Below are 56,111 nucleotides of genomic sequence, written 5' to 3' on the forward strand. Positions count from 1 at the left end.
TTCTCGTTTCGTTGCCCCTCCGGGGCGTTGCCGGAACGTCGGACCCATCGTCCGCACCGGCATCTGCCGCTTGCCTCACGCGGCCCATTCTTCATGAGCGCACTGTCGCGACGGCCCATCGGGCCCGCGTCGAAGCAGCCCCTCGGCCCTTTGCTGCCCGTTGCGCAGTAAGTGCTTAATGGTCTGCCCCGACGCGCAGCACACGACGCCGCGCTCGCCGGCAAACCGTGTCGGACGGCCCTGCCCGTTCCGGCGCTGTCAAAGGAGTGCATGACCTTGACCGCAACACACGTCAGCCCGACCGCTGTCTCTTCCCCCGCTTCGCCGTCCGGCGAGGCCCCGCTCGCCGCGGACGACATCACCGTCGTCGACCAGAGCCTGCTCAAGCGCGCCGTCAGCGCGATGGCCATCGGCAATGCGATGGAATGGTTCGACTTCGGCGTCTACAGCTATATCGCCGTCACGCTCGGCAAGGTGTTCTTCCCGTCCAGCAGCCCGTCCGCGCAGCTGCTCGCGACCTTCGGCACGTTCGCGGCCGCGTTCCTCGTGCGCCCGCTCGGCGGCATGGTGTTCGGCCCGCTCGGCGACCGCATCGGCCGCCAGCGCGTGCTCGCCGCGACGATGATCATGATGGCCGTCGGCACCTTCGCGATCGGCCTGATCCCGAGCTATGCGTCGATCGGCATCATGGCCCCGATCCTGCTGCTCGTCGCCCGCCTCGTGCAGGGCTTCTCGACCGGCGGCGAATACGGCGGCGCGGCCACCTTCATCGCCGAGTTCTCGACCGACAAGCGCCGCGGCTTCATGGGCAGCTTCCTCGAGTTCGGCACGCTGATCGGCTATGTGCTGGGCGCGGGCGTCGTCGCGCTGCTCACCGCGTCGCTGTCGCAGGAAGCGCTGCTGTCGTGGGGCTGGCGCGTGCCGTTCCTGATCGCCGGCCCGCTCGGCCTGATCGGGCTGTACATCCGGATGAAGCTCGAGGAAACGCCCGCGTTCAAGCGTCAGGCCGAAGAACGCGAAGCGCAGGACAAGGCCGTGCCGAAGGCGCGCTTTCGCGAGACGCTGCTGCGTAACTGGCGTGCGCTGCTGCTGTGCGTCGGCCTCGTGCTGATCTTCAACGTGACCGACTACATGGTGCTGTCGTACCTGCCGAGCTTCATGTCGTCGACGCTGCACTTCGACGAATCGCACAGCCTCGTGCTGGTGCTGATCGTGATGGTGCTGATGATGCCGATGACGCTGTACGCCGGCCGCCTGTCGGACAAGATCGGCCGCAAGCCGGTGATGCTCGCCGGCTGCGTGGGCCTGCTGGTGCTGTCGATCCCGTCGATGATGCTGATCCACTCGGGCACGACGGCGTCGGTGTTCGGCGGCCTGCTGATCCTCGGCGTGCTGCTGTCGTGCTTCACCGGCGTGATGCCGTCGGCGCTGCCCGCGCTGTTCCCGACCGAGATCCGCTACGGCGCGCTCGCGATCGGCTTCAACGTGTCGGTGTCGCTGTTCGGCGGCACGACGCCGCTGGTGACCGCGTGGCTCGTCGACGTGACGCACAACCTGATGATGCCCGCGTACTACATGATGGGCGCCGCGTTGATCGGCATCGTGTCGGTCGTCGCGCTCGCCGAAACCGCGCGCCAGCCGCTGAAGGGCTCGCCGCCGGCCGTCGCGACGCGCCGCGAAGCGCATCAGCTCGCGCGTCAGCTGCGCGAGGACGACGACGAATCCGAAATCTACGGCGTCGCGACTCCCGCCCGCGCGTAAGCGTCGCCCAATGAAAAAGCCCCGGCCGAAGCCGGGGCCCGATCGAACCCGATCCGCCCGACCGGCTTGCGCCGGCCGGGCTTTTTTCATTCCATCGGCGCGAACGCCTTCATGCGTGCGCTTCGCAGTGACGGCAGAAGATCAGCGCGCGCGATCGCGACACGGCCGCCTGCGCACCGCGCGCCGCGACGATCATCCCGACCTGGCCGAGATTGAAATCGCGCTCGACCATCAGCTGCGTGAGCCCGGCAAGCGCCAACACGACGGACGGGTGGTACAGGCTCGATTCGATCAGCGCTTTCATCATCGGCTCCATCTGGCAATGCGTGATTTGATGGAGTGAATTCTAGGGATCGGTCGCCGCCGGATAAACAGTGCGAATGCGAAGTCACTTGTCAGCCGCCGAGAACAATCGGCAGCGGCTTGCCGGACAAGGGCGAGCGGCGCCCGACATCGGTATACGAGCGCCCGGCGGGTCGCTTCGAAGCCGGGGGCCGGTTCACGCCAATGACGGGCTTGCGCCGGCCCTAGGCGAGCGGCGTGTCGACGAAGGCCGGCAGCGCTTCCGCCCGCGCCGAATGCGCGGCGAGCGCCGGATAACGGGCCGGATCGATCCGCGCCAGCACCGGGTAGTCGGCCGCCATGAACTGCGTGAAGCGCCACGCCACCGCGACCGTCACGTCCGACTGCAGCAGCCGCGCGCCGCCGAACCAGCCGTGGGTGGCCGCGACCAGCGGCTCCAGTGCGCCGTATGCGCCTTCGAGCTGGCTCAGCACGCGTTCGAGCCACGGTTCGTGCTGCTTGTCCGACGGCCGCAGCGCCTGCTCGTAGACGAACTGCACGGTTTTCTCGGCGGCGGCCAGCGCGAACCCGATCGGCACCAGCGCGCGCAGCCGCGCATCGACGGCGTCGGGCAGCAGGCGCCGCGCCGGCGCGGCCAGGTGGTCGAGATAGTCGACGATCAGCGACGAATCGATCAGCGTCGCGCCGCCGTCGGTCACGAGCGTCGGCGCCTTGACGGCCGGGTTGACCGTCCTGAACTGGTCGATATGACGAAACACCGAGATCGACTCGTGTTCGAACGGCAGGTCGAGCAGCTTCGCCGAAATGGCGACGCGGCGCACGAACGGGGAATCCAGCATACCGATCAGCTTCATCGCGAACGCTCCGCTTCGAGGGAATGGGATCGACGACTGTAGCAGCGGTGCGCGGCAGCGCCTAGTGTGCCCGTATGCTCGACACGCATCCGCCGGCCGCTGATCGGGCTCGCACTACCCGTCCCCTGTGACCATAATGCAAGTTCACGCTCCTTCCGCCCCAGGGTCCGCCATGTGGTATGCCGTCGTCGAGCAGCAGCGGGAATGGATGCGCGCATGGCGCGCGGCGACGCGATACGCGTTCGACGCATGGCCCGCGGCGTCGCTGCCGCATGCCGCGTCGTCGTGCTACGACGACCTGTTCGAACCGCTGCTCGGCCCGCAAGCCGCGCCGCCCGGCTTCGACGTCGCGTGGCCCGACGTCGGCGAGCAGGTCGTCGCGCACACGCCGTTTTGCGACTTGCGGCGCTTCGCGCACGCCGACGCGCGCCGCACGGTGCTGCTGTGCGCGCCGCTCGTCGGGCACGCGGCCGTGATGATGCGGGAAACCGCCGAAACCCTGCTCGCCGACGGCGACGTCTGCGTGACCGACTGGCGCAATGCGCGCGACGTGCCGCTCGCGGCAGGCCGTTTCGGGCTCGACGAGTACGTCGCGATGCTCGACGGCTTCGTCGACGCCCTCCAGCACGACGGGCGGCCGCTGCACGTCGTCACCGTGTGCCAGGCGACCGTGCCGGCGCTCGGCGCTCTCGCGCTGCGGGCCGCGCGCGGCCTCGCGCCGCCCGCGAGCATCACGCTGATCGGCGGCCCGCTCGACGCGCGGCTGAACCCGAGCGCGCTCGGCGCCGCGGCCGCCGCCCATTCGCTCGACTGGTGCCGGCGCCACCTGATCGACATCGTGCCGCCCGGTTTCGCGGGCCATGGCCGCCACGTGTTTCCGACCTATCTGCAACAGGGCGAGATCGCGCTCCTGTATCCGCAACGCTTCCTGACGCTGATCGAGACCTACGCGCTGGCCGCTTCCCGCTTCGACATGGCCGGGCTCGCCGACGCTCGGCGGGCGCTGCGCGAATACACGGCGCTGCTCGACATGCCGGCCGACTATTTTCTCGACACGGTCGACGTCGTGTTCCAGCGCATGCTGCTCGCCACCGGCGCGTGGCGCGTGCGCGGCCGGCGCGTCGAACCGGCCGCGCTGCGCGACGTCGTGCTGCTGACCGTCGAAGGCGCCCGCGACACGGTCACCGGCGCCGGCCAGACGCATGCGGCGCTCGACCTGTGCAGCAGCCTCTCGGCCGGCGAGCGCCATCGCGTCGACGTCGACGATTGCGATCACTACGGGCTGTTTACGGGGCCACGCTGGCACGGCAACGTCCATCCGGCGATGCAGCGCGTGTTCGCGCTGGCGGAAGCCGGCCGACCGCGCCCGCGCCGGAACCGTCGGACGTGACGACGCGTCAGGGCCGCGCCGCGTCGAGCAACGCGCGCACTTCGTCGTCGCTCGTCTGCTCGAAGTGCGCGTAGAACTGGCTGATCCCGAAGAAGCGCGCCGGCTGCGACACCGTGACGAATGCGTCGGCCAGGCCGTCGAACGCATGCGCGGTGGCCGTCGGCGCGACCGGCACCGCCGCGACGATGCGCGCCGGGTGGCGCTCGCGCAGCGCCTGCAGCGCGACGCGCATCGATGCGCCGGTCGCGACACCGTCGTCGACGACGATCGCGATGCGTCCGTCCACCGCCAGCGGCGGCGCTGCGCCGCGGTACAGCGCCTCGCGACGATGCAATTCGGCCGTCTCGCGCGCGATCACGTCGGCGAGTTGTGCATCGGATACGTCCATCGCGCGGATCACCGAGCGTTGCAGATGGGTCGCGCCGCCCGTCGCGATCGCGCCCATCGCGAGCTCCGGGTCGAACGGCACGCCGAGCTTGCGCACGACCAGCACGTCGAGCGGCGCGCGCAGCGCTCGCGCGACCGGATACGCGACAGGCACGCCGCCGCGCGGCAGCGCGAGCACGACGACATCGGTTCGCCCCGCGTATTCGCGCAACGCGTCGGCCAGTTGGCGACCGGCATCGGCACGATCGGCAAAACTGCTTTCGATCACGATCGACTCCCTGCCGTTGCGCCGATGCGCGAAAGCCGCGCCGGCGCCTTTCAACGAGGATGGTTCATCGGTCGCGCCGATGCAAGCAGGGTCACACCGGCGCGCGACGCGCCGCGGGAAAGGGTCAGAGGCCGCTCGCCTGCCGGTACAGCCGCCAGAACGACTGCGCGTAGGATTGCGCGAGTTCGGGCGCGCGCCGGAACACGTTCACCGTGTCGGCGTGCTCGGCCGCGCCGTCGGACAGCGTCGTCAGCGCGACGCTGTCGTCGACGATCACGAAGCGCGACGCGGGGCCGCCGTGCCGCGAATCGATCGCGACGTCGACACCGGCGGATTTCAGATAGCCGGCGCCACTGTACCGTCCCGCGCGCGGCGAGCGCACCAGCACGACGCGCACCTCGATCCCGCGCGAGCGCGCCGCCCGCAGCGCGCTCGCGACCGCCGGCGGCACCTGCGTATAGCCGGCCAGCAGCACGCGGCGCTGCGCCTGTTCGATCAGATCGACGGTCGCGTCGGCCGCCGCGTTGTCATACGAAAAATACGTGCCGACCGATGCGGCGTCGGACGGAATCTGGCTGGCGTGGACGCTCGTCGCGCAGCAGAACGCGGCGAGGAGGAAGGCGGCTGGTCTCATGGCGGGCGCCATTGTAGCGACGCCATTTCGCGTGACAAGAGGCGGCTGCGACGCTGCTGCGCCGGCGCAACACACAGTGGGAAACAGGTGCCCGGCCGCTGTGTTTCAAGCCGGGTTTCAACCCGTCGATCAGCCGGCCGCGACGCGTGCGAGCCAGCTCGTCACCCCATCGACGGAACGGAAATCCGCGAGGCTGCGCGCCGGCAACGCGGGATACGCGCCGCCGGCCATCTCGGCCAGCGCGCGCCCCGGACCGAGTTCGAGAAACGCGGTCGCGCCCGCCTCCACGCATGCGGCAAGACAACTCGCCCACTCGACCGGCTCCGCGATCTGCCGCGCGAGCTTGTCGAGGCCCGCGTCGACATCGAGCACCGACGCGCCGTCGATCCCCGAAAACAGCCGTGTGCCGGGCAATGGCCGGCGCACGCGCGTCGCGGCCAGCGTCGTGCGGAAGGCCGGCACGGCCGCCGCGAGCCGGCGCGTGTGCGACGCGATCCGCACGCAGACGGGCGCGACGCGCAACGCGCCGGCGCGCGCCGCGTCGTCGGCCACGGCATCGACATCGGCGTGCCGCCCCGCGACCACGAACGCATCGCCGGGGTTCGCGATCGCGATGGCCGCATCGCGACCGTCGCAGAGCTGCGCCAGTTGCGCGCGCGTCAGGCCGCGCACGAACACCATCCGCTCGTCGCCGCCGCTCGCGGCATCCATCGCGCATGCACGCGCATCGGCCAGGTCGAGCGCGTCTTGCGGCTCGATCATCCCCGCGACGCTCCACGCGCCGACTTCGCCGACGCTGTAGCCGGCGACGCAGCGCCGGCGCGGCCACACCGCGTCGAGCAGCGCGGCCGCCGCGAGCGCCTGGACCGTGCAGAGAATCTGCGCGGCGCGGTTTTCACGCAGCGCGTCGGGGCCGGCCTGCCTGACCCACGTGCGCGGATCGTCGCCGAGCAGCCGGCCCGCATGCGCGAACAGTGCGTCGGCCTGCGGCGCCGATCCGGTCAGGTCGAACATGTCCGCGCGCTGCGCGCCTTGCCCCGAGCACAGGATCGCCAGCGTCATCGCGCGCGTCCTTCGGCTTCGAGCGCATCGACGAACACGCTCATCGCGAGCAGGTCGGCCGCGCCGCCCGGGCTCAGCCGGCGCGCGACGAACGCACGATGCGCGGCCGCCGCGCGCAGCCGCCAGTCGGGCGCACGCACGCCGCCGCGCGCGACGAATGCACGGGCGGTCGCGCGGGCGAAATCGAGGCCGTCCTGGCCGCCGCGGTGCAGCAGATTCGTGTCGTCGAGCACGGCGATCAGCGCGAAGCACGCGGCGACGCGCGCGGCTTCCGGGTCGCCCGGCAGGTCGCGCTGCGCGCGGCGCAACGCGGGCAATCCGATCGCGTACACGGTCGGGAAACCGTCGGCCGCCTCGCGACGCGCGCCGCCGACACCGTAACGGCGGCTCGCGCGCTCGCCGTGGCTGTCCGGCAAACGCGGACCGCCAAGGATATCGGTGCCCCAGCGGCGCGATACGAACGCACCGAGCGTCGTCCCGGCCGGCACGGCGCCCGGTATCGCGCGCCGGCCGGCGGCCGCGCACAGCAGCCCGAGCCCGAAGATCGCGCCGCGATGCGTATTGACGCCGCCGGTCGCGGCGAGCATCGCGTGCTCGGCACGCAGGCCGATCTTGCGCAGCACGGCCATGTCGGCGTCGCGCGCGCCCGCGTCGGCGAGTTCCGCGAAGTACGGCCGCAGCACGGCGGCGCTGCGCGCGAACGTCGTCGCATCCATGTCCGCGTGACTGCCGGTGTCGACGTGACTGACGAGGCCCGGCTTCGGATAAGTGTCGATCTCGAGCACGAGGCTGCGCTCGGCCAGCCCGGCGATGCGCTCGGCCTCGGACGGCGCCGCGACGCGGCAGGCAGCCCCACCGTTCATCGCGTGCCTCCGGTGAATGCGTCGGCGCGCATCAATTCGACGGCCATCGCGGTCTTCACCGCGACTTCGGGCAACCGCGCGTGCAGTTCGCGCCAGTTGACGCCCGCGCCGTCATCGCGCAGCAGTTCGCCGTCGATACGCATCGGCGCGCGCGCGTCGATCGCCGCGAGACCGTCGAGCAGCGGCGCGAGCGACGCGGCGTCCGGCAGCGGAAACACGATGTCGAGATCGGACGATGCGCTCAGGTAAGGCTCGCCCGTCAGCGCCTGCCAGGCGAGGCTGCCGAACACGCCGCCCTGCACGCCGCAGCGCGCGCCGAGCGCATCGAGCTCGCGCAACGACGCATGCCATGCCGCAGGCGCGGCGGCGAGTACGTCCGCCAATGCCGGCAGCGGGCCGACCGTCGCGAGCGCGTCGGCGGCCACGTTCAGCGCGATGCGCCGCTTGCCCGCCGACGGCGGCAGCGGCAGGCCGAGCGGCACGCGGCCGGCATCGGCTTCATCCGGTGACGCGCGACGCACGATCAGCGGCCGGCCGCGTTCGGGCCAAGCGCGCACGAGCGGATCGCCCGCGAGCGCGGGGTCGCGCGCGAAGGCCGCGCCCCACCCGGCCGCCGTCAGCGTGACGAGCGTGTGGCGGCGCAGCGGCAGCTCAGCGTGCGGCACGCGCGAGTGCCTCGACGCGGGCGGCGACGTCGGTCGCGACCGGCCGGCCGCGCGCCGCGCGCCGGTCGACGCGCTCGGCCGTCTTGCCGAGCCATTCGCCGACCTGCGCGTCGAGCGCGCGCGACGGATCGAGCACGGCGTCGACGGCGCCCATCTTCACGAGGTTGTCGAGCCCCGGCGCGAACACCGGTGTCGAACGCGCCATCTCCTTCAGCACGTCGATCGGCAGCTTGGTCACGCGCGACATCGACGGCAGGTCCATCACCTCGGGGTCCGCACCCGGCACCGCAAGCAGCGTGCGCGTCGCGAGCGCGGTCGCGATGAACGCGCCGGCGGCCGTGTGGCCGTACAGCACGCCGATCGTCCGGTGTCCGGCGAGATCCGCATGCATCAGGCACTTCGCGAGATGCGACAGCCCTTCGTTCAGGCCGAGCAATTCGTCGCGCTTGCTCATCCGCTGGCTGTCGCTGTCGACCAGCGCGACGATCGGCGTGTCGCCGCCGCGCGCGATCGTGTCGAGCACGTGCGCTGCGAGCGTCAGCGCCTCGTCGATGCCGAACGGCAAGCGCTCGGTCACGCCGATCACGTCGACGCGCGTGCGGGCCAGTTCCGCGTGGCCCGTCAGCAGGCCGCCATTGCGCGCAATCGAATGGCCTTTGGGGAACAGCGAGGTCAGTACTTCATCGAGCGTCATGCTGCGGCTCCTGTAACTGGTCGGCGAGCTTGGCGAATTCATCGTCGGGCATACCGGGAATCGCTTCCGGCTTGTCCGCGCCGAGCGCACGCCACACGTCGAGCGCATCCTTGCAGCCGCCGAACCGTTCGACCCGCGCTTCGAGACGCGCCTGTTCCTCGCGCAGCATCGCCGCATCGAACGTCGGCGCGCGGCCGATCAGGTCGAGGGCCGCCGCGCGGAACGCGGCCGGCGTATCGGCCACGTAACGATCGGCGCCGCCGATCAACCGCCGGTGCTTGCCGCCCATCGTGCGCCAGATCAGCGCGCGATCCTTCGAGTCGAATTCCTCGACGCCGCGATTGGTCTCGATCACTTCGGGGCCCGACACGCTGATGCGCCCCTGCTCCGACACCGCGAGCGCCGAACAGCACGCGGCCAGCAACCCGCCGCCGCCGTAGCAGCCCGCGCGCCCGCCGATCAGCCCGATCACCGGCACGCCGGCCGCACGCGCTTCGACCAGCGCGCGCATGATCTCCGCGATCGCGAGCTCGCCCGCGTTCGCTTCCTGCAGCCGCACGCCGCCCGTATCGAACAGGATCAGCACCGGCTTGCCGACGTCGCGCGCGGCGCGCAGCAGCCCCGTGAGCTTCGCGCCGTGCACCTCGCCGAACGCACCGCCCATGAAGCGGCCCTCCTGTGCGGCGACGAACACCGGCTGGCCGTCGAGCCGGCCGTGGCCGACCACCATCCCGTCGTCGAACTGCTGCGGCAGCGCGAACAGCGGCAGGTGCGGGCTCGTCACGCGTTCGGCCGGCCCGAGGAATTCCGTGAAGCTGCCCGCGTCGAGCAGCCCGTCGATGCGCTGCCGCGCCGATGCTTCGTACCAGCTCGCCGCGTTCGCGACGAACGCGGGGGCGTCATGGATGTGACGAATATCGCTCATCATGCGTCCCCCTCGATCGCGCGCACGGCTTGCGCGAGCCGCAGCGACACCATGTCGGGCCGCGCGCCGCCGTCGTTGATCGACAGCTTCAGGCCGCCCGGCGTGCGCCGTTCGACGAAATCCGACACGACCGCCTGCCACACCGCGCCGAAACCGACGGCCGCGGTGCGGATGTCGATCTCGCATTCGTTGCCCGGCAGCACGCGCTCGACGAGCACCTCGAGATTGCCGGACGCGACCACGCCGACGAGCGCCGCGGCCTGCTCGCCCTTCGCGCGTTCGCGCGCGGTGAAGCGATAGTTCAACTGTTCCATGCCCTCTTCCTCACCAGTTGCGGAACCGGGCCGGCGGCGCATAGAGCCCGCCCGACCAGTGCACGAGATCCTTGATCGAACGCGCGGCGAGCCAGCGGCGATCGGCGTCGAGCGGATCGATGCCGAGATCCTCCGGGCGGCGGATCACGCCGCGCTCGCGCAGCCGCTCGACCATCCTCTTGTCGCGGCCGCGGCCGACGTCCGTATAGCCGGCGACGCCGCGGATCGCGTGCTCGCGTTCGTCCTTGTCGCGGCACATCAGCAGGTTCGCGATCCCCTCCTCGGTGACGATGTGCGTGACGTCGTCGCCGTAGACCATGATCGGCGCGAGGTCGAGCTGCAGCTTGTCGGCGAGCTTCAGCGCGTCGAGCTTCTCGACGAACATCGGCACGTTCTTGTCGCCGAACGTCTCGCCGATCTGCACGACCAGCTTGCGGCCGCGCCGCAGCGCCGCCGGCGTGTCGGGGTCGGCTTCCGCGCCGGCCTTCAGCCACGGCTCGCTCGGATGGCGCCGCCCGCGCGCGTCGCTGCCCATGTTCGGCGCGCCGCCGAAGCCGGCGATGCGCTCGGCGGTGACCGTCGACGAATGGCCGGACAGGTCGATCTGCAGCGTCGAGCCGATGAACATGTCGCACGCATAGAGGCCGGCCGTCTGGCAGAACGCGCGGTTCGAACGCAGCGACCCGTCGGGGCCCGTGAACCACACGTCGGAGCGCGCGCGGATGTAGTCGTCCATCCCGACTTCCGAGCCGAAGCAATGGACCTGCTCGACCCAGCCCGATTCGATCGCGGGAATCAGCGTCGGGTGCGGATTGAGCGCCCAGTGCGTGCAGACCTTGCCCTTCAGCCCGAGCTTCGCGCCGTAGGTCGGCAGCAGCAGTTCGATCGCGGCCGTGTTGAAGCCGATCCCGTGGTTCAGGCGCTTGATCCCGTACGGCTCGTAGATGCCCTTGATCGCGAGCATCGCGGTGAGAATCTGCGTTTCGGTGATCGCGGCCGGATCGCGCGTGAACAGCGGCTCGACGTAGAACGGCCGGCCGGCCTCGACGACGAAATGCACGCGGTCGCCGGGGATGTCGACGCGCGGCACCTTGTCGACGATGCGGTCGACCTGCGCGATCACGATGCCGTCCTTGAACGCGGTGGCTTCGACGACGGTCGGCGTGTCCTCCGTGTTCGGGCCGGTGTACAGATTGCCGTCGCGATCGGCGCTCACGGCCGCGATCAGCGCGACCTGCGGCGTGAGGTCGATGAAGTAACGGGCGAACAGTTCGAGATAGGTATGCACCGCGCCAAGCGCGATCTTGCCGCCGAACAGCAGCTTCGCGATGCGCTGCGACTGCGGGCCCGAATACGCGAAGTCGAGGCGCTTCGCGATGCCGCGCTCGAACACGTCGAGATGCTCGGGCAGCACGACGCCCGACTGCACCATGTGCAGGTCGTGGATCTTCGCGCTGTCGACGTCGGCGAGTGCGGTGGCGAGCAGATCGGCCTGCTTCTGGTTGTCGCCTTCGAGGCACACGCGATCGCCGGGCCGCAGCACCGCTTCGAGCAACGCGACGGTGTCGCGCGCGTCGACCCGCTTGCCCTGCGCGTAAGCCGCGCCGGCCGCGAGGCGTGCATCGCGCGCCTGCCGCGCGTGATTCCATCCGGTCATGAACAGTTCTCCGCTTCGAGGGTTCAGCGGCATTCTAAGCCTGGCGCCGCCGCCGATTGATGATGTTGCAGAATGCGACTCAGAGGACGCCGCGATGGATGCGGCCCGCCTGCGGGCCGCGTCGCATGGCCCTACGCGCCGACCAGCGCGCGCGTCGTGAAGAACAGCAGCGACGGCCCGAGCAGACAGCCGACGCCGGTATGGAACGTCGCGACCAGCGCGCCGTACGGCACGAGCCGGCGGTCGGTCGCGGCGAGCCCCGCACTCACGCCGCTGACGGTGCCGGCCAGCCCGCCGAAGATCATCGCGGAGCGCGGCGTTTTCAGGCCCATGAAGTTGGCCGCGACCGGCGTGCCGACCATCACGATGATCGCCTTCACGAGCCCCGTCGCGATGCTGAGCGCGATCACGTCGGAGCTCGCGCCGATCGCCGCGCCCGTGACGGGCCCGACGATATAGGTGACGGCGCCCGCGCCGATCGTCGTCATGCTGACCGCGTCGGTATAGCCGAACGCGCGCGCGACGCACGCGCCGACGATGAACGGCAGCACGGTGCCGAGCAGCAGCGACACGACGCCGACGAGCCCGGCCTTGCGCGCCTCGGTCGGCTGCACTTCGAACGCGGTCGCGACGATCGCGAAATCGCGCAGCATCGCGCCGCCCATCAGGCCGATGCCGGCGAACAGCTTGACGTCGGCGAGCCCCTTCTCGCCGCCGGTGAACGCGCCGCCGACGTAGGCGAGCACGAGGCCGATGACGATCGCGATCGCCGAGCCGTGCACGCGGCCGAAGGTGAGCTTGCGCGACGCGATCGACGACAGCCACATGATCAGGCCGACCAGCGCGAACGACGCGACGAGCCCGTTGTGGGCGACGGTTTTTTCGAGCATCTGCAGCATGGCGGCCTCCGTTATTGTTCTTCGAATTGCGGCACGCCCGCGAAGGCCGTGTCGTCGCGCCCCGTGCGCGCGAGTACCGCGATGCAGCATGCGCAGATCGCGACCGCGCCGACGGCGGCCAGCAGCGCGACCGGCCCGCCCTTGAGCGCGGCGACGACGTTCTGGTTCGCGGCCATCGCGACGACGACCGGGATATACATCGCGCCCCAGAAACCGACGCCCGCCTCGGTCTCCTTCGGCAGCCAGCCGCGCCGGTGCAGCCACAGGCGCAGGCAGATCAGCAGCAGCATCGCGATGCCGACGCCGCCGACGTTGGTCTTCACGCCGATCGCACTGCCGAGCAGGTCGCCGAGAAACAGTCCGGCCAGGTGGCAGAACGCCAGCAGCGCGGTTCCGTAGATGATCATGAGTCGTCTCCAGTCTCTTCGTGACGGGCGCCTGACGCGCGCGGGAGTCAGGCCCGCACGCCGATCCCGGGCGGACTGTCTGTCTCCTGCGGCGGGGCGCCGCGGCCCGGCGGCTCGTCGTGCGAGCGCGTTCTCGGGGTCGATGGGATGACGCGGGTTCGGGCCGGACGCCGGATGGCTTAGACTGACCGATGCAGCCGGCGGCGCGACACGGGCTACGCGTCCGGTGCCCCCCGTTGGCGGAGGCCGCACTGGCGCGTGATCCGATACTAGCGCCGCAAAATCCGGCCATTTATGAAGTTGTCGAAACCGATTCAGTGGATTTAGCAATGCGTCCGTTACCGCCCGAGTTGCTGCGCAGCTTCGTCGCCGTCGCCCAGTCCGGCAGCTTCACCGCCGCGTCCGAGCGCGTGAACCTGTCGCAGTCGACCGTCAGCCAGCATATCCGCCGCCTCGAGGAGCTGCTCGACCGGCCGCTGTTCGAGCGCGACACGCGCAACGTGCACCTGTCGCAGCACGGCGACGCGCTGTTCCGCTACGCGGTGCGCATCCTCGAACTGATGGACGAGGCCGTCACGTCGGTCTGCGGGCCGCCGCTGTCGGGCAAGGTGCGGCTCGCGATGTCGGAGGATTTCGCGTCGGCGCACCTGACGGCCGCGCTCGCGAGCTTCGTGCAGCGCAACCCGGACGTCGAGCTCGCGATCTCGACCGGGCTGTCGGGCGACCTGTTCGACGCGCTCGACGAGGGCCGGCACGATCTCGTGTTCGCGAAGCGCATCGCCGGCAGCCGGCGCGGCCGCGTGATCCGCAGCGAACCGCTGTACTGGTGCACCGGCCCCGATTCGCGGATCACCGGCCACGAAGCCGTGCTGCCGCTCGCGATGCATCCGGAGCCGAGCGTGTCGCGCCGCCGCGTGCTCGAATCGCTCGAAGCCGTCGGGCGGCCGTACCGGATCGCCGTCGTGAGCAGCAGCATCGCGGTGCTGCGGGCGGCCGCGAGCGCGGGGCTCGGCGTCAGCGCGTTCGCCGGCTACGTGATCCCGGCCGGGCTCGCGCGGCTCGACGCGGGGCTGCCGGAACTCGGCGAACTCGAATACGTGATCGACCGCCCGGCGGCCGCGTCGCGCTCGACGCTCGCGCTCGAAGCCACGCTGATCACGGCGGCGGCCCAGTTGTAACGGCACGGCGCGCACCGCACGCGGGCGCGGTGGTACCCGCACCCGCACCTGACAGCTTTGCCCGGAACGCGTCATCGTCCGCGCAGCACCCGCTCGCGACAATGGGGCCCATCCGAACGCACCGCGCATCGCCGCGCGCGTCCGGTACCCGTCCCCTTGATCGGAGCCCGCCATGAAGAACGTCCTGCGATTCGCCGTCGCGACCGCTGCAGCCGCGCTACTGTCCCCCGCCTTTGCCCAGACCGACGATGCGTCGGCTCCCGCACAGGGCCTGACACGCGCGGAAGTCATCGACCAGCTCAAGCAAGCCTATCTCGACGGCCAACTGCCGACCAACGACGGCAACTACCCGCCGGACGCCGCGACGCGTGCCCGCAACCGCGAACTCGTGCAGGCCGCGAGCCCGGCGTGGCTGGCCCACGTGCCGCCGGCCAGCCAGGCGACGTCGCAGCAATGACCGGCGCCGCCGCGCCGGCACGACCGGATCAGGATCAGGGCAGGAAGCTGCGGCGCCGCGCGTCGATCAATTCGACGAGCAGCCGATCGCGCTCGGCCGCCAGTTCCTGCATCGAGCGCTCGCCCTGGATCGCGCGCAACTCGTCGGTCAGCTTGCGATCGACTTCCGGATCGAACGACGGCGTGCCGAGGTCGTCCCACCAGCTCGTGATCGGCCCCGACAGGTGTTCGAGGAAATGCGCGATCCCGCCCGCGCCGCCGCCGAGGTGATAGGTCAGGCACTGCCCCATCAGCCCCCAGCGCAGGCCGGGCCCCCACGCGACCGCCTTGTCCGCATCGGCGACGCTCACGACGCCTTCGCCGACGAGGTGATACACCTCGCGGAACAACGCGGCCGCGAGCCGGTTCGCGACGTGGCCGGTCATCTCCTTGTTCAGCACGATCGTCTGCTTGCCGAGCGCATCGTAGAACTGCTTCACGCGTGCGATCACGTCCTGGCCGGTCGCATCGCCGCCGACCAGCTCGACGAGCGGGATCAGGTGCGGCGGATTGAACGGATGCGCGATCAGGCAGCGTTCCGGATGCTTCGCGCATGCGGTCTGGATCTCGGACATCTTCAGGCCCGACGAGCTCGACGCGATCGGCACGTGCGCGGGCAGCACGTCGTCCATCTGGCGATAGAGCGCGCGCTTCAGGTCGAGTCGCTCCGGGCCGTTCTCCTGCACGAAGTCGACGCCGTCCAGCGCGCGCACGAGATCGGCGTCGAACGACAGTCGCGCGGCAAGCTCGGCAGCCCGCTCGCCGAGAAACGCGGCCAGCGCGTCACGCAGCCGCGCGTCGGCTTGCGGCGCCGGGTCGGTCGCGACGACGTCGAAGCCCTGCATCAGGTAGAAAGCGGCCCAGCTCGCGCCGATCACGCCGGCGCCGACGATCGCGATACGTCGAATGTCCATGGTTGTCCCGTGTGGTTGGTCTGCGGATATGCCGCGGCGATTGTCGCATCGAATCCCGCACGCGGGCGTCGACGCGGATTGCAAATTCCCTCTTGAAATGCGTGATGGCGGCCACTAATTAAGCGTCGTCGGGCAGTGCCGCATGCAACGCACCGCCCCCGTTATCGACCCCGTGGAGCCACCCGTCGCGCCCGCCGCAGGCGTCGCGCCGTCACGTCTCCCGCGTTCCCTGTTCAGGAGGACCAACATGAGCGGTATCCATCACGGCTACGACTTGTTCGACGAATTCGCCCGCGTGCAGCGGCAGATGGCGAGCCTGCTCGGCGAGCGCCCGTCCGGCATCCGTGCGGGGCGCGCCGGCGCGTTTCCCGCACTCAACGTCGGCGCCACCGACGATGCGATCGAGATCGTCGCGTTCGCGCCCGGCATGGCCGCGGCCGACTTCGACGTGTCGATCGACAAGGATCTGCTGACGATCAGCGGCGAGCGCAAACCGACGCCGCGCACCGACGGCGACGACGTGCGCGCGTATGCGCAGGAGCGCTTTCACGGCGCGTTCCGCCGCGTGGTCGAACTGCCGCGCGACGCGGACCCCGACCAGGTCAGCGCCCGCTACGAAAACGGCTGCCTGCTGATTCGCGTCGGCCGGCGCGAGGCCTCGAAGCCGCGTGCGATCACCATTCAGTAACCTTCAGGATACCGACATGAACACGAATCCGACCCTGGCCGAACGCCACCCGAGCACCGTTCACGCTGCCGCCGCCGAAGCCGCGCGCCGGCCCGCGATCACCCCGTCCGTCGACATCGTCGAGGACGCGCGCGGCGTCACGCTGCGGGCCGACCTGCCCGGCGTGCCGCGCGACAATCTCGATGTGAAGGTGCACGACAACACGCTGACGATCGAAGCCTCGACGCACATCGACACGCCGGCCGACCTGCGCGTGCGGCACGCGGAAATCCGTTCGACGCGCTATGCACGGTCGTTCGTGCTGAGCGCCGATCTCGATACGTCGCGGATCGATGCGAACCTGCGCGACGGCGTGCTGACGCTGACGATTCCGCGCCGCGAGGAAACGCGCCCGCGCCGCATCGACGTGACGGCCGGCAATGCGTAACGGTCGACGCGTGTCCTGACGCGACGCGCATGAAAAAGCCCCGTCCCGGCGCGATGCCGGGCGGGGCTTTTTTGCATCGAACCGCGCGCGCTCAGGCACGCGGACGGCCGCTTCAATCGAAATCGAACAGGTCGAACACCGACTTCTTGCGACGCCGGCCGTCGTGCCGGTCACGCGCGTCGTGTGAGCGGCCGTCGCGACCCCAGCCGTCGTCGCGGCCGCGCGGCGCGTGCGGATCGTGCGGCGCCGGCGCGGCGTCGCGGCGCGCCGGCGCGTCACCGGTTTCGCGGGCGATCAGCTTGTCGAGTTCGCCGCGATCGAGCCACACGCCGCGACAGGTCGGACAGTAGTCGATCTCGATCGACTGGCGCTCGGCCATCAGCAGGTCGGGCGTCTTGCAGACAGGACATTTCATCGCGCTTCTCCTTTCCGTGCGAATTTCATCCGGATTCCGTATGAGGTGCGCGAGCCGGCCGCCGCGGCGGCCGGCATCACGCGTGCCGCGTCAGTCGCGCGCGCCGTGCGCCGCCCGCTTCGCCTTCGCGCGCCGCGCCAGCATGTTCATGCCCTCGACGAACGCCGAGAACGCCATCGCCGCGTAGATATAGCCCTTCGGCACGTGCGAACCGAACCCTTCGGCGATCAGCGTCATGCCGATCACGACCAGGAACGACAGCGCGAGCATCACGATCGTCGGGTTGCGGTCGATGAAGCGCGCGAGCGGCTGCGCGGCGAACAGCATCACGGACACGGCGACGATCACGGCGACGAACATGATCGGGACGTGCTCGGTCATGCCGATCGCGGTCACGATGCTGTCGATCGAGAACACGATGTCGAGCATCACGATCTGGCCGATCGCGGCCCACATCGTCAGGCCGGCCGCGCCGGCGGCCCCGCCCGCGCCGTCGCCGTCGTGCGACACGTGGTGATGGATCTCGGTGGTCGCCTTCCACACGAGGAACAGGCCGCCCGACAGCAGGATCATGTCGCGCCACGAGAACGCATGGTCGAACAGCGTGAACACGGGTTCGGTCAGGCTCGCGATCCACGCGACGCTGCCGAGCAGCGCGAGGCGCATCACCAGCGCGAGCGCGATGCCGAGGCGCTGCGTGCGGGCGCGCTGCGCTTCGGGCAGCTTGTTGCTGAGGATCGAGATGAAGATCAGGTTGTCGATGCCGAGCACGACTTCCATCACGACGAGCGTCAGGAGCGCGGCCCACACGGCGGGGTCGGCGGCAAGCGTCAGCAGGTAGTCCATGGGATGGGCCGATACGAAAGTGGAAAGCCCGATGATAGGCGGTTCCGCACTTCGAAAAAATCAGCGAGAATCTGACTTTAGGTTCGGTTTTTCCGATATATCGCACTCCGATGCTGAATTTTCGCCATCTGTACTATTTCTGGGTCGTCGTGAAGGAAGGCGGCTTCGCGCGGGCGGCCGAGCGGCTCGACATGGCCGTGCAGACGATCAGCGCGCAGGTGCGCGAGCTGGAGAAATCGCTCGGGCACCAGTTGCTGCGCCCGGCCGGGCGCGGCGTCGCGATGACCGACGCCGGGCAGGCCGCCTTTGCACGCGCGGAAATCATCTTCGAGATGGGGCGACAGATCCCCGACGACGTGCGCGCGGCGGCCAGCCAGCCGACCGTGCGGCTCGCGGTCGGCCTCGCGGACGGCATCTCCAAGCTCGCCGCGCACGCGATCCTGGCCCCGGTGCTCGACACGCCCACGCTGCGGCTGCTGTGCCACGAGGGCGAGCACGACGCGCTGCTCGCGGAACTCGCGCTGCATCACCTGGATCTCGTGCTGGCCGGCCAGGGCGCGCCGTCCGGGTCGAACCTGCGCGTGACGAGCGAGCGGCTCGTCGCGTCGCCGGTCGACTGGTACGGGCCCGCGGCGCTCGTCACGCCGGCCGCGCGGCAGCGCTTTCCGCAGTGCCTGGCCGACCTGCCGGTGCTGCTGCCGACCGCGCATTCGGCGCTGCGCGCGCGTCTCGACCGCTGGCTGGAAAGCGAGCGGATCGTGCCGCGCGTGGCCGGCGAGTTCGAGGACAGCGCGCTGATGGCCGTGTTCGCGGCGCGCGGCCTCGGCGTATTTCCGCTGAGCGAACTCGGCGCGAACGATGCGTCGCTGTTGCGCGGGCTCAGGCGGCTCGGGCGGGCGGGCGACGTGACCGAGGAGATCCACGCGATCCGCTCGCGGCGCGGCGAACATCATCCGCTGACGTCGCAATTGCTGGCCGCGGCGCGCGGCGCGCCGGCCGACTGAAGCGAGCGCGACATCAAACGAAACTATAATGTCGCCCCGGCCATACGAGATGTGCGCGCGCGCCCATCCGGGCACCTCCCTTGCGCCGCCGCTCGCCGAGCCTTCTGAAAGACGCCATGCACAACCGATTTCGCCTGTTTTCCGTTTCGTGCGCGCTCGCGGTCGCGACCGTGCTGGCGGCATGCTCGTCGCCGCCCAAGCCGATCTACCAGCAGGAACAGTTCGACGCGACCAGCAGCCCGTATGCGCATACGTTCCACTCGAAATCCGACGCGGCCTGCGAGGCCGCGCGGCGCGCGCTGCTGAGCCAGGGCTACGTGGTGTCGTCGTCGCGCAACGACGCGGTCGACGGCAGCAAGAATTTCCAGCCGAGCAACGACATGCACGTCGTGATCGAGTTTCACGTCGTGTGCGCGGACGCGACGGCGGACGGCGCGTCGAGCATCGCGTACGTGAACGCCGTGCAGGACCGCTATACGCTGAAGAAATCGAATACGTCCGCCAGCGTGGGCTTGAGCGTGTTCGGCTCGCTGTCGCTGCCGATCGGGTCGAGCGACGACGCGCTCGTCAAGACCGCGAGCGAGACGATTCCCGCCGGCGTGTTCTATGAGCGCTTCTTCACGCTCGTCGACCATTTCCTGAAGATCGACCCGGCGCGCCGCGACCGCGCAACCGTGAAGGCCGCCGAGAAGGAGCCCGTCGCTCCGCTGCCCGAACCCGCGCCGACGCCGCAGGGCGAACCGCTGAAGATGACGACGCCGATCGTGCCGACGCCGCCGGCCGCGCCGGTGCCGCTTTCGGCGCCGGGTGTCGCGCCCGGGTCGGGCGCGAATGCCGTGCCGGCCGCGGCCTCGGCCGTCGCCGCGCCGGCCGCGATGCGCGCTGCCGCGCCGACGGCGGCGTCCGGGTCGGGGGCGGTTTCGGGCGCGGCACCTGGGGCGGCGTCTGCACCTGCACCGGCTTCGGCGGGCAGCCCGGCGCCTGCGTCGGCGCCTGCTCCCGCTTCGGCGCCTAAGCCGGTTTCCGGTCCGGCAACCGCGCCGGCGCCTTCGTCGACCTCCGGTTCGACGGCCGCACCGGTTTCCGCGCCCGCGCCCACGTCTGCTTCGGCTCCGGCAGCAGCGCCGGCCACCGCCACGCCGTCATCCGCCGCGCCCTCGTCAGCAGCATCGACGCCCGCATCGGCATCGGCGCCGTCGAGCGCATCGCCTGCGCCGGCTACAGCCAACCCGGTCGCATCCTCCACGCCGTCCGGCGCGAGCGCACCCACCGCCGCGAACTGATCGCGCTCCCGTATCGTCGCGCCCGGCCGCATGCCGCGCAGCGCGACGGTACGCAGCCCTTCCGCATCATTCCCTGAAGTCGTCCCGCCCATCCGGCTGTGCGCCGACCGTGTAGGACCGCGCGGGATTGACGGCAACACAACGTCGACGCGTCACGGTCAGCCTTGCGCGCCCCGTCCCCCGCCGTCACCGCACGCGGAAATCGCAGGCGGCCCAGCGTCTCGCAACTGCGCCGCGCGCCTGCGCCCCCACCTACCGCAACGTCGCGCGCAGCGTCTGCAGATGCTCGACGGTCGTGGTCACGCCGCCGCAAACGATCACCGCGATGTCCGCTGCCGACGCGAGCACCGGCACCGGCCGCTCCAGCGCGGCCAGCGCCGCGCCGCACGCCGGTTCGACGACGATCCTGTGTTCGTCGAGAAACCGCAGCGACGCAGCCACCGCGTCGGCATCGGACACGACCACCGGATGGATCGCGTGGCGCATCGCCCACTCGATCGCCGCGTCGCATGGCCGCTTCGCGCCGAGCGTCGTCGCGATGCTCGCGATGGCCGCCAGTTCGACCGGACGCCCCTGCGCGATCGAGCGCGCATAGCAGTCGGCGCCTTCCGTCTCGGCCGCGACGACCGGCACGTCGTGCCAGCCGTTGCGCGCCAGCCCTTCGAGCACGCCGCACAGCAGACCGCCGCCGCCGACCGCGAGCACGACCGCGTCGGGCTTCGGGCCGGCCGCCGCCATCTCGTCGATCATCGTCGCGTGGCCCTGCCACAGCACACGGTCGTCGAACGGATGCACGAACGCGTCGTGCTCGCCGAGCGCCGACTGCGCGAACGCATTCGCCTCGGCCCAGCTCGCGCCGTGCACGACCAGTTCCGCGCCTTCGACGCGGATCAGCTCGCGCGCCCGGGCCGAGGTGCTTTCCGGCACGACGACGCGCACCGGCACGCCCAGCTCGCGGCCGCAGTACGCGACCGCGATGCCCGCGTTGCCGCCCGACGACGACACGAACCGCCGCGCACCGGCCGCATGGCGCGCCTCGCAGACCGCGCCGATGCCGCGCAGCTTGAACGAGCCCGACGGCTGCAGCGCATCGAGCTTCAGCCGGATGGTCCTGCCGAGCCGGCGGGACGCGATCGGCGAGCGGATATAAGGGGTCGGGATATGGAGCGGCATGGGAGGAACGCGATGAGGACGAAGGAAACGCACGCGACTCGCGACGGAGCGAATGCGGCAATGACGGTCATCGTACGGCAGGCCCGCCATGCTTTCCAATACCATCGGATGGCGTTTGCTATGCTTTGCAGGCATATCCACTCATCCGACCGGACACTGCATGCGCCAGATCGAACTGCGTCACCTGCGTTACTTCGTCGCCGTCGCGGAGGCCGGCAGCGTGATGGCCGGCGCCCGCGCGGCCGGCATCGTGCAGCCCGCGCTGTCGCGGCAGATCCGCGAGCTCGAGGACGCGATCGGCACGCCGCTGCTGATCCGTCGCGCGACGGGCGTCACGCTCACGGCGGCCGGCACGAGCTTTCTGCACGATGCGACCGGCCTGCTCGCGATGCTGCAGGACAGCCGGGAGCGCGCGTTGCGCAGCGCGGCCGGCCAACTCGGCGAACTGCGGCTCGGCGCGCTGCCGAACTGCCTGCCGTTGCCGGTCGTCGCGAACGTCCTCAAGGCGTTTCGCGATGCGTGCCCGGACGTGAAACTGTCGATCGCGCCGATGCTGTCGGCCGAACAGGCGAGCGCGCTGATGCGCGGCCAGCTCGACGCCGGGATCATGGCGTGGCGTCGCGAGGAAGCGCCGCACCTGACGGGCGTGCGGCTGCTGAGCGACCGCTTCGTGCTCGCGATGCCCGCGCCGCCGGGCGGCCGCTTCGTCGCGCCGCGCACGCTGGCCGACGTCGCGAACGAGCCGTTCGTCTGGTTCGATGCGCAGCGCTCCGCCGCGCACCACCGGTTCCTGATGACGCAGTGCCAGCAGGCCGGTTTCACGCCGCGCATCGCGCAGGTCGGCAGCGACATCCCGACGCTGATCGGCCTCGTCGCGGCCGGCATGGGCTGCGCGTTCGTGCCGGAAAGCGCGTCGCCGACCTGCCCGCGCACGGTCCGGCTCGTCGCGCTCGACGAACTCGCGAGCCGCTTCGACATCGAGTTCGTGTTCGACGGCGCGGCGGCGGCCCCGTCGCCCGTCGTCGCGCGGTTTCTCGCGGCGGTCCGCGACGCGGCCGGCGAACGGGGCTGAACGTACGACGCCGGACGCATCGGCGTGCGGTCAGGCGATGCGACTTGCAGCGCCGGCCGACGGACTGAACCGCCTTTCCGCGATCTCGCCGTTTTCGCTGCTTTTACACACGAAACGACACCACCGCGTCACCGAAAAATCTTTCAGAACGCCGACGGCCGACGCCACGACACCGCTATTTTCAAATTGACACCAAAAACGGCCGTTTAACGCCGATTCGAATCGTCCTGGCCCGAAATATACTGCGCGCGCATCCACCCCTCGTGCCAAAGAGAGGATGCGTTTTCGCCCCGGCCACGGACCCCCTGTGGCCGGGGCTTTTTTCCTGTTGCGCGTGCAGTGAAAGGCTTTCCAGCCATCGCGCGACGCCGGCCACGGGCGATCGCCTGTCGCCGGTCAATGCGTCCGGACAAGGCCAGCCACGTGCCGTCTCACGGTCGCCGGACGACTTTCCGAGCGTCGCGCAGGACAACCGCGCATCGGCCGCGAAGCGCCACCGAGCCGCAGCGATCTGTCCGGAAACCGCGGTTTCACTCGTTACGGAAGGCTTTCGAAAAATCCCCGCCATTCGCCTGTCCCGCCGAAACGCGGCGCATGGGCCACGCCACACACGTCGCCCATGCGCTGGATTGTTGACATGAAATCAAGATAATTTCGTCCGGATGCGGCTTTTTCCGCAAAAGTAATGCAGGCACACTTCACGCTGTCCTCAACGGCTTCGTGCCGTCGTCCCCCGATTACAGGAGCCCATCGCGTGAACCCCACGACTTCCTCTCCGTCCCGCCCCGGCGGCAGCGCCGCGCTGCCGCTGCTGGCGCTCGCCGCCGGCGCGTTCGGCATCGGCACGACCGAGTTCTCGCCGATGGGCCTGCTGCCCGTGATCGCCGAAGGCGTGCACGTGTCGATTCCGCAAGCCGGGATGCTGATCAGCGCGTATGCGATCGGCGTGATGGTCGGCGCGCCGCTGATGACGCTGCTGCTCGCGCGCTGGTCGCGCCGTTCCGCGCTGATCGCGCTGATGTCGATCTTCACGATCGGCAACCTGCTGTCGGCCGTCGCACCGGACTACACGACACTGCTGCTCGCGCGTCTCGTGACGAGCCTCAACCACGGCGCGTTCTTCGGGCTCGGCTCGGTGGTCGCGGCCAGCCTCGTGCCGCGCGACAAGCAGGCCAGCGCGGTCGCGACGATGTTCATGGGCCTGACGATCGCGAACGTCGGCGGCGTGCCGGCCGCGACCTGGCTCGGCCAGATCATCGGCTGGCGCATGTCGTTCGCGGCGACCGCCGGCCTCGGCCTGATCGCGATCGCCGGCCTGTTCGCCGCGCTGCCGAAGGGCGAAGCCGGCAAGATGCCCGACCTGCGCGCCGAACTCTCCGTGCTGACGCGCCCGGTCGTGCTCGGCGCGCTCGGCACGACGGTGCTCGGCGCCGGCGCGATGTTCACGCTCTATACCTACGTCGCACCGACGCTCGAACACCTGACGGGCGCCACGCCCGGCTTCGTGACCGCGATGCTCGTGCTGATCGGCGTCGGCTTCTCGATCGGCAACATCGCGGGCGGGCGCCTCGCCGACCGCTCGCTCGACGGCACGCTGATCGGTTTCCTGTTGCTGCTGATCGCGACGATGGCCGCGTTCCCGCTGCTCGCGGCGACCCATGCGGGCGCCGCCGTCACGCTGCTGGTCTGGGGGACCGCGACGTTCGCGGTCGTGCCGCCGCTGCAGATGCGCGTGATGCGCGCGGCCCATGAAGCGCCGGGCCTCGCGTCGGCCGTCAACATCGGCGCGTTCAACCTCGGCAACGCGGTGGGCGCCGCCGCCGGCGGCGCGGCGATCTCGGCCGGGTTCGGCTACGCGGCGGTGCCGCTCGTCGGCGCGCTGATCGCCGCCGCCGGCCTCGCACTCGTCACGCTGCAGCTCGCGCAGCGCCGCCGCTCGCCGGCCGCCGCGAATTCGTAAGCACGGGCAACGCCCGGATTGCCCGGGCGACGTTCCGCACGCATTTTTACGGCCGCGCGATGCGGCCGTCTTCATTTTCGGCGTGCGGTCGGTTCCGACGGCTCAGGTCAGCGCCCCGCGGCGAACCCGCCGAAGAACGCGCGCGCATTCGCGTCGAGGCTCTCGAGGTGATAGCCGCCCTCCTGCACGATCACCGTCGGCAACCCGAGCGCGCCGATCGCGCCGCCGAGCCGCCCGAACCCGTCGGTCGTGACCGCGACCCGCGATTGCGGATCGTCCTTGTAGATGTCGAAGCCGAGCGCGAGCACGAGCGCGTCGGGCTGGAAGCGCGCGAGCGCGCGCAGTGCGTCGTCGAGCCGCTCGAAGAACGTCGACTCCGGTGCGCCGTGCGGCATCGGCAGGTTGAGGTTGAAGCCGTCGCCGGCGCCCGCCCCCGTCTCTTCCTCGTAGCCCGCGACGACCGGGTAGAAGTTGGTCGGGTCGCCGTGAATCGATACGTACAGCACGTCGTCGCGGCCGTAGAAAATCTCCTGCACGCCCTGCCCGTGATGCATGTCGGTATCGAGAATCGCGACGCGGCGATGGCGACCCAGCAGCGCCTGCGCGGCGATCGCCGCATTGTTCAGGTAGCAGAAGCCGCCGGCCGCGTCGCGGCGCGCATGATGGCCGGGCGGCCGGCACAGTGCGTACGCTTCGCGTGCGCCGTCGTTGACGTCGGCAGCCGCGGCCAGCGCACCCTGCGCGGACCAGTATGCCGCGCGCCACGTGTTCGCGCCGACCGGGCAACTGCCGTCGGCGAGATAGCGCGCGGCTTTCGCGAGCACGCCGCGCAGCGGATTCGGATCGCGCACGAACACGTTCGACATCACTTCGTCGCCCCAGTCGTCGGGCATCTGCTTCCAGTCGCGGTGCGCGTCCTCGAGAAAACGCAGGTAGTTCATGTCGTGCACGGCCGCGATCGGCGCGGTGCCGCGGTCGGCCGGCTCGCGCACGTCGAAGTCGAGCGACCGGACGGCCGCGACGAGCCGCGCCGCACGCTCGGGCACTTCCTGCGGCGCGCGCATCTGGCCACGCGACAGGTAGCTGCGCGGATGGTGCAGCAGTTGTTCGGGATGGAAATAGGTTTTCATCGTAGTCCTCGTCGATTCGCCGGATCAGGCACCGTGCATGGCAGCCGCCGTGTCGACACGCGCCGCGATGCCCGTGCGCGCCAGCACCGCGTGGAGCAGCACGTTCGCGCCGCGCGTCACGTCGTCGGGCAACGCATCTTCGGCTTCGTTGTGCGACAGGCCGTCGACGCATGGAATAAACACCATCGCGGTCGGGAAGCGGCGCGCGAGCAGGATCGCGTCGTGGCCGGCGCCGCTCACGATCCGCTCGTGCGTATAGCCGAATGCGGCGGCCGCCTGCTCGACCAGCCCGACACAGTCGCGGTCGAACGGCGTCGCCGGGCTGCGCCAGCAGGTGTCGATCGCCACCTGCACGCCGCGCGCGGCGGCGATGCGGACGCATGCATCGCGCAGGTCGCGCTCCATCGCATCGACTTCGGCATCGTCGTGATGACGCAGGTCGACCGTAAACGTCAGGTCGCCGGCAATCGTGTTGCGCGATGCGTTGCGGATGCCGACCTGCCCGATCGTCGCGAGCCCGCGCGGCGCATAGCCGGCGACGATCCGTTCGAGTTCGAGCGCGATCTGCGCGCTCGCGAAATACGCGTCCTTGCGATACGGCATCGGCGTGGTGCCCGCATGCGCGGCCACGCCCGTCACCGTCACGTCGAGCCAGCGGATCGCCTGCCCGCCCGTGACGATGCCGATCGTCGTACCGTTCGCCTCGAGCACGGGCCCCTGTTCGATATGCGCCTCGAAATACGCGTCGACCGCGCCGCCCGTTGCGCGCGTGCCGCGATAGCCGCATGCGTCGAGCGCCGCGCCGAGCGCGACGCCGTCGGCGTCCTGCTTCGCGAGTGCGTCGTCGAGCGGCAACGCACCCGTAAACACCGCCGAGCCGAGCATCGCCGGCGCGAAGCGCGCGCCTTCCTCGTTCGTCCACGACACGATCTCGATCGGCTTGTCGGTCGTGACGCCCGCGTCGTTCAGCGTGCGCACGAGTTCGAGCGCGGCGAGCACGCCGTAGACGCCGTCGAAGCGGCCGCCTTCGGGTTGCGTGTCGAGATGGCTGCCGATCAGCACCGGCGCGGCGTTCGCATCGGCGCCGTCGCGCCGCGCGAACAGGTTGCCGACCGCATCGACGCTCACCGTCAACCCCGCGTCGCGGCACCATTGCGCGAACAGGTCGCGCCCGCGCCGGTCGTCATCGGTCAGCGCGAGGCGCCGCACGCCGCCGCGCGGCGTCGCGCCGACGCGCGCCATGTCGGACAGGCTCTGCCACAGGCGGGCGCCGTCGATTTCCAGCAGGTCTTTCATATGCATTCCGGATCGATTCGTTCGTTGAAGGTCAGTGCGAGCCGAGCGCTTCGGCGGCGGCCGGCTGCGCCGCGCGGCGCGCATCGAGCGCGACGATGCAGAGCAGCGAAATGCCGGCGAGACACGTGTAGAACACCGCGAGCGGCCACCACTGGCCCGTGAAGCGATGCGCGAGCCACGTGCCGACGAGCGGCGTCAGGCCGCCGGCGATCGCGCCGCAAATCTGGTAAGCGAGCGAGATCGCCGAATAGCGCACGTGGGCGGGAAACACGTCGCTGACGAAGCCCGCGATCACCGAATAGAAGCCGGCCATGCACACCACGGCGAGTGCGATGCCCGCGATCAGCGACGCGGACGTGCCGCCCTGCACGAGCATGAACATCGGATACGGCGACAGCATCGCGAGCAGCGCCGCGAGTTTCAGGAAGCGCGCGCCGCCGATGCGCTCGGCGATCCATGCGGCGAGCGGCTGCGCGAAGAACTGGATGATCGCGACCGCGAACAGGCTGTCGAGGATCAGCGAGCGCGACACGCCGACGTACTGCGTCGTGTACGCGATCATGAACGTGTTCGTGAAATAGACGCCCGCGATGCCGATCGTGTTCGCGCCGATGCAGAGCAGCACGAGCCCCGACGCCGAACGGAACACTTCCGCGACCGGCAGCTTCACCGTGCGATTGGTTTCCTTGACCCGCGCGAATTCCGGCGACTCGTTCACGCCGAGCCGGATCAGGATGCCGACCACGAGCAGCACCGCGCTCGCGAGAAACGGCAGGCGCCAGCCCCACGCGAGGAAGTCGGCCTTGTCCATCGACGTGACCGCGCGGAACGCGATCAGCGACAGGATCAGCCCGGCCGGGCTGCCGAGCTGCGCGAACGACGCGAAAAACGTGCGGCGCCCCTGCGGCGCATGCTCGCCCGCCATCAGCACCGCGCCGCCCCATTCGCCGCCGACCGCGATCCCCTGCACGACGCGCAGCGCAACGAGCAGCACCGGCGCCAAGATGCCGACCTTCGAATAAGCGGGCAGCAGCCCGACGCACACGGTCGCGACGCCCATCATCATCAGCGTCGTCATCAGCGCCTTCTTGCGGCCGATGCGGTCGCCGAGATGGCCGAAGATCACGCCGCCGAGCGGGCGCGCGAAAAAGCCGACCGCGAACGTCGCGAACGACGCCATCGTGCTGACGAACGGGTCGTGCGACGGGAAATAGAGTTCGCCGAACACGAGCGCGGCGGCGGTCGCGTAGATGTAGAAGTCGTACCACTCGATCATCGTGCCGATGAACGCGGCCGTCGCGGCGCGTGCCGGCTGGCGGGCGGAAGGAAGGGACTGAGTCATGCGGGCTCCTGACGCGCGCCGCGGCGAGCGACGCGCAATATCGGGTGACGGCCGTCTGTCGCGGCCTCGCGCCGCACGCTGCGGCGCCCCTCCTTTATCGGTGGCCGCAAATCATTAGTCAAATTTCAAGTTATTATTCGCCGTATAAATTCCGCTAATAACTGCTCGCCGCCCGCCCGGAGACCCGATGCGCCCCGACCTCGCCCCGTTCCTGAACGACCGCCTCGACTGGAACCTGCTGCGCACCTATCTGGTGATCATGCAGGAGCGCAGCGTGAGCCGCGCGGCCGCCCGCCTGCACGTCACGCAGCCGGCCGTGAGCCAGGCGCTGCGGCGGCTCGAGGAGACGCTCGAGCGCCGGCTGATCGAGCGGCGCGGCGCGCACTTCGCGCCGACGCCGGCCGGCGAAGCCGTGTACCGGATCGCGAGCGACATCTACGGCGGCATCTCGCGCCTCGAAACCGAAATCGACGACAGCACGGCCGACCTGACCGGCTCGATCCGGCTGCTGACGGTGAGCCGCATCGAATCGCCCGTCTACGACGAATTCCTCGCGGAGTTCCATCGCGCGTATCCGCGTATCGATCTGCAGATCGAAGTGATGCGCTCGTCGGACATCCTGTCGTCGCTGCTGCAGAAAACGGCCACGGCCGGGCTCGGCCTGTGCCGCACGCCGCACGACAAGCTGGAAATGCGCTGCTTCCTGCGCCAGCGCTATGCGATCTACTGCGGCCGCCATCACCGGCTGTTCGGGCAGACGCAGTTGCGGATGGACGACCTGCTCGCGGAGAATTTCGTGTCGTTCACGAGCGACCAGATCGGCGACAGCCTGTCGCCGCTCACCGTGTTCCGCGACCAGAAGGGCTTCACGGGGCGCATCGTCGCGTCGTCGCCGAGCCTCGACGAAGTGCGGCGGCTGATCTTCGCCGGCTACGGGATCGGCTGCCTGCCCGAGCACATCGTGCGCGACGACATCGCGCAGCAACGGCTGTGGCGGCTGCCGCCCGACGACGGGCTCGTCGATGTCGACGTGTTCCTGCTGTGGCATCGTGATCGCAAGATGAACGCGGCCGAGCATGCGTTTCTCGACGCGATGGAGCGCTGCATGCAGCGCTATTCGCTCGCGGAGCGGCTGGGGAAGTAACGGCGCGCATGCGCCCGGAGCACACGCCGGGCGTTCACGGCCCGGCACGTCGTCACATCGCGTCGCGTGCGTCAGAAGCGATGCACGATGCCGACTTGCACGCCGCGCGCATTCGCGCCCGGGTACGCGAGCGGCAGGCCGGGGTTCGCCGCGCCGGCGAGCGTATAGCCGGCCTGGTTGCGGTTGCGCAGGTACGACAGCGCGCCGTAGAAGCTCGTGCGCTTCGACAGGTCGTACTCGTACATCAGCCCGAGCTGGTCCGCGTTGTTGCCTTGCGACGACTGGTCGTGCAGGTACGCGTAGCCGAGCGCGACCGCATTCGACGGGTTGAACTGGTATTTGACCGACAGCCCGTACACGCGCGAATCGATCCCGAGGTCGGCCCACTTCACCGCGGAGAAACCGCCATACACGGTGGCCTTGCCGATCGCATACGAGGCGCCGGCCATGATCGTGCGATCGGTCGTGGTCGCCGTGGCGTTCTTCAACCACTGGCCCGCGACGAATGCGCCGAACGGGCCGTGTTCGTAGGTCAGGTCGAACTGCTGGCTGGAGCCGGCCGAGCGCACGCCGCCCGCATCGCCGAAGCCGAAGTACAGCCCGCCCTGGAAACCCGCGATCTCCGGGCTCTGGTACGACAGCGTGTTGCTCGTGCGGAACGCGAACACGGTCAGGTTGTCCATGCCGGACGCCTGCGTGACGCCGCCGAACGCATCCTGCCCGCCCTGGTCGTTGAACAGCGGCGAATTCTGCCGGCCCGCGCGCACCTTGCCCCACTGCCCCGCGATACCGACCCACGCCTGCCGGTTGAACAGGCTGCCGGCGCTCGCGAGCGAGCCGTCGTTCGGATTGAAGCCGTTTTCGAGCGCGAACTCGATCCTCTGCCCGCCGCCGATCTCTTCGCCGCCCTTCAATCCGAACCGGCTGCCCCACTGGCCGCCCGAATTGATCGCGGCCGTATAGCCGTTGCCCGTATTCACGACTTGCGCGAATTCGTCGATCACGCCGTACAGCGTGACGCCGTCCTGCGCGAGCGCGGCGCCCGAACCGGCGACGCAGGCAGCCGCGACGGCCATCCGAAGACCGGCATGCGCCGATCGCGCCCGGGAACGATGTCCTCGTGCGTTGGTTTTATTAGTCATGCTATTCAATGAAAGGAGAATGGAACGATGCCGGGCACGGTGGTCTGCCATGCCGGCATCGCGGATAACGAAGATGATGTGCAGCGCGGCTGCCGGTCGCGCCGGTTCGGCGCGGCGGCCCGCTCAGGCCGGCGGCAGGCCGGCCCGATGGACGACGGGGTACGTCGGTGTCAAACCTCGCCGCGTTCGAGCGGCAGGATCAGGCGCTCGGGAATGCTGCGTCGCGACGCGCGCGCGGCGACGTAATACAGCACGGCCGGCACGACGAGGCCGAGGATCCACGAGATATCGGTGCCGCCGAGCGCATCGACGAGCGGCCCCGTGTAGATGTGCGTCGACATGAACGGCAGTTGCACCAGGATGCCGACCACGTAGATCGTGATCGCCATCACGTTCCAGCGGCCGTAGCGGCCATCCGGGTCGGACAGCGCCGGCACGTCATAGCGCGAACGCGTGAAGCAGTAGTAATCGACCAGGTTGATCGCGCTCCACGGCGTGAAGAACGCGAGCAGGAACAGGATGAACGCGGTGAATTCCTTCAGGAACGAATGACGGCCCGCGAGCGCGATCAGCGTCGACACGCAGATCATCCCGAAGATATACACGAGGCGGCTCTTCGACGACACCGCGCCCTTGCCGCGAAAACCGCTGACGATCGTCGCCATCGACATGAAGCTGCCGTACGCGTTGAGCGCCGTCACCGTCACCTTGCCGAACGCGATGCTGAAATACAGCAGCGCGGCCACGGCGCCCGTCGAGCCGAGGCCGACGATGTACGACACCTCATGGTGCGCGAACTGGCTGCCGGCCAGCGCGGCCGCGAACACGCCGAACACCATCGCCGCCTGTGCGCCGATCACCGAGCCGAGGCCGACCGCGAGAAACGTCGCGACCGACGACGTCGAGCGCGGCAGGTAGCGCGAATAGTCGGCCACGTACGGGCCGAACGCGATCTGCCACGACGCGGACAGCGACATCGCGAGCAGGAAGCTCGCGAGCGAGAAATGCTTGTTCGCGAGCAGCGCGCCGACGTCGTGGTTCGCGAACAGTTGCGCGAACATGTAGACGAACGCGACGATGCCGACCACGCTCGCGATCCGGCCGACGAAGTGGATCGCGCGATAGCCGAACACGGTCAGCACGACGATCACGGCCGCGAACAGCAGGATGCCGGCCGCGTCGTCGACGTGCAGCAGTTGCGCGACGGCCTGCCCGGCCAGCACCGAGCCGCTCGCGGAAAAGCCGATGTACATCAGGCACACGAGCACGATCGGGATCATCGCGCCGTACACGCCGAATTGCACGCGGCTCGAGATCATCTGCGGCAGGCCGAGCTGCGGCCCCTGCGCGCCGTGCAGCGCCATCACCGCGCCGCCGACGAGCTGGCCGAGCAGCAGCGCGACCAGCGACCAGAACACGTCGCCGCCGAGCACGACCGCCAGCGCCCCGGTGACGATGGCCGTGATCTGCATGTTCGCCGACAGCCACAGCGTGAACTGGCTCAGCAGGCCGCCGTGGCGCTCGGCGTCGGGAATGAAGTCGATCGAGCGTACCTCGATCAGTCCGCCGGCTTTTCCACTGGAATTCGTTGACACAGGTCAATCTCCAAAATACTCAGGACCACACAGGGTTTGAACGGGACAGGAAGCTGCGAGCCGCCCTTTCGGCGCTGCGGATGCGGGGCGCCGGGGATCGCCGGCCTGCGCCACGCACGCACGGTCTGCACGCTGGCGCGCAAGCGGCACGACGTGTGCCGACATTGCCAGCGGATGATCTTGTATATACAACTTGCGAGATATCGGTGATTACCCGAAATCGATCGATTTTCGAAATCGTCCGAGTCATTGCGGCCCGCCAGCGCAGTATTGCCGCAAGCCGGATGTCGGAAAAATGAAAGTTCTGTCCACCCGGGGCTGACCGGGCGCAGCCGTCACCGCATGGGAAACGCAGACGAATAGCCGGACGGGCGCACCGCCCGCACCGCATCAGACCAGCCGGTCGGATGCGACGACCTGCACGCCCGGCCGTGCGTCGATCGCCGCGTCGAGCAACGCGCGCGCAATCCGCGACGCGGGGTTCACGCGCCACTTCGCCGGCAGCACCGGCGCGGCGGCGCTCAGCGCGAACACGAACAACCGCTCGCCGAACCGGAACTCGTCGCGGCTGCCGCCGATCAGGCCCGGTCGCACGTACGTGAGCGAATCGAAGCCGACGCCGGCAAGCGCCTGCTCGACCTCGCCCTTCACGCGGTTGTAGAAGATGCGCGACGCAGCATCGGCGCCGAGCGCGGAATTCAGCACGTAGGTCGGCGTGCCGTGCCGGTGCGCGAGCCGCGCGACCGCGAGCGGATAGTCGTGATCGACGCGCCGGAAGGCCGCCTGCGAACCGGCGGCCCGCATCGTCGTGCCGAGCGTGCAGATCACGGCATCCGCGTGCCACCAGTCGCCCGTGTCGGGCAGATGGTCGAAATCGACTTCCAGCGCACGCATCTTCGGATGTGGCGACAACGGCCGGCGCGCGAGGACGATCACCTGATCGACCCGCGCGTCGGCGAGCGCAACTTCGAGGACGTGGCGCCCGACGAGTCCGGTCGCGCCGACGAGCAGCAGTTTCATGTCGCGTTCTTCCGTGTGAAGCCGGCGTTGGCGGGCCGAGGCAGCCCGGTTTCCGGCTATCGACATGATCGTCGGCCGACGTGGCGGCGGCAACCCTCCCCTCGTCTCGAAAAATTACGGGCCTGTCAGGCGCCGTTCCGGGCGATCGAATGAGCAACATGAAGTCCATCAGACGCCGCAAGCGCCGCCGATACGTACATGACGCACCGGCGGCGCCCGTCAGACGATTACGTCAGACATGCAGCGCGTGTCCGAGCGCACGCAACGCGGCTTCCTGCAGCGCTTCGCCGAGCGTCGGATGCGCGTGGATCGTCCCGCCGATGTCTTCCAGCCGCGCGCCCATCTCCAGCGACTGCGAGAACGCCGCGGCCAGCTCCGACACCCCGCGCCCGACCGCCTGCCAGCCGACGATCAGGTGATTGTCGCGCCGCGCGACGACGCGCACGAACCCGTCGGTCGCCTGCAACGTCATCGCCCGCCCGTTCGCCGCGAACGGGAACGATGCGCTCAGACAATCGATGCCGGCCGCGTGCGCATCGTCCGGCGACCAGCCGGCCGTCACGATCTCGGGATCGGTGAAGCACACGGCCGCAATCGCCGCGGGCGTGAACTGGCGACGCCGGCCGGCGATCAGCTCGGCCACCATCTCGCCTTGCGCCATCGCGCGATGCGCGAGCATCGGCTCGCCCGCGACGTCGCCGATCGCCCACACGTTGCGCATCGAGGTCCGGCAGGCGTCGTCGATCCGCAGCGCGCGGCCGTTGCGATCGAGCATCAGCGACTCGAGCCCGAACCCGTCGACCCGCGGCCGCCGGCCCACGGCAACCAGCACGCGGTCGGCCGGCAGCGTCTGCTCGGCGCCATCGGCCGCCTGCACGCGCACCGCGCCGTCCTTAGCCAGCCCGAGCACCTTGTGGCCGAGCCACAGTCGCACGCCGAGCCGCGCGAGCGAATCGGCAACCGGCCGCACGAGTTCGGCATCGTACGCAGGCAGCACGCGCTCGGCCGCTTCGACGACGCTGACGTCGACACCCAGCTTGCGATAGACGATCCCGAGTTCGAGCCCGATATAGCCGGCCCCGACGACGACCAGCCGTTTCGGCAGCGTCGCCGGCGACAGCGCGTCGGTGGACGACACGACGTGCCCGCCGAACGGCATCGACGGCAGTTCGACCGGTTCGGAGCCGGTCGCGAGCAACAGGTGTTCGCAACCGATCCGCACCGTATGGCCGCCGCTGACGACCTCGACGGTCTTGCCGTCGATCACGTGCGCCTCGCCGTGCAGCACGCGAACGCCGTTCTTCTTGAGCAGCGCGCCGACGCCGCGCGTCAGCCGGTCGACGATGCCGTCCTTCCACGCGACGCTTTTCGCGATGTCGATCTCGGGCGTGCGCACGCGGATGCCGAGCGCCGCTTCGCCGGCATGGCCGCAGGCCTGCTCGAACGCGTCGGCCACATGGATCAGCGCCTTCGACGGAATGCAGCCGATGTTCAGGCACGTGCCGCCGAGCCGGTCGCGCTCGACGAGCACGGTCGGAATGCCGAGCTGGCCCGCGCGGATCGCGGCGACGTAGCCGCCCGGGCCGCCGCCGATGACGAGCAGCGTGGTGTGTTCGTTCTTCATCGGCTCACTCCACGAACAGCAGTGCCGGACGTTCGAGCACCGCGCGCACGGCCTGGATGAATTCGGCCGCGTCCGCGCCGTCGACGACGCGATGGTCGAACGACGACGACAGGTTCATCATCTTGCGCGCGACGATTGCGCCGTCGCGGATCATCGGCCGCTCGACGATCCGGTTCACGCCGACGATGCCCACTTCCGGATGATTGATCACCGGCGTCGATACGATGCCGCCAAGCGCGCCGAGGCTCGAGATCGTGATCGTCGACCCGCTCAGCTCGTCGCGCTGCGCGCGGTTCGCGCGCACCGCGTCGGCGAGCCGCACGATTTCGGCCGAGATCGACCATACGTCGCGCGCTTCCGCATGACGCAGCACGGGCACCGTGAGGCCGCCGTCCGTCTGCGTCGCGACGCCCATGTGCACCGCGCCGTAGCGCGTGACGACGCCCGCTTCGTCGTCGAAGCGCGCGTTGATCTGCGGGAAGTCGCGCAGCGCGATCACCATCGCGCGGATCAGCAGCGGGAGCGGCGTGAGCTTGCCGCGCGTGTCGCCGTGGCGGCGGTTCAGTTCCGTGCGCAACGATTCGAGCTCGGTCACGTCGATTTCCTCGACGTAGCTGAAATGCGGGATGCGGCGCTTCGCTTCCTGCATCTTGCGCGCGATCGCGCGCCGCAAGCCGATCACCGGCACTTCGGTTTCGTCGTGGCGTTCGTCGTAGCCGTGCGGTTGCGATGATGCGCGCGCCGTGCCGCCACCGGTGCGCGCATACGCATCGAGATCCGCATGCAGGATCCGCCCCGCTTCGCCGGTGCCGCGCACGTAGCGCAACTCGATGCCCATGTCCCACGCACGCTGACGCACGGCCGGCGACGCGAGCGGCCGTTCGCCCGGCGCAAGCGCCGCGCGCGGCGGCGCGGCCGGTTCGTCGCGGCGCGGTTTCGCCGATGCGCGAGACGCCGCGGCCCCCGCAGTCGGCTCGACCGATGCGTCGGCCACCGGCTTCGACGGCGCCGCCGCCGCGACCGGTGCGGTTGCTACCTTTGTTTCGCGCACCGGTGCAGCGGCCTTCAGGTTGCCGTCGCCTTCGACTTCCAGCCGAATCAGCTCGCTGCCGACCGCCATCATCTGGCCGATCCGGCCACCCAGTTCGATCACCTTGCCCGTCACCGGCGACGGAATCTCGACCGCCGCCTTGTCGGTCATCACGTCGGCGAGCGGCTGGTCTTCCTTGATCGTCTGCCCGACTTCCACATGCCAGGCCACCAGCTCGACCTCGGCGATCCCTTCGCCGATATCCGGCATCTTGATGACATGAATCCCCATCTCACGCCTCCATCACGCGTCGCAACGCTTCACCGACCCGGGTCGGCCCCGGAAAGTACGCCCACTCCTGCGCATGCGGATACGGCGTGTCCCAGCCCGTCGTGCGCTCGACCGGCGCCTCGAGGTGATAGAAGCAGTGCTCCTGGACCAGCGACACCAGCTCCGCGCCATAGCCGCAGGTGCGCGTCGCCTCGTGCACGACGACGCAGCGCCCGGTCTTGCGCACCGACGCGACGACCGTGTCGAGATCGAGCGGCCACAGCGTGCGCAGGTCGATCACCTCGGCGTCGATACCCGTCTCCTCCGCCGCGGCGAGCGACACGTGCACCGTCGTGCCATACGTCAGCACCGTCACGTCGTTGCCGGGCCGCACGACGGCGGCCGTATCGAGCGGCACCGTGTAGTAGCCCTCGGGCACCGCGCTCGCCGGATGCTTGAGCCACGACGTGACGGGGCGTTCGTGATGGCCGTCGAACGGCCCGTTGTACAGCCGCTTCGGTTCGAGGAAGATCACCGGATCGTCGTTCTCGATCGACGCGATCAGGAGCCCTTTCGCGTCGTACGGATTCGACGGCATCACCGTGCGCAGCCCGCACACCTGCGTGAACATCGCCTCCGGGCTCTGGCTGTGCGTCTGCCCGCCGTAGATGCCGCCGCCGCACGGCATCCGGATCGTCATCGGCGCGGTGAACTGGCCGGCCGAGCGGTAGCGCAGCCGCGCGCCTTCCGACACGATCTGGTCGGAGGCCGGGTAGAAATAATCGGCGAACTGGATCTCGCAAACAGGCCGCAACCCGTACGCGCCCATCCCGACGGCCGCGCCGACGATCCCGCCTTCGGAGATCGGTGCATCGAACACGCGCGACTTGCCGTATTTGTTCTGCAGTCCTTCGGTACAGCGGAACACGCCGCCGAAATAGCCGACGTCCTGCCCGAACACGACCACGTCGCTGTCGCGCCCGAGCATCACGTCCATCGCGGAGCGCAGCGCCTGGATCATCGTCATCGGCTGCGTCGCCGTCCCTGTCTCGTGTTGCGCCATGATCACGCTCCCAGTTCCTGGCGCTGACGGCGCAGGTGCGCGGGCAGCTCCTTGTAGACGTCGTCGAACATCGAGGCCGGCGACGGAATCCGGTCGTCGGCCAGCGTCCCGTACTTCTCCGCTTCCTTCTGCGCGGCGATCACCTCGGCCTCGAGCTCGGCCGTCAGCGCGTCGTGCGCGCTGTCCGACCAGATGCCCTTCACGATCAGGTGACGCTTGAAGCGCTCGATCGGATCGCCGAGCGGGAAATGCGACCAGTCGTCGCTCGGCCGGTACTTGGTCGGATCGTCCGACGTCGAATGCGCGCCTGCTCGGTAGGTCACCCACTCGATCAGCGTCGGGCCGAGATTGCGGCGCGCGCGTTCGGCCGCCCAGTTCGATGCCGCGTAGATCGCGAGGAAGTCGTTGCCGTCGACGCGCAACGACGCGATCCCGCAGCCGACGCCGCGCCCGGCGAATGTCGTGCCCTCGCCGCCCGCGATCGCCTGGAACGTCGAGATCGCCCACTGGTTGTTGACCACGTTCAGCACGACCGGCGCACGGTACACGTGCGCGAACGTGAGCGCCGTATGGAAATCGGCTTCGGCCGTCGCGCCGTCGCCGATCCACGCGGACGCGATCTTCGTGTCGCCCTTGATCGCCGACGCCATCGCCCAGCCGACCGCCTGGATGAACTGCGTCGCGAGGTTGCCGGAAATGGAGAAGAAGCCGGCTTCGCGATCCGAGTACATCACCGGGAGCTGGCGGCCCTTCAGCGGATCGCCTTCGTTCGACATCAGCTGGCAGATCATCCGCTCGAGCGGCACGTCCCGCGCGATCAGGATGCTCTGCTGCCGGTAGGTCGGAAAGCACATGTCGCCGTCGCGCAGCGCCATCGCGTGCGCGGTGCCGATCGCCTCTTCGCCGAGGCTCAACATGTAGAAGGAGATTTTCTTCTGACGCTGCGCGATCATCATGCGCGCGTCGAAAATGCGGGTCTTGAGCATCGCGCGCAGCCCGGCGATCAGCCGCGCATCGTCGAGATCGGGCGCCCACGGGCCGACGGCCTTGCCGCTGTCGTCGAGCACGCGCACGAGGCTGCGGGCGAGATTGGCGGTGTCCGCCGCGGCAACGTCGATCGGCGGTCGGCGGACCGCGCCGGCCGGCGATAGATGCAGATAGGAAAAGTCCGTCTTGCAGCCCGGGCGCCCGGTGGGCTCCGGCACATGCAGACGCAATGGCTCTGACAGGCTCATCGTGTCGTCTCCACGCTCGATTGTGTCTCACGCTGTTTGGGAACGCGCGGGCCGGTTGCCGGTCTGCGCGCGAGCTGACGCGCGGATAAGCACGTCAACCTTGGAAATTTATGCCTGGCAGCGGCGGACGTCGATGCCCAAGCCGCTCGTTCGTGGTGAGCAGATTTGCCATGGTGGCGGTCGGCGGCACGTGAGTGCGGCGGCCGGCTTTGGCGAAGGACGGGTTTGCTGCAGCGCATCGTCGCTGGGGCGGTGGCGACGAACGGCATCGATGGACGACGGACGGATCGACGTCGTCCGAATCATGTGAAGGTACGAAGCAAAAGACCCCGGGAAATCCTGGATCTCCTCGTGGTCTTTCGTCGGGTTCGGGCGCTTGTGCGCCCGGTTGCCGGCTTACTGCGGCGCGCGATCGATCACGCGTCGGGACGGAACAGGTCGAAGCGGCTGTCGGGCGTCACGTGCACATAGGCCGACGGGCCGCCCGCACGAAGAATGATGCCCGCGCCGAACGTGTCGAAGATGCCGTCCTTCAGCAGGTCATGGCGGATATGAACAGCGATGACCTCACCCAGCACCAGCGTGGCCGGCGTTTCGACGCCATGATGATCGCGCAACCGGATCACGTCGGTCACCTTGCATTCGAAGTTCACGCCGCTTTCCGCGACGCGCGGCACGTCGACGAGGCGCGACGGCACCGCGGTCACGCCGCCGAGTTCGAACTCGTTCACGTCGTACGGCACGGCGGCGCAGGTCTGGTTCATCCGCTCGGCGAGATCGCGCGTCGCGAGGTTCCACACGAACTCGCCGGTCTCCTGCACGTTGCGCACGCTGTCCTTCGCGGTCGTACTCGAAAAGCCGATGATCGGCGGGCGATAGTTGAATGCGTTGAAGAAGCTGTACGGCGCGAGGTTGACCGTGCCGTCGCTGCCGCGCGAAGAAATCCAGCCGATCGGGCGCGGGCCGATGATCGCGTTCAACGGGTCGTGCGGCAGGCCGTGGCCTTGCGACGGTTCGTAATAGTGATGGGTCGAGTCGGTCATGACGGGTGGTCTTGCGGGAGGCAAACGATGTGGGAGGCTGCCGGTGGGACGCGTTCGCCGATGGCGACGCAGGCGTCCGGTGCGACGTGCGTGCCAGTATCACATGGCGTGGTTTTCGGCGCAGCGAAGCGCATCGTGAGTCGCGATGGCGTGCCGGTGCATGGGCGTGCGCCCAATAAAAAACCCGTGAAGCCTTATGCTGTCACGGGTTTCTGGATTTCCAAGGATAGTCTTGGACGGGCATTTGGTGCCGGGGACCGGACTTGAACCGGCAAGCCAATTAAGGCGGCGGATTTTCGTCACACTGCTTCTTTCAAAGCCGGCGTCGCGTACGCGAGCCGTTCGTGCGCTGGACTATGCCTTCACCGTCGCGCGCGGGCGTAACCGCTGCCCGTGCGCCTTAGGCGCCCCCCGTCTAGTCTCTACACCTTCCTCGCGGAGGCCGCGAGGCTTGGCTCGGCGTTGCCTCGATGCGCACATCAGGGGTTTCGCCGAATTTGAAGGGTTCTGCACCGACCGTTTCCGGCCGGGCACTCAATCGTTTAAGTCCGCTATGTTTACCAATTTCATCACCCCGGCAAGAGGGCGGACGCGATTCTACCATTGCTTGCGCATGCGTTCCCTTATTCCGCCGCGCCGCATCGCGACACCAGCCGTCATCGCACCGCTTCCTCCCGCCCATTCGACACCGATACGACACGGCCGCCGATTTCGTCCCGCGCCGCACCCTCCGCCGATACAATCGACCGCGCGTCGTCCGACGGCCCCAACCGTCTGACGTTTGTATCGTGATTTTCGCGAAACAAGCGTCGCGTGCGTCATCGCGAAGTCACAAACGTTTTCGATAATTCCCTCGCCGAAAACGTTTACATCGCATGACTTCATGACCTCGACCATCAAGGACGTCGCTGCCCTCGCGGGCTTCTCGATCGCCACCGTTTCGCGTGCGATCAACGCGCCGCATACCGTCAGCCCCGCCACGCTGCAGACGATCCGCACCGCCATCGACACGCTGCAGTTCCGCCCGAGCCCGCTCGGCCGGCAACTGCGCGGCGAGCGCACGCGGCTCGTCGGCGTCGTCGTGCCGACGCTGTCGAACCCGGTGTTCGCCGACTGCCTGCAAGGCATCGACGAACGCGCGACCGCGGCCGGTTTCAAGCTAATCGTGATGACGACCGAATACGACGCGGCGCGCGAGCGTCATGCGATCGAGACGCTGCGCGAGCAACGCGTCGAAGGGCTGATCCTCACCGTCGCCGATGCGGACACGCACCCGCTGCTCGACATGCTCGATCGCGACGGCCCGCATTACGTGCTGATGCACAACGACACGCAGCGCCGCCCATCGGTGTCGGTCGACAACCGCCGCGCCGCGTATGACGGCGTGCGGCTGCTGACCGCGCGCGGCCATCGCCGCGTGCTGATGCTGGCCGGCTCGCTCGCCGCGTCGGATCGCGCACGCCAGCGTCATCTCGGTTATGCGCAGGCGCTCGAGGAAAGCGGCGTGGCCACGCTGCCGCCCGTCGAAGTCGACTTCAACGCGCCCGAGCTGCCCGACGCGGTGCTCGCGCACCTCACCGCGCAGGCCACGCGTCCGACCGCCCTCTTCTGCAGCAACGACCTGCTCGCGATGGTCGTGATGCGCGGCCTGCGCCGCGCGGGTTTCTCGATCCCCGACGACCTGTCGGTGCTCGGCTTCGACGGCATCGCGATCGGCGAGCTGCTCGCGCCGCCGCTCGCGAGCGTCGCGACGCCGAACCGCGACATCGGCCGCCACGCGTGGCAGCGTCTCGTCGAATGCATCGGCGGCGCGGCGATCGAGCGCACGTCGACGATCCTGCCGCACACGGTGCGCGACGGTGCGACGATCGCGCCGCCGGCCACCGACCTGCAACTGCGCAACGCGTGAGCGCCGAACGCACGCGCCGCGTGGCCACACACACCCAATAACCACACCACCCCAGCGCCACACCCACTCGCCCGGAGATTCACCGTGTCCTTTCGCCTGACCTCGCTGCTGCGCGCGCTTGCCGCGCCGCTCGCCTTCGCCGCGCTCGTCGCCGGCGCCCCCGCGGCCCACGCCGACGAAACGGCAATCTGCTACAACTGCCCGCCCGAATGGGCTGACTGGGCCGCGCAGATTGCCGCGATCAAGCAGAAGACCGGCATCCGCGTGCCGTTCGACAACAAGAACTCCGGCCAGGCGATCGCGCAACTGATCGCCGAGCAGAAGAGCCCGGTCGCCGACGTCGTCTACCTCGGCGTGTCGTCGGCGTTCCAGGCGAAGGACAAGGGCGTGATCGCGCCGTACAAGCCCGCGCACTGGAACGACATCCCCGCGAACCTGAAGGACCCGCAAGGCTACTGGTTCGCGATCCACTCGGGCACGCTCGGCTTCTTCGTGAACAAGGACGCGCTCGACGGCAAGCCGGTGCCGCGTTCGTGGGCCGATCTGCTGAAGCCCGAATACAAGGGCATGGTCGGCTATCTCGATCCGTCGAGCGCGTTCGTCGGCTATGCGGGCGCGGTCGCCGTCAACCAGGCGCTCGGCGGCAGCCTCGACAACTTCAAGCCGGGCCTCGACTGGTTCCACAAGCTGAAGGCCAACGCGCCGATCGTGCCGAAGCAGACGGCCTATGCGCGCGTGCTGTCCGGCGAGATTCCGATCCTGCTCGACTACGACTTCGATGCGTATCGCGCGAAGTACAAGGACAACGCGAACGTCGAATTCGTGATCCCGAAGGAAGGCACGATCGCGGTGCCGTACGTGATGAGCCTCGTGAAGGGCGCGCCGCACGACGCGAACGGCAAGAAGGTGCTCGATTTCGTGCTGTCGGACGAAGGCCAGAAACTGTGGGCCAACGCGTACCTGCGCCCGGTGCGCGCGCAGACGCTTGGCGCCGACATCGCCGCGAAGTTCCTGCCGGCGAGCGAATACGCGCGGGCGAAGCCGGTCGACTTCGGCAAGATGGCGGCCGGCCAGCAGGCGTTCGGCCAGCAGTACCTGCAGATCATGCAGTAAGCCGCCGGACGCTACCGATGCTCGACCTGACTTTTCCGCTGCGCTGGCGCGTCGCGCTCGTCGCGCCGGCGCTGGCGGTATTCGCCGCGTTCTGGCTGCTGCCGATGGCGTCGCTCGTGCAGGTGTCCGCCGACGGCGCCTTCTTCTCGCACTACGCGGCGCTGCTCGGCAATGCACGCTACATGAAGAGCCTCGGCGAGACGGTGGCGCTGTCCGCGGGCGTCACGCTCGCGACGCTCGCGCTGTCGACGATCTCCGGCCTGCTGCTCGCGCGCCGCGAATTCGCCGGCAAGCGCGTGCTGCTCGCGCTGCTGACGTTCCCGCTCGCGTTCCCGGGCGTCGTCGTCGGCTTCATGGTGATCATGCTCGCCGGGCGCCAGGGGCTGATCGGCATGCTGTCGGCGAAGCTCACCGGCGACAAGTTCGTGTTCGCGTACTCGGTGGCCGGCCTGTTCATCGGCTACCTGTACTTCTCGATTCCGCGCGTGATCGTCACCGTGATCGCGGCCGCGTCGAAGCTCGACGCGTCGCTCGAGGAAGCCGCGCGTTCGCTCGGCGCGTCGCCGTGGCGCATCTTCGTCGACATCGTGCTGCCCGCGCTCACGCCGGGCCTGATCGCGGCCGGCGCGATCTGCTTCGCGACCGCGATGGGCGCGTTCGGCACCGCGTTCACGCTCGCCACCGACCTGAACGTGCTGCCGATGACGATCTATACCGAGTTCACGCTGAACGCGAACATCGCGACGGCGGCCGGCCTGTCGATCGTGCTCGGCGTCGTCACCTGGGCCGTGCTCGCGCTCGCGCGCCGCTTCACCGGTCACACCGCCGCCGCCGCGGCCTGAGGATTTCCGCATGCAATCGCTTTCCGGTTCTTCCGCGCCGTCGCCGGCACCTGCTCCTGTTCCTGTTCCCTTGCACGCGAAACGCGCCGCCCGGCATGCGCCGCGCGTTGCCGGCGCGCGTGCGATCGCCACGCTGCAATGGGGCGTCACGCTGCTGCTGTGCGCGTTCCTGATCGTGCCCGTCGTGATGTCGGTGCTCGCGGGCCTGACCGTCAACTATTTCCGCGGGCTGTCGAGCGGCCTCACGCTGCGCTGGCTCGAACAGGTGTGGCAGCAATATCACGGCTCGGTCGCGCTGTCGCTCTACGTCGCGTTCGCGACGCTCGCGATCGTGCTCGCGGTCGGCGTGCCGGCCGGCTATGCGCTCGCGCGCAGCAAGAGCCGCATCGCGCGTGCGATCGAGGAAGCGCTCGTGCTGCCGGTCGCGCTGCCGGGGCTGGCGTCGGCGCTCGCGCTGCTGGTCGTGTACGGCGGCTTCACCGCGTTCCGGATGAGCCTGTGGTTCATCGTCGTCGGCCACGTCGTGTTCACGCTGCCGTTCATGGTGCGCGCGGTGGCGGCCGTCGCGGCCGGCGCCGATCTGCGCACGCTCGAGGAAGGCGCGGCGAGCCTCGGCGCGTCGTTCGTCACGCGCTTCGTCACGATCGTGCTGCCGAACCTGCGGCCGGGCATCGTCGCCGGCGCGCTCGCGGTGCTCACGCTGTCGATCGGCGAGTTCAACCTCACGTGGATGCTGCATACGCCCGACACCAAGACGCTGCCGGTCGGGCTCGCCGATACCTATGCATCGCTGCGCCTCGAAGTCGGCAGCGCATACACGATCCTGTTCCTGCTGATGACGCTGCCGCTGCTCGTCGCGATGCAGTGGCTCGGCGTCGATCCGTCCGGTACCCGTGCGCTCAAGAAGCGCCCGCGCTGAATTTTTCGCAGACATGAAACTCGATTCCACTCCCATCACCCTGACCGGCTGCGCGAAGACGTTCCGCGGCACACGCGTGCTCGAACCACTCGACCTGTCGATCGGCGCCGGCGAAACGCTTGTGCTGCTCGGGCCGTCCGGCTGCGGCAAGACGACCACGCTGCGCCTGATCGCGGGCCTCGACACGCCGGACGCCGGCGGCACGATCGCATTCGGCGACGACGACGTCACCGCACTGCCGATCGAACGCCGGCAAGTCGGCATGGTGTTCCAGAACTACGCGCTGTTTCCGAACCTGACGGTGCGCGGCAACGTCGGCTACGGGCTGAAGATCCGCAAGACCGAGCCGCGCGCGCTGCGCGAACGCGTCGACGAACTGCTCGCGATGATGCGGCTCGACGCACATGCGGACAAACCGGTCGATCAACTGTCGGGCGGCCAGCGTCAGCGCGTCGCGCTGGCGCGCGCGCTCGCGGTGCGGCCGCGCGTGCTGCTGCTCGACGAACCGCTGACCGCGCTCGACGCGAAGCTGCGCGACGTACTGCGCCGCGACATGAACGCACTGCTGCGCGAGCTCGGCGTGACGACCGTCTACGTGACGCACGACCAGGCCGAAGCGATGGAGCTCGGCGACCGGATCGTCGTGATGGGCGCGGGCCGCATCGAGCAGATCGGCACGCCGCGCGAGATCTACTACCACCCCGCGAACCGCACGGTCGCGCAGTTCATCGGCACGCTGAACCGGCTCGCGGGCCAGTGGCGCGACGGCGCGCTCGAAACGACGGGCGGCGCGATCGTCACGCCGCATGCGGCCGACGAATGGTTCTTCCGCCCCGAGGACGCGCAGCTCGCCGATCCCGCCCATGCGCCGCTGCGCGGCGCGGTCGGTGCGTGCGCGTTCCTCGGCGAACGCACGCGGCTCACGATCGAGCACGCGGCGCCCGACGCGCTCGTGATCGACGTGCCGGGCCGCATCGCCCTCGCGCGCGGCACGGCGGTCGGCCTCACGATCGCGCCGGAAGGCCTGATCGCGCTCGGCGCGTAAGCCGTCGATCGGGCATCATCCACGCAGCACCCCACGGCGGCGCGCGCCGCCGCGACAACAACCAGACGATTCCGAGGAACGACGATGCTGCTTGCTCAAATCAGCGATCTCCACATCAAGCGCCCGGGCCAGCTCGCGTACCGGCGCGTCGACACGGCGGCCGCGCTCGCCCGCTGCATTGCGAAGCTGAACGCACTCGTGCCGCGCCCCGACGCCGTGCTCGTCACCGGCGACCTGACCGACTTCGGCCACGACGAAGAATACGGCAACCTGCGCGGGCTGCTCGCGGCGCTCGAGATTCCGTACTACCTGCTGATCGGCAATCACGACGACCGCGCCGGGCTGCGCCGCGCGTTCGCCGATCGCGCCGAGCTGCAGGACGGCGAATTCGTGCAGTACGCGCTCGACGTCGGCGCGGTGCGCGTGCTCGCGCTCGATTCGCAGGTGCCAGGCGCAAGCCACGGCGACCTGTGCGACGCCCGGCTCGCGTGGCTCGCCGCGCAGCTCGACGCCGCGCGCGACCGGCCGGTGATCGTCGCGCTGCATCACCCGCCGTTCGCGTCGGGCATCGGACACATGGACAAGCTGCGTCTCGCGCCGGCCGCCGCCGCGAAACTCGATGCGCTGCTGCGCGGCCACCCGAACGTCGAACGCGTGCTGTGCGGTCACGTGCACCGCACGATGTTCACGCGCTTCGGCGGCACGCTCGCGGCGGCGGTGCCGTCGCCCGCGCATCAGGTCGCGTTCGACCTGCGGGCCGATGCGCCGTCCGCATTCCGGCTCGAACCGCCGGCGTTCGCGGTTCATCGTCATGCGCCCGATACGGGGATGACGTCGCATCACGTCTATGTGGACGAAGGCGCGGGGCCGTATCCGTTCTACGAGCCGACGGGCGAGTTGGTCGACTGACGAAGTGAAGCGCGTACGGTGACGGGCGGCGGCCGGCCGGTTGTGGCGGTTGTGGCGGTTGTGGCGGTTGTGGCGGTTGTGGCGGTTGTGGCGCCGGCAGGATTCACGTCGCTCCGGTATGATCGGCAGCCTCGACCGGCGCCCGGCCTGACTGCGCACCCGACGCGTGCGCCGCCTGCCGCGCCGCCCCACTCCGTGCCATCCGCCATGTCCACCGCCTCCACCGACCGTCCGACCGACGCCGCCTCGCCCCACTACTCGCGCAGCCTGCTGTTGCTGCTCGCGACGATCGCGGGCGTATCGGTCGCGAACATCTACTACAACCAGCCGCTGCTCGACAGCTTCCGCGCGTCGTTTCCGGACGGCGCGTCATGGATCGGCGCGGTACCGACCGCGACGCAGCTCGGCTACGCGGCCGGCATGTTCCTGCTCGCGCCGCTCGGCGACCGTTTCGATCGCCGCGGGCTGATCCTGCTGCAGATCGCCGGGCTGTCGATCGCGCTGATCGTGGCGGCCACCGCGCCGTCGCTCGTCGTGCTCGCGCTCGCGAGCCTCGCGATCGGCATCCTCGCGACCATCGCGCAGCAGGCCGTACCCTTCGCCGCCGAAATCGCGCCGCCGGCCGAACGCGGTCACGCGGTCGGCACCGTGATGAGCGGCCTGCTGCTCGGCATCCTGCTCGCGCGCACCGCCGCCGGCTTCGTCGCCGAGTATTTCGGCTGGCGCGCGGTGTTCGCCGCGTCGGTCGCGGCACTCGTCGCGCTCGCCGTCGTGATCGTGCTGCGGCTGCCGCGCAGCTCGCCGACATCGACGCTGTCGTACGGCAAGCTGCTCGGCTCGATGTGGGATCTGGCCGCCGAACTGCGCGGGCTGCGCGAGGCGTCGCTGACAGGCGCCGCGCTGTTCGCGGCGTTCAGCGCATTCTGGCCGGTGCTCACGCTGCTGCTCGCCGGCGCTCCGTTCCATCTCGGCCCGCAGGCAGCCGGCCTGTTCGGGATCGTCGGCGCCGCGGGCGCGCTCGCCGCGCCGTATGCGGGCCGCTCCGCGGATACGCGCGGCCCGCGCGCGGTCATCTCGCTCGCGATCGCGCTGCTCGCGCTGTCGTTCGTGATCTTCGCGTTGTCGGGTTCGAGCCTCGTCGGGCTCGTGATCGGCGTGATCGTGCTCGACGTGGGCGTACAGGCCGCGCAGATCTCGAACCAGTCGCGCATCTATGCGCTGAAACCGGAGGCGCGCAGCCGCGTGAACACGGTGTACATGGTGTGCTATTTCATCGGCGGCGCGCTCGGCTCGTCGGCCGGCGTCGCCGCATGGCGCGCGTTCGGCTGGACCGGCATGTGCGCGGCCGGCCTGCTGTTTACCGCGCTCGCCGGGTGGTCGCACCATCGCGGCGGCCGGCGCGGCTGAGCGCGACCGGCCGCGGCGGCGGCGCCAGCGTCACGCGTCGGTGCGCGAGGCGGCCGGCTCGGCGCCGGCGGGCGGCGGCGCGAACGCCGGTGCCGGGTCGATCACTGCCGCGGGATCCATCACCGCAGCGGGCGTCGGCACGGCCAGCTGGACGGCGGAAGGCGCGAGGATAGGCGCCGCATCCGGCGTGGCGACCGGCTCGGCAACGGGCGAAGCGTCCGCCGTCACCGCCTGCTCGGCCGTGGCGGCCGCCGCCGACGAACTCGTAGCCGCAGCCGCCGCGGGCCGGCGCGCCGGATCGAACACGAACGACAACCCGACGCTGCCGAGGATCGCGACGGTCGCGACCACGGTCGCCATCGTCACCGGTTCGCCCAGCAGCAGCGCACCGAGCGCGACCGCGACGATCGGGTTCACGTACATGCAGCTGCTCGCGATGATCGGGCTCGTGTGGCGGATCAGGTAGCCGTACGCAACGTACGCGGCCATCGTGCAGAACACCATCAGGTACACGAACGCGAACACGGGCCCGACTGCCAGCTGTTCGACGCGTTCGCCGAGCAGCCACGCGACGAGCGTCGACATCAGGCCGCCGAGGCCGATCTGCAGCGACGTCGACAGGAACAGGTCGGACGGTAGCTTGAGCCGCGTCGCGAGGTGCGCGCCGCCCGCCCAGAACAGCGCGCCGGCCAGCACGCAGATCGTGCCGAGCGCCGAGTTCGAGGCGGCCGAGCCGCCCGAATTCAGCACGACGATGCCGACCATCCCGAGCGCGACGGCCGCCCATTCGCCCTTCGTCACCGGCCGCCCGGCCACCGCCGCGATCACGGTCGCGAACAGCGGCACCGTGGCGACCATCACCGCGGCCGAGCCGCTGCTGACCGTGCGCATGCCGAGCGCGATCGTCCCGGACGACAGCGCGACGAGCATCGTGCCGACGATCGCCGAGTTGCGGATCTCGAGCAGCGTCGGCCACTCGGGCTTGCGCCGCAGCGCGAAGATGAACAGGCCGATCCCGCCGAGCAGGTTGCGCAGCCCCGACAGCAGCAACGGCGGGAACGACTGCAGCGCGAAATGCAGCCCGCTGTAGGTCGAACCCCAGACGAAATAGATGAAGACGAGCGCGAGCGCCACGCGGCCGCCGCGGCTTTGCGGCAGGCGGATCCTGAACGAAAGGCGGGCGAGGAAATCGAGGAGGCGGTCGAGCGGCGTCATTGCGCAGCCCGCCCGCACGTCGCGCCGCGTGCTCCGCTGAAAGACGCCGGCGATGCCGGGAAACGATCCACGCGGGACCGGGAAGGCAGAGCGAACGTGCGGAACGACATGGCAGTGCGAACGGCGACGAAAGAGAACCGGCAAGCGGCGGCAAAGGGGCAAAAACAGGGCAAAAAAAACGTGCGCAACCGCGTCGGCTGCACACGCTCGGCATTATGGCATCAAGGATTCGAAAGCATCGTCGGACCTGTCTGAAAGATATCGACTGATGTTTCGGCGCGACATTTTTTCGCGCGACGGACGGGTGAAATGCGGGGCCGGATGCGCAAGGCGGGGATGGCCGGCGTGTGGGCGACACGCGTGCGTCGCCATGCGCAGCCGCTGATCCGGCATCGGCCTGACGGCCAGTTTGTGTGTCGGCGCACCGCGGCGCGCCTATCGTGACGGACGGCGCGCGCTCCTGGTGGCGCCCGCGACTTCTTTCCGACACCTGCACAGGTAATACAAAATTTTGTATAATTCAGACATTCTTCCGCCGAAGCCGGTCGTTTTCGTCGGCGGCGCACTGGCCGACCTCCGCGGCTTTCCGCTGCCCGCGCGACGCGAAGCCGGCCACCAGATCGATCAGGTGCAACGCGGCCTTGCGCCCGACGACTGGAAACCGATGCGCACCATCGGCGTCGGCGTGCGGGAAATTCGCCTGCGCGATGCGAGCGGCGCGTTCCGGATCGTCTACGTCGCGACTTTCGCCGAAGCCGTCTACGTGCTGCACTGCTTTCGCAAGCAATCGTCGCGCACGAACAAGACCGATATCGACCTCGCCGCCCGCCGGTACCGGTCGCTGATGATGGAGTTGAAACGATGACCAACGAACGTTACGCGAACGTCTGGGACGCAATCGAAAGCGAGCCAGCGGAGGCCGCGAACATGAAGCTGCGCTCCGAACTGATGATCGCGCTCAAGCAGCGCATCGCGCGGCTCGAACTGAGCCAGGCCGAGGCCGCGAAGCAGCTGGGCGTCACGCAGCCGCGCGTGTCCGACCTGCTGCGCGGCAAGATCAACCTGTTCGGGCTCGACGCGCTCGTGAACATGGCCGCGGCAGTCGGCCTGCGCGTCGATCTCCAGGTGCGCGAATCCGCATGACGCACGCGCCCGCCGCGCGCCCCGCTCACGATCCGCCGAACCAGTTGTAGCCCTGATCGACCCAGTAACCGCCGGGGAACGTATCGGTCACGAAGATTTCCATGATGTGCTTCGGGTTCTTGTAGCCGAGCTTGGTCGGCATCCGCAGCTTCATCGGAAAACCGTATTCCGGCGGCAGCCGGCGGCCGTCGTACTCGAATGCAAGCAACGTCTGCGGATGCAGCGCGGTCGGCATGTCGATGCTTTCGTAGTAGTCGTCCGCGCACTTGAAGCCGACGTATTTCGCGTGCGTGTCCGCGCCGGCGCGCGCGAGGAATGCGCCGAACGGCGTGCCGCCCCAGCGGCCGATCGCACTCCACCCTTCCACGCAGATATGCCGCGTGATCTGTTCCGCATGCGGCAGCGCGCGAAGCTCGTCGAGCGTCCACACGCGCTTGCCCGTTACACGACCGGACAGCATGAGGCGATAGGTCGACTCGTCGACATGCCGCACTTCGTCGATCCCATAGTACGCGTTGAACGGGAACGGCCGCGTGATGTCGGCTTCGGTGTAGGTCGGCGCGAGCTGGTTCGGGTTGAACAGCCACGCCTGCACGCGATCGTTCATGCGCGACACTTTTTCGAGGAACGTGTTGACCGACGCGTCGTCCTGCAACGTGCAGCCGGTCAGCATCGCGAGGCCGCCGAGCGTCAGCACGCGCCGGTTGAACAGCCGTCGCGACGGCATCTCGAGTTCGCGGCGCACGTCGAGTTCGAGCGACTTCCGGTCTAGCGTCCAGCGCGGCTCGCTGCGTTTTTTTTCGGATTCCGACATGATGATCTCCTTCGCCCGCGGTGCGCGGATCAGCGGCCGCGCAGCATCGCGAGCAGCGAGCGCGGCACCAGCAACGCCATCGCGACGTGGACGACGACGAATCCGACCAGCAGCGCCATCGCCCAGAAATGCACGATGCGCGCATTGTCGTAACCGCCGAACAGCTCGCGCAGCAGCGGGAATTGCACGGACTTCCAGATCGTGAGCCCCGACAGCACCAGGACGACGAGATCGACGATCGCGGTCAGGTACGCGGCGCGCTGCACCGCGTTGTAGACGCTCAGGTCGTCGTGCGCCAGCCGCCCGCCGAGCGCGGCGCGCACGTCGCGCCACACCGACGCGGGCGTCACCGGCAGCAGCTTGCGCGCGAAGCGCCCCGTCGCGATCGACATCGCGAGATAGAACAGCCCATTGCCGACCAGCAGCCACATCGCCGCGAAATGCCATTGCAGCGCGCCGCCGAGCCAGCCGCCGAGCGTGATGCCGTGCGCGAACGTGAACGACGGATAGATCGGCGACGCGTCGTAGATGCGCCAGCCGGACAGCGCCATCAGGATCGCCGCGAGCGCGTTGAGCCAGTGGCTCGCGCGCACCCACCGCGGATGGATCGTCGGCGCGGGCGGCGGCGCGCTCGTGCGATCCGTGACAGGAACCGTTTGCATGATGATGACTCCCGGGATGATGCGGCGGGACGCGATGCGCGCCGGTAACCGGCCGCTCGCGCCCCGCCCGCATTCGTCAGTTCGACGGGCTCATGGCGTCCTTCTTCATCGCGTCGCCCTTCTTCATCGCGTCGTGGCCCATCGCATCCTTCTTCATCGCATGCTTCTTCATGCCGTCCTTCTTCATCGCGCCATCCTTGGCCATTGCGTCGTCCTTGGCCATCGCGTCGTGGCCCATCGCGTCCTTCGACATCGACATGCCGTCCTTCGACATTGCGTCGTTCTGCGCATGGGCGCCCGTTGCGATCGTGGCCAGTGCGGCGACGCAGGCGGCGAGGAATACGTTTTTCATGACATCTCTCCGATACATGGGTTTGGGAGCCGAATAGACGGAGCACACCGCCGGAAATGACAGCGATGTCAAAAAAAATTCTAGACGCCGAAAATGAAGACGCGAATGCTGCACCCACTGGCGCTATCCGGCCCGGCCGGGACGCCGTCCGGCAACCGCGATTGCTGCGGCGCACCCTGCCCGGTTCGCCGGCCGCGATCCGCCCGCCGCCCGACGGTATCGGCTTCGCACCCGGTTGAAACCACCGCCAAGCCGGTGTATCGTGTGCCCTTGCTAACGCGGGGGTCCTGCAATGCGCCCGGTCAAACAACCGGCATTGCGGGTGAGAAATACCCTTTGAACCTGATCTGGATAATGCCAGCGCAGGGAAGCGTACGGATTTCGCCGCCATCCTTCTGACGAAATCCGCCGCCTCACCAAGCCTCGTCTCCTGCTTAGCTCGAGCCCCACATTCGTCAAGGGCTCCGGGCAAGCGCCGAAGCGCCTGTCCGGCGCCCGCACAGGAGATTGCATGAACGCCAATCCGAAGTTTCTGTCTGCCGACGCGCACGTCGACGCCGCCGCCGTCGCGCCGCTGCCCAATTCGCGAAAGGTCTATGTCACCGGCTCGCAGCCCGACATCCGCGTGCCGATGCGCGAGATCACGCAGGCCGACACGCCGACCGGCTTCGGCGGCGAGAAGAATCCGCCGATCTACGTGTACGACACGTCGGGCCCGTACACCGATCCGGACGCGAAGATCGATATCCGCGCGGGCCTGCCCGCGCTGCGCCAGCGCTGGATCGAAGCGCGCGGCGACACCGAGGTGCTCCCCGGCCTGTCGAGCCAGTACGGCCTCGAGCGCGCGGCCGATCCGGCCACGGCCGACCTGCGTTTCCCGGGCCTGCACCGCAACCCGCGCCGCGCGCAGCCCGGCAAGAACGTCACGCAGATGCACTACGCGCGTCAGGGCATCATCACGCCGGAAATGGAATACATCGCGATCCGCGAGAACCAGCGCCGCGCCGAATACATCGAGAGCCTGAAATCGAGCGGCCCGAACGGCGCGAAGCTCGCCGCGATGATGGGCCGCCAGCATCCGGGCCAGGCATTCGGCGCCGCGGCCTTCGGCGCGAACGCGCTCGCCGAGATCACGCCGGAATTCGTGCGCGACGAAATCGCGCGCGGCCGCGCGATCATCCCGGCGAACATCAACCACCCGGAATCCGAGCCGATGATCATCGGCCGCAACTTCCTCGTGAAGATCAACGCGAACATCGGCAACTCGGCCGTCACGTCGTCGATCGGCGAGGAAGTCGACAAGATGACGTGGGCGATCCGCTGGGGCGGCGACACGGTGATGGACCTGTCGACCGGCAAGCACATCCATGAAACGCGCGAGTGGATCATCCGCAACAGCCCGGTGCCGATCGGCACGGTGCCGATCTACCAGGCGCTCGAAAAGGTCAACGGCAAGGCCGAGGATCTCACCTGGGAAATCTTCCGCGACACGCTGATCGAGCAGGCCGAGCAAGGCGTCGACTACTTCACGATCCACGCGGGCGTGCGCCTGCAGTACGTGCCGCTCACCGCGAACCGGATGACGGGCATCGTGTCGCGCGGCGGTTCGATCATGGCGAAGTGGTGCCTCGCGCATCACAAGGAAAGCTTCCTGTACGAACACTTCGAAGAGATCTGCGAGATCATGAAGGCGTACGACGTGAGCTTCTCGCTCGGCGACGGCCTGCGTCCCGGCTCGATCTACGACGCGAACGACGAAGCGCAGCTCGGCGAGCTGAAGACGCTCGGCGAACTCACGCAGATCGCGTGGAAGCACGACGTGCAGGTGATGATCGAAGGCCCCGGCCACGTGCCGATGCAGTTGATCAAGGAGAACATGGATCTCCAGCTCGACTGGTGCAAGGAAGCGCCGTTCTACACGCTCGGGCCGCTCACCACCGACATCGCGCCGGGTTACGACCACATCACGTCGGGCATCGGCGCCGCGATGATCGGCTGGTTCGGCACCGCGATGCTGTGCTACGTGACGCCGAAGGAACACCTCGGCCTGCCGAACAAGGACGACGTGAAGGAAGGCATCATCACGTACAAGCTCGCCGCGCACGCCGCCGACCTCGCCAAGGGCCACCCGGGCGCGCAGGTGCGCGACAACGCGCTGTCGAAGGCGCGTTTCGAGTTCCGCTGGGAAGACCAGTTCAACATCGGTCTCGACCCGGACAAGGCGCGCGAATTCCACGACGAGACGCTGCCGAAGGATTCGGCCAAGGTCGCGCACTTCTGCTCGATGTGCGGCCCGCACTTCTGCTCGATGAAGATCACGCAGGACGTACGCGAATTCGCGGCGCAGCAGGGCGTGTCGGAAACCGAAGCGCTGAAGAAAGGAATGGAGGTCAAGGCGGTCGAATTCGTGAAGACCGGCGCCGAGATCTACCACCGTCAGTGAGCGCATGCGGCGAGCCGCACCGGCTCGCATCGCGACGCACGAAGCCCGCTTTCGAGCGGGCTTTTTTGCGCATGCCGTGTGCCTGCCGGGCGATGCGAAACAATTGATTACGAAACCGCGCGAGCCTTAACAAGTCCTTACAGCAGCGGCGCGGGACGGCGCGTAGATTGGGGACATGCACGGTCGCCAGCCGGTCGTGCGCCTTCCGTTCACTACCACAAGGACAACGATCATGAACTCGATTCGGCGTTTTGGGGTATGCGCTCTCCTCGTTGCGACGGTAGCCAGCCTGTCGGCCTGCGATTCGATGTCGCGACGCCAGCGCGATACGGCAATCGGTGCAGGTGTCGGCGGTGTCGCCGGCGCGGCAATCGGCGGCAACGCGCTGTCGACGCTGGGCGGTGCGGCGGCCGGCGGCATCATCGGTAACCAGGTCGGCAAGTAAGCCATCCGGCGTCGGCCGGCCGGGCGTCTCGTCGCCCGGCGACGGCCCGGGCGGTTCAACGGCGTTTCCGCACCGCGGAAGCGCCGTTTTCGTCTGTCGTGCCGCACGGGCGCGGCCGCTCCGCCCGGAAATGATCGGTTACTGTTTCTCATACCGTGTCATCGGGACTCGGCCTAAGCTTCAGGCATCTGCCGATAGCCGGCTCCGCCGGAGACACATCATGAACAGGACCTTCGTCGCCGCGGCGCTTGCCTGTACGACGCTTGCCGGCTGCTACTACCCGTACGGCTATTATCCGGGCGGCTATTACACGGCGGCGCCGGTGCCGGTACAGCCCGCGCCCGTGTATGTCGATCCGGCCCCCGCCTATTACTATCCGGCCCCTGCGTACGCGCCCGCCTGGGGCGGTTATTGGGGCCCGGCGCTGTCGCTCAATTTCGGCTTCGGCGGACGCGGCGGCTGGCGCCATCACTAACCTGATCGGCCGCGCCGCACGTGGCGCGGCGTCCACCACCCGGCGGCAACCGGCGGAATTCCCGTTTCTTGTCGTTTCATCCGATCACGAAACGACGGCGCGGTAACGCGGTGTAAGATTCTTCGCATCCCGTCCCCGCCCTCGCCGATCGATGTCACCCAAGAACGCTTTCCTGCTGACCGTGCTCGCTGCCCTGTGGGGCGCGTCCTTCCTGTTCATCCGAGTCGGCGTGGTCGATTTCGGCGTCGCGCCGCTGATGGCGCTGCGCGTGGGCATCGGCGCGCTGTTTCTCGCGGGTTTCGCGCTCACGCGCTTCAAACCCGCCGATCTCGGCGCCCGGCTGCGCCGCCATGCGTGGCCGCTGTTCGTCGTCGGCGCGCTGAATTCGGGCATCCCGTTCTGCCTGTTCGCGTTCGCCGAGCTGACGCTGTCGGCCGGCGTGACATCGGTGATCAACGCGACGACACCGCTGTGGGGCGCGCTCGTCGCTTACCTGTGGCTGAAGGACAAGCTGTCGCTGCCGCGCGCGCTCGGCCTCGTGATCGGGTTTGCCGGCGTGCTCACGCTCGTGTGGAACCAGGTCGCGAACGCGCACGGCGACACGGGCGCCAGCGCGACCGCGCTCGCCGCGGCGGCCGCACTCGGCGCGACGCTGCTGTACGGCATCGCGGCCAACTATACGAAGCGCACGCTCAGCGGCGTCGATCCGCTCGTCAACGCAACCGGCAGCATGATCGGCTCGACCGTCCTGCTGCTGCCGTTCGCGATCGCGACGTGGCCGGCCGCGCCGGTCGGCGTGCACGCGTGGGGCGCGGTGCTCGCGCTCGGCGTCGCGTGCACGGGCATCGCGTATTTCATCTTCTTCTATCTGATCGCGCACATCGGGCCCGCCCGCGCGATTACCGTGACGTTCGTGATCCCCGTGTTCGGGCTGCTGTGGGGCGCG

Annotated in this window: 56 protein-coding genes and 1 riboswitch (1 of these 57 only partly in view); of the genes, 24 read left to right on the plus strand and 32 right to left on the minus strand. The window is 69.1% G+C overall.

Annotated elements, in window-relative coordinates:
• The first annotated feature begins 270 nt into the window (after positions 1-270).
• Complete coding sequence (proP, locus tag HWX14_RS05030; RefSeq protein ID WP_175881792.1) at positions 271-1,761, plus strand: glycine betaine/L-proline transporter ProP; 1,491 nt, start codon at positions 271-273, stop codon at positions 1,759-1,761.
• A 109-nt stretch (positions 1,762-1,870) separates the two neighbouring features.
• Here proP and HWX14_RS05035 read toward each other — a convergent pair whose 3' ends face one another.
• Positions 1,871-2,068, minus strand: a complete 198-nt coding sequence (locus HWX14_RS05035) for a hypothetical protein (protein WP_050015242.1) — start codon at positions 2,066-2,068, stop codon at positions 1,871-1,873.
• A 220-nt stretch (positions 2,069-2,288) separates the two neighbouring features.
• Entirely contained in the window at positions 2,289-2,918 is a 630-nt protein-coding gene (locus tag HWX14_RS05040) for a glutathione S-transferase (protein ID WP_175881793.1), read from the minus strand.
• Between the two features lie 172 nt (positions 2,919-3,090).
• On the opposite strand from HWX14_RS05040, the gene HWX14_RS05045 reads away from it, so the two are divergent.
• Positions 3,091-4,308 carry a polyhydroxyalkanoate depolymerase gene (locus HWX14_RS05045; RefSeq protein ID WP_175881794.1) on the plus strand — a complete coding sequence of 406 codons (1,218 nt, stop codon included), beginning with the start codon at positions 3,091-3,093 and terminating at the stop codon, positions 4,306-4,308.
• A gap of 7 nt (positions 4,309-4,315) precedes the next feature.
• Here HWX14_RS05045 and HWX14_RS05050 read toward each other — a convergent pair whose 3' ends face one another.
• The 11 genes from HWX14_RS05050 to madL all read right to left on the minus strand — a co-directional run bounded on the left by HWX14_RS05050 (position 4,316) and on the right by madL (position 13,083).
• Entirely contained in the window at positions 4,316-4,963 is a 648-nt protein-coding gene (locus HWX14_RS05050; protein WP_175881795.1) for a phosphoribosyltransferase, read from the minus strand.
• Positions 4,964-5,087: 124 nt separating this feature from the next.
• Positions 5,088-5,609: a phospholipase D-like domain-containing protein gene (locus HWX14_RS05055; protein ID WP_175881796.1), complete on the minus strand. Its 522-nt coding sequence runs from the start codon at positions 5,607-5,609 to the stop codon at positions 5,088-5,090.
• Between the two features lie 117 nt (positions 5,610-5,726).
• Positions 5,727-6,659 (minus strand): malonate decarboxylase subunit epsilon, encoded by a 933-nt coding sequence (gene mdcH / locus HWX14_RS05060; protein WP_175881797.1) that lies wholly within the window; start codon positions 6,657-6,659, stop codon positions 5,727-5,729.
• On the minus strand, positions 6,656-7,522 hold the full coding sequence (mdcB, locus tag HWX14_RS05065) for a triphosphoribosyl-dephospho-CoA synthase MdcB (RefSeq protein WP_175881798.1): 867 nt from the start codon (positions 7,520-7,522) through the stop codon (positions 6,656-6,658). The genes mdcH and mdcB overlap by 4 nt, the downstream gene beginning before the upstream one ends.
• Positions 7,519-8,187, minus strand: coding sequence for a malonate decarboxylase holo-[acyl-carrier-protein] synthase (mdcG, locus tag HWX14_RS05070; RefSeq protein ID WP_175881799.1), 669 nt, complete (start codon positions 8,185-8,187; stop codon positions 7,519-7,521). The genes mdcB and mdcG overlap by 4 nt, the downstream gene beginning before the upstream one ends.
• Complete coding sequence (mdcE, locus tag HWX14_RS05075) at positions 8,174-8,881, minus strand: biotin-independent malonate decarboxylase subunit gamma (protein ID WP_175881800.1); 708 nt, start codon at positions 8,879-8,881, stop codon at positions 8,174-8,176. The genes mdcG and mdcE overlap by 14 nt, the downstream gene beginning before the upstream one ends.
• On the minus strand, positions 8,868-9,809 hold the full coding sequence (locus tag HWX14_RS05080) for a biotin-independent malonate decarboxylase subunit beta (RefSeq protein ID WP_175881801.1): 942 nt from the start codon (positions 9,807-9,809) through the stop codon (positions 8,868-8,870). Before HWX14_RS05080 ends, mdcE begins: the two co-directional genes overlap by 14 nt.
• Entirely contained in the window at positions 9,806-10,120 is a 315-nt protein-coding gene (gene mdcC, locus HWX14_RS05085; protein WP_006485317.1) for a malonate decarboxylase acyl carrier protein, read from the minus strand. Before mdcC ends, HWX14_RS05080 begins: the two co-directional genes overlap by 4 nt.
• Positions 10,121-10,130: 10 nt before the next feature.
• On the minus strand, positions 10,131-11,777 hold the full coding sequence (gene mdcA / locus HWX14_RS05090; RefSeq protein WP_126360661.1) for a malonate decarboxylase subunit alpha: 1,647 nt from the start codon (positions 11,775-11,777) through the stop codon (positions 10,131-10,133).
• 131 nt (positions 11,778-11,908) lie between these two features.
• Entirely contained in the window at positions 11,909-12,676 is a 768-nt protein-coding gene (gene madM, locus HWX14_RS05095) for a malonate transporter subunit MadM (RefSeq protein ID WP_027808885.1), read from the minus strand.
• An 11-nt stretch (positions 12,677-12,687) separates the two neighbouring features.
• Entirely contained in the window at positions 12,688-13,083 is a 396-nt protein-coding gene (gene madL / locus HWX14_RS05100) for a malonate transporter subunit MadL (RefSeq protein WP_006485307.1), read from the minus strand.
• 329 nt (positions 13,084-13,412) lie between these two features.
• On the opposite strand from madL, the gene HWX14_RS05105 reads away from it, so the two are divergent.
• Positions 13,413-14,261 (plus strand): LysR substrate-binding domain-containing protein, encoded by an 849-nt coding sequence (locus HWX14_RS05105; RefSeq protein WP_124594917.1) that lies wholly within the window; start codon positions 13,413-13,415, stop codon positions 14,259-14,261.
• Positions 14,262-14,433: 172 nt separating this feature from the next.
• Positions 14,434-14,718: a DUF4148 domain-containing protein gene (locus HWX14_RS05110; protein ID WP_175881802.1), complete on the plus strand. Its 285-nt coding sequence runs from the start codon at positions 14,434-14,436 to the stop codon at positions 14,716-14,718.
• A gap of 34 nt (positions 14,719-14,752) precedes the next feature.
• Here the strand turns inward: HWX14_RS05110 and HWX14_RS05115 are convergent, their stop codons facing one another.
• Positions 14,753-15,670, minus strand: a complete 918-nt coding sequence (locus tag HWX14_RS05115) for a 3-hydroxyacyl-CoA dehydrogenase NAD-binding domain-containing protein (RefSeq protein ID WP_175881803.1) — start codon at positions 15,668-15,670, stop codon at positions 14,753-14,755.
• Positions 15,671-15,917: 247 nt separating this feature from the next.
• On the opposite strand from HWX14_RS05115, the gene HWX14_RS05120 reads away from it, so the two are divergent.
• Positions 15,918-16,358, plus strand: a complete 441-nt coding sequence (locus HWX14_RS05120) for an Hsp20/alpha crystallin family protein (protein ID WP_175881804.1) — start codon at positions 15,918-15,920, stop codon at positions 16,356-16,358.
• 16 nt (positions 16,359-16,374) lie between these two features.
• Positions 16,375-16,785, plus strand: a complete 411-nt coding sequence (locus HWX14_RS05125) for an Hsp20/alpha crystallin family protein (protein ID WP_175881805.1) — start codon at positions 16,375-16,377, stop codon at positions 16,783-16,785.
• A 112-nt stretch (positions 16,786-16,897) separates the two neighbouring features.
• On the opposite strand, the gene HWX14_RS05130 is transcribed toward HWX14_RS05125, so the two are convergent.
• Both HWX14_RS05130 and HWX14_RS05135 read right to left on the minus strand, forming a co-directional pair.
• Positions 16,898-17,200 carry a zf-TFIIB domain-containing protein gene (locus HWX14_RS05130; RefSeq protein WP_175881806.1) on the minus strand — a complete coding sequence of 101 codons (303 nt, stop codon included), beginning with the start codon at positions 17,198-17,200 and terminating at the stop codon, positions 16,898-16,900.
• A gap of 90 nt (positions 17,201-17,290) precedes the next feature.
• Positions 17,291-18,046, minus strand: coding sequence for a TerC family protein (locus HWX14_RS05135; RefSeq protein ID WP_175881807.1), 756 nt, complete (start codon positions 18,044-18,046; stop codon positions 17,291-17,293).
• Between the two features lie 110 nt (positions 18,047-18,156).
• Here HWX14_RS05135 and HWX14_RS05140 point away from each other — a divergent pair, with 110 nt between their 5' ends.
• Positions 18,157-19,050 (plus strand): LysR family transcriptional regulator, encoded by an 894-nt coding sequence (locus tag HWX14_RS05140; protein WP_175881808.1) that lies wholly within the window; start codon positions 18,157-18,159, stop codon positions 19,048-19,050.
• 116 nt (positions 19,051-19,166) lie between these two features.
• A complete protein-coding gene (locus HWX14_RS05145) occupies positions 19,167-20,333 on the plus strand; it encodes a DUF2242 domain-containing protein (RefSeq protein WP_175881809.1) in 1,167 nt (388 codons plus the stop codon).
• Between the two features lie 252 nt (positions 20,334-20,585).
• Here HWX14_RS05145 and HWX14_RS05150 read toward each other — a convergent pair whose 3' ends face one another.
• Positions 20,586-21,506, minus strand: coding sequence for a pyridoxal-phosphate dependent enzyme (locus tag HWX14_RS05150; RefSeq protein ID WP_175881810.1), 921 nt, complete (start codon positions 21,504-21,506; stop codon positions 20,586-20,588).
• Positions 21,507-21,666: 160 nt separating this feature from the next.
• On the opposite strand from HWX14_RS05150, the gene HWX14_RS05155 reads away from it, so the two are divergent.
• Complete coding sequence (locus HWX14_RS05155; protein ID WP_175881811.1) at positions 21,667-22,578, plus strand: LysR family transcriptional regulator; 912 nt, start codon at positions 21,667-21,669, stop codon at positions 22,576-22,578.
• Between the two features lie 754 nt (positions 22,579-23,332).
• Positions 23,333-24,538, plus strand: a complete 1,206-nt coding sequence (locus HWX14_RS05160) for an MFS transporter (RefSeq protein ID WP_175881812.1) — start codon at positions 23,333-23,335, stop codon at positions 24,536-24,538.
• Positions 24,539-24,645: 107 nt separating this feature from the next.
• Here HWX14_RS05160 and HWX14_RS05165 read toward each other — a convergent pair whose 3' ends face one another.
• The 3 genes from HWX14_RS05165 to HWX14_RS05175 are packed head-to-tail and all read right to left on the minus strand — an operon-like array spanning position 24,646 to position 28,306.
• Positions 24,646-25,668 (minus strand): histone deacetylase family protein, encoded by a 1,023-nt coding sequence (locus tag HWX14_RS05165; protein ID WP_175881813.1) that lies wholly within the window; start codon positions 25,666-25,668, stop codon positions 24,646-24,648.
• Positions 25,669-25,692: 24 nt separating this feature from the next.
• Positions 25,693-26,964 (minus strand): Zn-dependent hydrolase, encoded by a 1,272-nt coding sequence (locus tag HWX14_RS05170; protein ID WP_175881814.1) that lies wholly within the window; start codon positions 26,962-26,964, stop codon positions 25,693-25,695.
• A gap of 31 nt (positions 26,965-26,995) precedes the next feature.
• Positions 26,996-28,306 carry an MFS transporter gene (locus tag HWX14_RS05175; protein ID WP_126360636.1) on the minus strand — a complete coding sequence of 437 codons (1,311 nt, stop codon included), beginning with the start codon at positions 28,304-28,306 and terminating at the stop codon, positions 26,996-26,998.
• A gap of 187 nt (positions 28,307-28,493) precedes the next feature.
• Between HWX14_RS05175 and HWX14_RS05180 the strand changes: the two genes are divergently transcribed.
• Positions 28,494-29,450 carry a LysR family transcriptional regulator gene (locus tag HWX14_RS05180; protein WP_175881815.1) on the plus strand — a complete coding sequence of 319 codons (957 nt, stop codon included), beginning with the start codon at positions 28,494-28,496 and terminating at the stop codon, positions 29,448-29,450.
• 71 nt (positions 29,451-29,521) lie between these two features.
• On the opposite strand, the gene HWX14_RS05185 is transcribed toward HWX14_RS05180, so the two are convergent.
• The 8 genes from HWX14_RS05185 to HWX14_RS05220 all read right to left on the minus strand — a co-directional run bounded on the left by HWX14_RS05185 (position 29,522) and on the right by HWX14_RS05220 (position 39,472).
• Positions 29,522-30,592 (minus strand): porin, encoded by a 1,071-nt coding sequence (locus HWX14_RS05185; protein ID WP_175881816.1) that lies wholly within the window; start codon positions 30,590-30,592, stop codon positions 29,522-29,524.
• A 170-nt stretch (positions 30,593-30,762) separates the two neighbouring features.
• Positions 30,763-32,187: a cytosine permease gene (locus tag HWX14_RS05190; RefSeq protein ID WP_175881817.1), complete on the minus strand. Its 1,425-nt coding sequence runs from the start codon at positions 32,185-32,187 to the stop codon at positions 30,763-30,765.
• A 390-nt stretch (positions 32,188-32,577) separates the two neighbouring features.
• Positions 32,578-33,207, minus strand: coding sequence for an NAD(P)H-binding protein (locus HWX14_RS05195; protein WP_175881818.1), 630 nt, complete (start codon positions 33,205-33,207; stop codon positions 32,578-32,580).
• Between the two features lie 232 nt (positions 33,208-33,439).
• Positions 33,440-34,831, minus strand: a complete 1,392-nt coding sequence (gene lpdA, locus HWX14_RS05200; protein WP_175881819.1) for a dihydrolipoyl dehydrogenase — start codon at positions 34,829-34,831, stop codon at positions 33,440-33,442.
• 4 nt (positions 34,832-34,835) lie between these two features.
• Positions 34,836-36,152 (minus strand): dihydrolipoamide acetyltransferase family protein, encoded by a 1,317-nt coding sequence (locus HWX14_RS05205; protein WP_175881820.1) that lies wholly within the window; start codon positions 36,150-36,152, stop codon positions 34,836-34,838.
• A 1-nt stretch (position 36,153) separates the two neighbouring features.
• Positions 36,154-37,194: an alpha-ketoacid dehydrogenase subunit beta gene (locus HWX14_RS05210; protein WP_050015137.1), complete on the minus strand. Its 1,041-nt coding sequence runs from the start codon at positions 37,192-37,194 to the stop codon at positions 36,154-36,156.
• A gap of 2 nt (positions 37,195-37,196) precedes the next feature.
• Positions 37,197-38,429: a 3-methyl-2-oxobutanoate dehydrogenase (2-methylpropanoyl-transferring) subunit alpha gene (locus HWX14_RS05215; RefSeq protein ID WP_175881821.1), complete on the minus strand. Its 1,233-nt coding sequence runs from the start codon at positions 38,427-38,429 to the stop codon at positions 37,197-37,199.
• 416 nt (positions 38,430-38,845) lie between these two features.
• The gene (locus HWX14_RS05220; RefSeq protein ID WP_175881822.1) at positions 38,846-39,472 is read right to left on the minus strand and encodes a flavin reductase family protein; all 627 of its coding nucleotides are present in this window, start codon (positions 39,470-39,472) and stop codon (positions 38,846-38,848) included.
• An 883-nt stretch (positions 39,473-40,355) separates the two neighbouring features.
• On the opposite strand from HWX14_RS05220, the gene HWX14_RS05225 reads away from it, so the two are divergent.
• The 7 genes from HWX14_RS05225 (at position 40,356) to HWX14_RS05255 (ending at position 47,616) form a co-directional block, all read left to right on the plus strand.
• The gene (locus HWX14_RS05225; protein WP_175881823.1) at positions 40,356-41,381 is read left to right on the plus strand and encodes a substrate-binding domain-containing protein; all 1,026 of its coding nucleotides are present in this window, start codon (positions 40,356-40,358) and stop codon (positions 41,379-41,381) included.
• Between the two features lie 84 nt (positions 41,382-41,465).
• A complete protein-coding gene (locus HWX14_RS05230) occupies positions 41,466-42,494 on the plus strand; it encodes an ABC transporter substrate-binding protein (RefSeq protein ID WP_126360614.1) in 1,029 nt (342 codons plus the stop codon).
• A 17-nt stretch (positions 42,495-42,511) separates the two neighbouring features.
• Complete coding sequence (locus HWX14_RS05235; protein ID WP_011545031.1) at positions 42,512-43,336, plus strand: ABC transporter permease; 825 nt, start codon at positions 42,512-42,514, stop codon at positions 43,334-43,336.
• Positions 43,337-43,346: 10 nt separating this feature from the next.
• Complete coding sequence (locus HWX14_RS05240; protein ID WP_175881824.1) at positions 43,347-44,255, plus strand: ABC transporter permease subunit; 909 nt, start codon at positions 43,347-43,349, stop codon at positions 44,253-44,255.
• 13 nt (positions 44,256-44,268) lie between these two features.
• Positions 44,269-45,300: an ABC transporter ATP-binding protein gene (locus tag HWX14_RS05245; RefSeq protein ID WP_175881825.1), complete on the plus strand. Its 1,032-nt coding sequence runs from the start codon at positions 44,269-44,271 to the stop codon at positions 45,298-45,300.
• Between the two features lie 84 nt (positions 45,301-45,384).
• Positions 45,385-46,209 carry a phosphodiesterase gene (locus HWX14_RS05250; RefSeq protein WP_175881826.1) on the plus strand — a complete coding sequence of 275 codons (825 nt, stop codon included), beginning with the start codon at positions 45,385-45,387 and terminating at the stop codon, positions 46,207-46,209.
• Positions 46,210-46,416: 207 nt separating this feature from the next.
• The gene (locus HWX14_RS05255) at positions 46,417-47,616 is read left to right on the plus strand and encodes an MFS transporter (protein WP_175881827.1); all 1,200 of its coding nucleotides are present in this window, start codon (positions 46,417-46,419) and stop codon (positions 47,614-47,616) included.
• Positions 47,617-47,646: 30 nt separating this feature from the next.
• Here HWX14_RS05255 and HWX14_RS05260 read toward each other — a convergent pair whose 3' ends face one another.
• Positions 47,647-48,831 (minus strand): EamA family transporter, encoded by a 1,185-nt coding sequence (locus tag HWX14_RS05260; protein WP_175881828.1) that lies wholly within the window; start codon positions 48,829-48,831, stop codon positions 47,647-47,649.
• Positions 48,832-49,342: 511 nt separating this feature from the next.
• Between HWX14_RS05260 and HWX14_RS05265 the strand changes: the two genes are divergently transcribed.
• Together HWX14_RS05265 and HWX14_RS05270 are read left to right on the plus strand one after the other, a co-directional pair.
• Positions 49,343-49,696 carry a type II toxin-antitoxin system RelE/ParE family toxin gene (locus HWX14_RS05265; protein ID WP_175881829.1) on the plus strand — a complete coding sequence of 118 codons (354 nt, stop codon included), beginning with the start codon at positions 49,343-49,345 and terminating at the stop codon, positions 49,694-49,696.
• Positions 49,693-49,974 carry an XRE family transcriptional regulator gene (locus HWX14_RS05270; RefSeq protein WP_053526311.1) on the plus strand — a complete coding sequence of 94 codons (282 nt, stop codon included), beginning with the start codon at positions 49,693-49,695 and terminating at the stop codon, positions 49,972-49,974. Before HWX14_RS05265 ends, HWX14_RS05270 begins: the two co-directional genes overlap by 4 nt.
• Before the next feature lie 25 nt (positions 49,975-49,999).
• Here HWX14_RS05270 and HWX14_RS05275 read toward each other — a convergent pair whose 3' ends face one another.
• From HWX14_RS05275 to HWX14_RS05285, 3 genes are all read right to left on the minus strand, one after another.
• Positions 50,000-50,788: a molybdopterin-dependent oxidoreductase gene (locus HWX14_RS05275; protein WP_175881830.1), complete on the minus strand. Its 789-nt coding sequence runs from the start codon at positions 50,786-50,788 to the stop codon at positions 50,000-50,002.
• A 29-nt stretch (positions 50,789-50,817) separates the two neighbouring features.
• Complete coding sequence (locus tag HWX14_RS05280; RefSeq protein WP_175881831.1) at positions 50,818-51,450, minus strand: cytochrome b/b6 domain-containing protein; 633 nt, start codon at positions 51,448-51,450, stop codon at positions 50,818-50,820.
• Between the two features lie 76 nt (positions 51,451-51,526).
• Positions 51,527-51,802 (minus strand): pentapeptide MXKDX repeat protein, encoded by a 276-nt coding sequence (locus tag HWX14_RS05285; protein WP_175881832.1) that lies wholly within the window; start codon positions 51,800-51,802, stop codon positions 51,527-51,529.
• A gap of 270 nt (positions 51,803-52,072) precedes the next feature.
• Positions 52,073-52,189: riboswitch (TPP riboswitch) on the plus strand.
• A 124-nt stretch (positions 52,190-52,313) separates the two neighbouring features.
• Between HWX14_RS05285 and thiC the strand changes: the two genes are divergently transcribed.
• The 4 genes from thiC to HWX14_RS05305 form a co-directional block, all read left to right on the plus strand.
• Positions 52,314-54,245 carry a phosphomethylpyrimidine synthase ThiC gene (gene thiC / locus HWX14_RS05290; RefSeq protein ID WP_050015108.1) on the plus strand — a complete coding sequence of 644 codons (1,932 nt, stop codon included), beginning with the start codon at positions 52,314-52,316 and terminating at the stop codon, positions 54,243-54,245.
• Positions 54,246-54,477: 232 nt separating this feature from the next.
• On the plus strand, positions 54,478-54,690 hold the full coding sequence (locus HWX14_RS05295; RefSeq protein ID WP_011545020.1) for a glycine zipper 2TM domain-containing protein: 213 nt from the start codon (positions 54,478-54,480) through the stop codon (positions 54,688-54,690).
• Positions 54,691-54,910: 220 nt separating this feature from the next.
• The gene (locus HWX14_RS05300) at positions 54,911-55,165 is read left to right on the plus strand and encodes a hypothetical protein (RefSeq protein ID WP_006497666.1); all 255 of its coding nucleotides are present in this window, start codon (positions 54,911-54,913) and stop codon (positions 55,163-55,165) included.
• Positions 55,166-55,316: 151 nt separating this feature from the next.
• On the plus strand, positions 55,317-56,111 hold the 5' portion of the coding sequence (locus HWX14_RS05305) for a DMT family transporter (RefSeq protein WP_175881833.1). It continues 132 nt past the right edge of the window; 795 of the gene's 927 nt are visible here — the first part of the coding sequence; the start codon lies at positions 55,317-55,319; its stop codon lies beyond the right edge, outside the window.

The sequence above is a fragment of the Burkholderia sp. BCC0044 genome (genome assembly GCF_902832955.1).
Lineage (GTDB): Bacteria > Pseudomonadota > Gammaproteobacteria > Burkholderiales > Burkholderiaceae > Burkholderia.

Coding starts and splice junctions, on each gene's coding strand:
- HWX14_RS05235 (WP_011545031.1), top strand. CDS start 42,512: ATGCTCGACCTGACTTTTCCGCTGCGCTGGCGCGTCGCGCTCGTCGCG.
- HWX14_RS05285 (WP_175881832.1), bottom strand. CDS start 51,802: ATGAAAAACGTATTCCTCGCCGCCTGCGTCGCCGCACTGGCCACGATC.
- HWX14_RS05115 (WP_175881803.1), bottom strand. CDS start 15,670: ATGGACATTCGACGTATCGCGATCGTCGGCGCCGGCGTGATCGGCGCG.
- HWX14_RS05255 (WP_175881827.1), top strand. CDS start 46,417: ATGTCCACCGCCTCCACCGACCGTCCGACCGACGCCGCCTCGCCCCAC.
- HWX14_RS05145 (WP_175881809.1), top strand. CDS start 19,167: ATGCACAACCGATTTCGCCTGTTTTCCGTTTCGTGCGCGCTCGCGGTC.
- HWX14_RS05225 (WP_175881823.1), top strand. CDS start 40,356: ATGACCTCGACCATCAAGGACGTCGCTGCCCTCGCGGGCTTCTCGATC.
- mdcB (WP_175881798.1), bottom strand. CDS start 7,522: ATGAACGGTGGGGCTGCCTGCCGCGTCGCGGCGCCGTCCGAGGCCGAG.
- HWX14_RS05280 (WP_175881831.1), bottom strand. CDS start 51,450: ATGCAAACGGTTCCTGTCACGGATCGCACGAGCGCGCCGCCGCCCGCG.
- HWX14_RS05155 (WP_175881811.1), top strand. CDS start 21,667: ATGCGCCAGATCGAACTGCGTCACCTGCGTTACTTCGTCGCCGTCGCG.
- HWX14_RS05045 (WP_175881794.1), top strand. CDS start 3,091: ATGTGGTATGCCGTCGTCGAGCAGCAGCGGGAATGGATGCGCGCATGG.
- HWX14_RS05295 (WP_011545020.1), top strand. CDS start 54,478: ATGAACTCGATTCGGCGTTTTGGGGTATGCGCTCTCCTCGTTGCGACG.
- HWX14_RS05245 (WP_175881825.1), top strand. CDS start 44,269: ATGAAACTCGATTCCACTCCCATCACCCTGACCGGCTGCGCGAAGACG.
- HWX14_RS05175 (WP_126360636.1), bottom strand. CDS start 28,306: ATGACTCAGTCCCTTCCTTCCGCCCGCCAGCCGGCACGCGCCGCGACG.
- HWX14_RS05035 (WP_050015242.1), bottom strand. CDS start 2,068: ATGATGAAAGCGCTGATCGAATCGAGCCTGTACCACCCGTCCGTCGTG.
- madM (WP_027808885.1), bottom strand. CDS start 12,676: ATGCTGCAGATGCTCGAAAAAACCGTCGCCCACAACGGGCTCGTCGCG.
- HWX14_RS05105 (WP_124594917.1), top strand. CDS start 13,413: ATGCGTCCGTTACCGCCCGAGTTGCTGCGCAGCTTCGTCGCCGTCGCC.
- HWX14_RS05055 (WP_175881796.1), bottom strand. CDS start 5,609: ATGGCGCCCGCCATGAGACCAGCCGCCTTCCTCCTCGCCGCGTTCTGC.
- HWX14_RS05170 (WP_175881814.1), bottom strand. CDS start 26,964: ATGAAAGACCTGCTGGAAATCGACGGCGCCCGCCTGTGGCAGAGCCTG.
- HWX14_RS05220 (WP_175881822.1), bottom strand. CDS start 39,472: ATGACCGACTCGACCCATCACTATTACGAACCGTCGCAAGGCCACGGC.
- HWX14_RS05240 (WP_175881824.1), top strand. CDS start 43,347: ATGCAATCGCTTTCCGGTTCTTCCGCGCCGTCGCCGGCACCTGCTCCT.
- proP (WP_175881792.1), top strand. CDS start 271: ATGACCTTGACCGCAACACACGTCAGCCCGACCGCTGTCTCTTCCCCC.
- HWX14_RS05120 (WP_175881804.1), top strand. CDS start 15,918: ATGAGCGGTATCCATCACGGCTACGACTTGTTCGACGAATTCGCCCGC.
- HWX14_RS05185 (WP_175881816.1), bottom strand. CDS start 30,592: ATGACTAATAAAACCAACGCACGAGGACATCGTTCCCGGGCGCGATCG.
- HWX14_RS05150 (WP_175881810.1), bottom strand. CDS start 21,506: ATGCCGCTCCATATCCCGACCCCTTATATCCGCTCGCCGATCGCGTCC.
- HWX14_RS05215 (WP_175881821.1), bottom strand. CDS start 38,429: ATGAGCCTGTCAGAGCCATTGCGTCTGCATGTGCCGGAGCCCACCGGG.
- HWX14_RS05205 (WP_175881820.1), bottom strand. CDS start 36,152: ATGGGGATTCATGTCATCAAGATGCCGGATATCGGCGAAGGGATCGCC.
- HWX14_RS05210 (WP_050015137.1), bottom strand. CDS start 37,194: ATGGCGCAACACGAGACAGGGACGGCGACGCAGCCGATGACGATGATC.
- HWX14_RS05040 (WP_175881793.1), bottom strand. CDS start 2,918: ATGAAGCTGATCGGTATGCTGGATTCCCCGTTCGTGCGCCGCGTCGCC.
- HWX14_RS05250 (WP_175881826.1), top strand. CDS start 45,385: ATGCTGCTTGCTCAAATCAGCGATCTCCACATCAAGCGCCCGGGCCAG.
- mdcH (WP_175881797.1), bottom strand. CDS start 6,659: ATGACGCTGGCGATCCTGTGCTCGGGGCAAGGCGCGCAGCGCGCGGAC.
- HWX14_RS05260 (WP_175881828.1), bottom strand. CDS start 48,831: ATGACGCCGCTCGACCGCCTCCTCGATTTCCTCGCCCGCCTTTCGTTC.
- lpdA (WP_175881819.1), bottom strand. CDS start 34,831: ATGAAGAACGAACACACCACGCTGCTCGTCATCGGCGGCGGCCCGGGC.
- thiC (WP_050015108.1), top strand. CDS start 52,314: ATGAACGCCAATCCGAAGTTTCTGTCTGCCGACGCGCACGTCGACGCC.
- HWX14_RS05125 (WP_175881805.1), top strand. CDS start 16,375: ATGAACACGAATCCGACCCTGGCCGAACGCCACCCGAGCACCGTTCAC.
- HWX14_RS05130 (WP_175881806.1), bottom strand. CDS start 17,200: ATGAAATGTCCTGTCTGCAAGACGCCCGACCTGCTGATGGCCGAGCGC.
- mdcE (WP_175881800.1), bottom strand. CDS start 8,881: ATGACGCTCGATGAAGTACTGACCTCGCTGTTCCCCAAAGGCCATTCG.
- HWX14_RS05165 (WP_175881813.1), bottom strand. CDS start 25,668: ATGAAAACCTATTTCCATCCCGAACAACTGCTGCACCATCCGCGCAGC.
- HWX14_RS05080 (WP_175881801.1), bottom strand. CDS start 9,809: ATGATGAGCGATATTCGTCACATCCATGACGCCCCCGCGTTCGTCGCG.
- HWX14_RS05275 (WP_175881830.1), bottom strand. CDS start 50,788: ATGTCGGAATCCGAAAAAAAACGCAGCGAGCCGCGCTGGACGCTAGAC.
- HWX14_RS05195 (WP_175881818.1), bottom strand. CDS start 33,207: ATGAAACTGCTGCTCGTCGGCGCGACCGGACTCGTCGGGCGCCACGTC.
- madL (WP_006485307.1), bottom strand. CDS start 13,083: ATGATCATCTACGGAACCGCGCTGCTGGCGTTCTGCCACCTGGCCGGA.
- HWX14_RS05270 (WP_053526311.1), top strand. CDS start 49,693: ATGACCAACGAACGTTACGCGAACGTCTGGGACGCAATCGAAAGCGAG.
- mdcC (WP_006485317.1), bottom strand. CDS start 10,120: ATGGAACAGTTGAACTATCGCTTCACCGCGCGCGAACGCGCGAAGGGC.
- HWX14_RS05180 (WP_175881815.1), top strand. CDS start 28,494: ATGCGCCCCGACCTCGCCCCGTTCCTGAACGACCGCCTCGACTGGAAC.
- HWX14_RS05135 (WP_175881807.1), bottom strand. CDS start 18,046: ATGGACTACCTGCTGACGCTTGCCGCCGACCCCGCCGTGTGGGCCGCG.
- HWX14_RS05110 (WP_175881802.1), top strand. CDS start 14,434: ATGAAGAACGTCCTGCGATTCGCCGTCGCGACCGCTGCAGCCGCGCTA.
- mdcA (WP_126360661.1), bottom strand. CDS start 11,777: ATGACCGGATGGAATCACGCGCGGCAGGCGCGCGATGCACGCCTCGCG.
- HWX14_RS05300 (WP_006497666.1), top strand. CDS start 54,911: ATGAACAGGACCTTCGTCGCCGCGGCGCTTGCCTGTACGACGCTTGCC.
- HWX14_RS05140 (WP_175881808.1), top strand. CDS start 18,157: ATGCTGAATTTTCGCCATCTGTACTATTTCTGGGTCGTCGTGAAGGAA.